The sequence below is a fragment of the Ramlibacter sp. P4_H7 genome (assembly GCF_056400765.1).
In genome coordinates this window covers 1-57,446 of record NZ_JBFUKP010000006.1, presented here as the reverse complement: position 1 = coordinate 57,446, position 57,446 = coordinate 1, and the positions used below count along the sequence as shown (strand labels likewise).

The following is a 57,446-nucleotide window of genomic DNA, read 5'->3' as shown; positions in this document are numbered from 1 at the left end:
GCTCACGGATGCGTTCGTGAACAACCAGGTGGACCTGTCGCTCGGCCTGTCGGGCCGGATCTATGCAGCTGCAAAAGCAGGCGCCAAAGTGGCGGTGGTGAACAGGCAACAGGTCCTCACCTGGGACCAGTATGCGGTGGTGAAAGGCTCGAAGAACAAGGCAGCCGCGGAAGCCTTCCTACAATTTGCTGCCCAGGCAGAGCCGCAGGCGCGCATGACGGAGCTGACGTCCTACGCCTTCGCGAATGCGAAGGTCCGTCCCAAGGTGGACCCTCTCATCGCGCGCTTCCTGCCGGACCAGGAAAACGCGATCTTCCAGGACCAAGACTGGTGGTCCAAGAACTTCGACGCGGTGAACCAGCGCTTCGTCGCTTGGCAGTCGAAGTGAGGTAAAGAACGGCGTCGGCGAGCGCTCAGAAGCTCGCTGCGCCATTTGGCGGGTCGTTCCGCAGCAGCGACCCCGCCCTAACTGGGAGTTCCGATGCCTGACCTGCGCCCGCTCGATTCGAGAGCCGTTCCTCGTTTTGCTCAACACGCTACTCTTTTCCGCGCGCCGATCGTTACGGACACAGCTGGGCTGGACATCGCCCTTGTCGGGGTGCCGTACGACCTGGGGTCGTCCAATCGCAACGGAGCCCGGCTTGGGCCTGGTCAGATCCGCGAAATGTCGCGCCTGATCCGGCCGATCAATGCTTCTACGGGAATCAACCCGTTCCAGTTGTGCAACGTCGCCGACGTTGGGGACGCGCCCGTCAATCCCCTGGATAGCCTCGCGTCGATCGAGAGCATCGCGGCGTTTGTGCGCAACCTCACGGACCAGGGAATCAGCACCGTCGCTTGCGGGGGTGATCACACCGTGTCGCTTCCTGTGCTGAGAGGGATGGTCACTCCGGGGAAGCCTGTCGGGCTGGTTCATTTTGATGCCCACACTGACACCAGCGATCTGCTCTGGGGAACTCGCTACAACAACGGCACCGCATTTCGGAGAGCGGTCGAGGAAGGCCTGGTCGACCCTAAACGCACCATTCAGATTGGTATCCGGGCCAACCTGTTCAAGTCAAACGACATGGATTTCACACATGCCTCAGGGATCCGTGTGATCACGATGGACGAATTTGATGAGATAGGGCGAAAGGGCGTGATTGCCGAAGTCACGAAGACAATTGGCGATGCCCCTACGTATGTGACATTTGACATCGACGGTTTGGATCCGGTTTATTGCCAGGGTACCGGTTCTCCCGAGCCGGGGGGGCTATCGATGCGTGACGCTCAGGTGATCCTAAGAGGACTGCGCGGCTGCGATGTGATCGGGGGGGACGTTTGTGAGGTGTCGCCGCCGCTCGACTCCGCGGGTATCACCGCGGTGCACGGTGCCAACTTGATGTTTGAGATTCTGTGCCTAACGGCGGAATCCCGTCATCGCCGGAGCGCAGGGTAATAGCCGAATTGTCGGCGTCGATCTCGGGCAGGTCTGGGACATGACAGGACCGCGACGCGCGACAACACTCCTACATCGGCGCGCTCAGGCGCGCTTGTGCCGGCATCGCGATCTTCAAGTCCCCGAGAAGGCGCCACGCCGAAGCAAGCATCGCGTGACGGTGATGGTTTAGCAAAGGACGCGCTCGGACAATGAATGAACCAACTACGTCAAGAATGTCCTCATGCGAATCCCAAAGAGATCCCGTGCTGCCGCAACTGCCCTTCTTTTTTGCGCCACCGCCGCTTTCGCGTTCGCCCAGAGTGCCCCCAATCTGCAAGGTCAGAAGATCACCATGGCCATATTCGGTGGGTCGCTGGAGAAGGCTGTCCGGGAGGGCTGGGTCGAACCGTTTCAGAAACTGACCGGGGCCCGTGTGATTCTCGATTCGCCGACGAGCAAGGCCAAGCTGAAAGCCCAGGTCGACTCGGGCAACACCGTGTGGGACGTATTCACCGAAGATGCGGCGTATGTGGCGCTTCACTGCGGCACGCTGTTCGAGAAGGTCAACACTTCGAAGTTCGTCGCGGCTGGTATCGACAAGCGGTTCGTCAACAATGAATGTGGCGTGCCAGGCGCTGTCGTCGGCTTCGTGTTCGCCTACGACGAGGGTAAATATGGGGCGCACCCACCGCGAAGCTGGGCGGACTTCTTCGACCTGAAGAGATTCCCGGGCAAACGAGCCATGCACAACAACGTTGTAAACGGTGCGCTTGAGATGGCACTACTGGCGGACGGCGTTCCTGCAGACAAACTCTATCCCCTCGACCTGGACCGCGCCTTTCGCAAGCTCGACACCATCAAAGGCAGCATCGTCTGGACACAATCGTCCGGCGGTCTGACGGACGCGCTCGTGAACGATCAGGTTGATCTTGCGCTGGCTTACCACACACGCGCTTACGCGGCCGCGAAAGCAGGGGCGCCGGTTGCTGTGGTGCCGGATCAGTGGATCCTGAGCTGGGATCAATACGCGGTCGTCAAGGGCACGAAGAATCATGCAGCGGCAGAGGCTTACCTGAACTTCATCGCGCAGCCGGAGCAGCAGGCGAAGATGACGGAGACGCGTTCCTCCGGTAATTCGAATGCCCTCGCAAAGCCTCAGCTGGACGCGCTGACGGCGCGGTTCGTCCCGTCTAAAGACAAAGGGATCCTGCAGGACATGGAATGGTGGGCCAAGAATTACGACGTGGCGAGCCAGCGCTTCGTCAACTGGCAGTCAAGGTAGGTGCAGGCAGGCCACTGCTGGACTCGCGGCCTTTCCGCAGACTTCCGCCCGCCGAACACCTTGGAGCGGGTCACGGACACGGCCGCGGAGCGGTCAATCAAGCCGTTACGCGACGCCGAGCAGCAAAGCTGCACGCATTCTGTTGATCTCCCTCTTTTCACCGATAAGGATTTGATGTGACCGAGTTTGCCGTCAACCGGCGCGTTCTGCTACAGATCGGTGCTAGCGTTCCACTGAGTGGCATGTTGAACGCAGCCCACGCGACTGAGACAATAAGGTTCGTCGTTCCGTTCCCAGCGGGAGGAACGACGGATAACCTCGCGAGGATCATCGCGGCAAGCATCAGCACGGCCGGTCAACAGGTCGTTGTCGACAATAAGCCCGGCGCTAATGGAATTATTGCGATCCAGACAGTGCTGCAAGCTCCTCAAGATGGAAGGACATTGCTGTTTACCGCTCCCTCTCCGGTCGCCGGCAACGTCGCGTTGTACCGAAACCTTCCCTATGACCCGTTGCGGGACTTGGTTCCCGTCGCGCGCCTGCTGCGCACGCACATGTTATTGGTCACGTCGGCCGATGGGCCTCACCTGACGTTTACGGGTTTGAAAGCTGCCTCGAGATCCGGAAACCAGATCACATTCGGCGCCGCGTCGACAGGCTATACACTGATCTTCGAGCACATTCGACGACACGCAGGCATCGACGCCATTCCAGTGAACTACAAGGGAACTGTTGCCGCCCTGCAGGACGTCGCCGCGGGGCGCGTAGACATTGCCGTCACGGATCCCACCGCAGGCTATCCGTTGATTCGCGCCGGAAAGCTGCGGGTCTTGGCCGTTCTCGATGAGCATCGCGACGACAAAGTTCCACAGGCCCCTACGAGCAAGGAAGCTGGGGCGGGCGACCCCATTTTCTTCCAGTGGCTTGCAGTGTTCGCCCGCAGTGGCACACCACAAAACGTTCTAGACCGTATGCGAGAGCAGCTGGCAGCTGCCATTCGGAATCCTGCGGTCATTGAACAAGCCAAGCAGAGTTCGGCTGTTCCTTTTTGGGGAGATGCGCAATCGGTTCAATCTGCGCAGACTTCGGAGATTGAAAGGTACAGACAACTCATGAGAAGTGCCGGTGTGGATCAGCAGTAGGCTTCATGAGCGCTTCCATGACGGACTGCATGAGCTGAGCACCGCCCTTTGACCAAGAGGACGCGTTGGCAAAAGCCATGATGTGGGGGTAGCATGGGGGGTACCGGTCGTGGAGGACAAGCAGAAAGTTGTTCTACGACCGGTACTCAGGCGCCCGATACTGCTGCCTCCTGCTCCGAGTGCTCGCCGCCCGCAGCACCTTTCCGGAGTCTCTCTCTCTCTGTTCATCCGAATCCGCTGAGGGTCGGAGAGTCCCTGGAGTCGTGAGTCCGTATCGGCATTCCGCATGTTCGTGCGACACAACACTGAAATGCGGACGTGATGCAAACGTCGAAACGTGTACGCATCGGCTCCGCTCGTGTCCGCACACGTCGCCGCGGTTGTGCGTTTAGATAAGATCCAAACCACAGAATGGGACGTGTGAGTTTAGGCAACGTCCTTTCCGCTGTTCCATTTACGCTTTGCGGGTCCCTATTGCCCAGGCTGATGACTGCGGGGGTGCGCCGAGCCGCGTTGCGCAAAAAGTTTTCTCCAAACGCATGGCACCGACCTTCCGCTAATGCGGCCGGTCCGCTTGCTGCCATTTGCTTCGGGAAGTGCCAGTACGTCCTTTGCCGCATTCGCGGATCGGCTCACCTTCTTCCCGAGGGGGTGCGTGTTGCGCGGCGAGAAATTCCGCCAATGACAGATGTGACGAAGAGGGGTGTCTTTTCCATAAACTCTCTTATGTGCGGGCAAAGAAGAAGCTTTACGAAAATGGGGGTGTATCCGTCATATCCGTCACGACCCGGGCCAAACCACATCCTCGCGCAACCGCAGGCCGGAAAACATCCGGCTCTTGGCCGTCCGCTTGGTGCTGAAGCCGCGCTTGGACAACTGACGGCCGAAGCTTGGGGCGGAGGGCGGGCGCATGCCCATCGAGCGCAGGTAGGCCGCGTAGTCTTCGTACAAATCCCGGGAAGCCGCTTCGCAGTGATCCTCAATGGTGCAGCGGGTGTCTAGCCATTCGCCGAGCTGATCGCTCTCTGCGCGGTATTGTTCTGTGTGCTGACGGATGGACTGCGGAGCGTTCAGACCGGTCTTCTGCCAGTGCAGACAGCCGTTAATGGCCCACGCGAGGATGCCGTCCCGCTCTTCTTCTAGCTTTCGGTCCAGGTCGGGGACTTGCTCGGACTCAGTAAAGTGCCGATCAAACCGGATCAGGCATATGCGACGCCAGAAGCCGTCGCTCGTGTCCATTGCGACCGGCTGGTGATTTCCACGGATGAAGATCGTGTGCGTCGGCTGAAAGTCAAAAGGCTCGCCGTACAAGGGGCGCGCGCTGATGCGTTCGCGGCTCACTAGCTCCTTGACGCGCTGATCGTCAAAGATGTCATTGATACCGACCTCGTTAATCAGGACTAGCCGTGCACCGGGAAGCCTTGCCTTGTCTCGTTCCGCTTCCGTTCCGTTTCCCTTGTGGTCGCGTGCAAGCATCGCAGCTCGGACTGTAACCGCGTACTCGCCGAACACTTCGCGCAGCACGTTTGCGAAAACAGACTTCCCGTTCGCGCCATTGCCAAGGAGAAAGAACAGCTTCTCTTCGTCAATGAGGCCGGTGAGGGCGTATCCGATCGCGCGCTGCACATATCCGATTACGCTCTGGTCGCCCTGAAAGACAGCATTCAGAAATTCAATCCAGCGCGGCGCCGTCGCATCTGCGTTGAAGGAAGCGCCGGCACACCGATTGATCAACATCTCCGCGGTCGGGACAACCAGGGTGCCGGTACGAAGATCAACGACGCCATTGCGCACGCCGAGCAGAAGCGGGTCGGGATCGAGCATGCCGGGGTGCGCAATGCTCATACCAGTTTCGGCCGCTGCTAGTGAGAGCAGGGCATGAAGGCGACGAGCGTTGCGGTGCACGGCCAGTGCTTGCGCATAGTTCATCCGCGTCACATCGGTTTGCTCTCGTTTGAGCGCCTTGTGAGCCTCGTCTAATGATGCATTCGCGATCTCCCGTGCGGCGGCGAGCTCCTCACCGGTGTCGCACCAGACCCACCTGTAACCATCAAAGGCAAGCCATTTGTCCTTTGCGTGCACATGAAGGAAACGCCCGCGGAACGTCTCCGCGAAGCGGGCAGCGTTGCTGATGTCGCCGAAGGTGTCAAACGTCTTTGAAGTGCGCCGTGGATCAAAGCCATGGCGTTGTGCAAGGTGGTAGAGAGTCGCGAGCGTGACGCCCCCGTCGGGACGCAAGCTCTGAACGTCGCTGCGAAATGAGCGCTCGTCGAATTTTGTGGCTGCGCGCTCGTGCAAAGTGCCGCTCGCCCATACCTTGGCGAGTTGACGCCAGTCACCCCATCCCGTTGACGAAAGCGCCATGAGGACGCGCAAATACTCCTCGCGTGAACAGTCCGGATTAATGAATTTGCAAGCCGCCGCGACACGTTGGCGTTCATCCTCCGTATCCGGAGCATGCGTAACCACATTCGCCCACACGTCCGCGGAATGGACGACACGTGCAGGCGGCACGCTATCGGCCAGCCAAATCGGAAGAGAGGGGAGGGCTTCAATGCCGGTTAGTGGGTCGGTGCCCCCCTGCCACGAGTACGCCTTCCCGCCTGCCCCTAGGCTTGGAGCTACAAGGAAATAGCGGTTCCCGTGGAGGAAGTCGATTCCCTCGCCGAGTTTTCCGGGCAGCTTTGCCCCCTCGGACGAAGAGAAAATGAAATGCCGTCCTCCACTAGGGGTGCGCGCCTCCAGGCATTCGTGCTCCCAGAAAGGGCCGTTTACATCCTCCAATCGTCGGAGCGTGTCCTCGCCGCCGTTTCTTGGGTCTACGTCAACGACAGCCAGTGCTGACCGCCCGCAGTGAATGCCGATGTTCGCGGATGGCTGCTGCTCCCACCATCGTTTGATTGAAGCGGCATCCGTTGTCGCCATGTGCTGCCATTCCTTGAGCAGCGGACTCTTGGCGCGCGGAGAGACGGGGAGAACAGCCCACCCGAGTTTTGCGTACCGGAGCGCTGCGATCAGAAGCGCGTTCACGTCAGGACGCTCGCCGGCCGCGAACGGACAAGCATCAACCCGGCGCCTTTTGCGCGAACAACGGCTACCCCGGGGGAAATCAATATTTCATTGAGATGGCCCTGTTCAAGGGCCCTCAGTTTTTCCAGGAGCACTCTCTGTTGACTGCTGCCGAGCTTTGTCGCGGATGCAATTGCACGACACATGCACCGCGGGTTGAAGGGACCAATCAGGTATGAGGTCGCTACGTTCTGAGTCGCGGCATTCGCATTGCGAGCTCTGTTCGCCAGGTACTCCGCGGCATTCTGGGGACGGCCCCGTCCCTTCATAATTCAGCCTCCAGACGGGCCGCATGAAGGTGTTCCACAAGCCGTTTAATCTGCGCGTCGCTTTGCCCCGCAATTCGGGCCTGGATCACGGCTTGCACTTCCGCGACCGGGAAGGCCACAGCGCGCCCCCGCTCGGACAGTTTTACCGGGCGAGGGAAGGTCCCATCTGCAATTCTGTTGTAGAGCGCTGTGCGGCTTAGACCTGTCGCCTTCAGAGTCGCAGGCTGCCGGATTAGGGGTGTGGTGATTTCAGGGGTCACAGGTTGAACTCCTAGAGCGTTCAATGAACGTAGGAGTGCAATCCTGAATCTGAGCGTCAGGTCATCAAAGGACAGGAAATTCGAGTTGCTGTACTTGACGCGAGGGACAGCTTTGTACTAGGCGTCTTACTCTTTGTATTTTCGGACTATCGCTTTCGCAATCTCGCTCGAAGACTTCCCCTCCCGGGCTGCTTCGTCTGTGTAGCCCAGATCCTGAGCTAGTTCGCGCCCGTTCTCAAGGTGCGGCTTGATGTCCAGGGCGATAGCCGTCGTAAGGGCGAGCGGCTCGCCCTCGCGCTTGCTGCGAAAGACCGCACCTGTCACCCCCTCGTGCAGTAGCTGCAGCTCCGCTCGTGCCCTTGCACTTGCTTTCGGCTTGCCAATCAGCCGTTCGTCTAAACCAAGTGCCAAAAAGAGTGAAGCGGGCAAGGCCGGTTTTCCGTCAGGCTGAGGCGGGCCCTCCGACTCGACAGCGGCAATCAGAGCTTCGGCGACGTTTGCAATGAATTTGCGTTCCGTGACTCCCAACCCGCCTATGGCGAGGGAGTGCAGCATTTCGAGGGCCAAGAAATGCTGCACTTCTCTCTGCTCACGGGTACGCGTATCCGGTCTGAACGGGTCACGGGCCATGGCGTCATAGAACTTCACCAATTCATAAAATTGGAAGAACGACGGGTCGTTCTCATGCCCATGCTCCACTGCGTTACGGTCACGCCATTCCGCTACTGCCTTTCGGCCGGGGCGTCGCTCGACGATTCCCAGTGCAAAAAGGGGGCTCACACCGTACTGCACCAGCTCACACCATGCTTGGTAGCCTTCGACCTTACGGCGGTATAAGAGGCGTAGCGCGCGCAAGTTAGGGATGTCGGGATGCGCAATCAATGTCTGAATGGCGTCCGCGTAGACGTTCCATTTCTTGCGCTGCTGAAGCCGCTCAATGTATGCGACCGCTACTCGCGCCTCACGCTCTACTCGCCTCAAAGCGAACGTGGCGGAAGAGTGCCCGCTCACAGTGCCAACCTCGCAAGTGCTTTGGCCGCGTGCTCCCGGAGCAGGTGCCCATAATGTTTTTCAATCATCTGCAAGCTCGTTCCCGAGAGCTGGGCAACTGTCAGCGTGTCAAGCTTGTGCAGTGCGATAAGGTCAGTGATTGCGCTATGGCGCAGCGCATACGCTGTGGCTTCGACCGGTACTCCTGCAATGAATGCAGCTTGCTTAAAGGGCTTCTTCCAAGCGTCTTTGTCCCATGGCTTGCCATCACTGCGCGCTAGCAGCGGTGCCGCAGGGAGCTTGTCCTTGCAGCGCTCCGCAAAGAATGCGGCAGTGGATGCGGGCAGGGTAATGGTGCGGTCCCGCCCGCTTTTGTCGTTGCCGATGGTGAGGCTCGCGAGGCGCTTGTCAAAGCTCGCCGCAGTCAGAGCTGCCATGGCGCCAGGTCGCAACGGAACCAAGGACAGGGCGCGCAACAGGTCAGCCAAATCGGGTGGAGCGCTGTCGATCAACTTTCGACGCTGCTCCATATCAAGGTACACGTTGCGCCGGCCGTCCGCGTTCTCCACTGGCCGAAGCTTCGTTTTCCATGCCCTGTCGCTGGTTACGTGCCCGTTCTCCATCGCGAGATTGAGCGCGGCTCGAAACGCCGTCATGTCCCGATTGAGTGCACTGGCCGAGCGCGGGTGAGTGGCAGCCTTTTTCTTGTCCTGCGGGATCGCCTTCGTAGCGGCAAGCCGGGTGCGCCAGTCGGCTACCGCTTTTGGCGTGAGCTTGAGCAGCGGAGTGTCGGCGAGCGTCGTTCCATACACCCACCGCCGAAATCGACCAGCAGCGTCGATAGCCGCAGCATCGCTCCGCTTTTCGCGCAGCTCGGCAACGTATGCCTCGCACGCCTGCTGAACGGTGACGGCTTTACCGCTGCCGCCCCCGTTCATGTGATCAAACCAGGTTTCTGCAGCGCGCTTCGCCGCGTCGAACTGCTCATTCGCCGGCATATGGTCGAGCTTGCCCAAGCTGTGCACCTGTTGCCTTCCGGTGTCCTCATCGCGATAGCGCGCCAGCCAAGCTCCCTTGCCATTAGCAGAGGTCCGGCGGAAGCCTAGATAGCCGCCGGTGCGTAAGGGGTGCCAGTAGGGTGCGTGACGAGGCTTTAGCGCTTCGCGAACGCCGACGTTCTTGAGCATGACCGCCATGGATTCACCCGGTGTCTAAAAAGTGTCCAAATCTTACCGGGATTTTTTGGGATTGTTTGGAACGCCTTCTCCCTGTGAGGTGGGTTCAAGGAGATGCTGGGAAACCCTCATTCCTTGCCTTCACACGGCAGGGGTCACATGTTCGATCCATGTATCACCCACCAATGAATCCATGAAAAAACGGCACCTTCGGGTGCCGTTTTCCTTTGCGGTGCGCGAATTGATGGCGACTCGGCGCATTCTGGATCGAGGCATTCCTGCGTCCCAAAGAACGAGGGCGGGAAACCACGGCGCTTCGCGGATTGTCTGTAGGACGTTGCCGACACCGGAACGGCGCCCGTACCCGCGTGCTCTGTCGGCTCAGCAATTCAGACTCTGGTGATTAGCATCCAATGTGCGTCGTTAACTCCGGCCAGCCTGGTTCCAAGATGAGCCGTCCGCTCAGGGCGGCTGGATCGGCTGGCACGGCGAGCCTGGAGATCCATGTGAAGTTGCGGGTATTCGTTGTCGAGGATCTCCACAACGTCCGGGTTCTGCTGGACGACCTGCTGGCGTCGCGAGGTGCGTTCGAGGTCGTGGGAACCGCCACCACGGAAGCCGAGGCGAACCTGTGGCTCGAAGAGAACCGCGATCGATGGGACCTCCTCATCGCGGACCTGATCCTCGCCCAGGGCAGCGGCATCAGCGTGGTGCGACGCGCGGTCCAGTCGTCCAAGTCCGGGAAAGTGGTGGTCCTGAGCGGTTTCGCCACGGAGGGAATCCGCAAGCACCTGCTGGAACTGGGCGTCGCCCGGGTCTTCGACAAGGCCAACACCGAAGAGTTCGTGCGCTGGCTGGATGACATCGGGGGCGCGGCCTCCGCCGAACGGATGCCGTAGATGCACGCGGGAGCTGGCGGATTTCTCGGTCCCGACGTTGGCGGCGGGAGGTCTTGAAGCCAATTTATCAACCTAGCACGCCCTGGCCGAAAGGCGAATAGCTCCATCGGCTCACACCGCCACGCAAGTCAATCTGGTCGAGCTGCCCATCGACCGGTGCAGGGGGGGTTCCGGCGTGGTTGTCAGCCTACTGACACCATGGTGTCATAGGCGAAAGTGCCCCATGTGCGTTAGGCTTTTCGGATGCGGTTAGTCGCCCCGCGCCCTATAACACCCATGGTGCAACTCGAAAATCCGGATGCGCAACGCGACATCACTGGCCTGGTGACTGCGTGCCGCAGGAACCGGGGCTATGACTCTCGCACCCTGACTCCCGCCACCTGGCGGGTGCTGGCCGAGGCTTTGGTGCCCGAGGTCAACGACGATCGCGCGAGCGTGATCCGGGAAGGCGAAAATGACCGCAGCCTCTACTTCCTCGAATCCGGGCTGTTGCGCGTGTACTGCTCGGACAACGGGTCCAGGCTCCAGCTGGCGGTGATCGTGCCGGGCTCCGTGGTGGGCGAGGGCGGGTTCTTCGCGCCTAAGCTGGCACGGAGCGCCTCCGTCGAGGCGATCGAGCCGTCGCGGGTCTGGAAGCTCCCGCATGACCGTTTCGAAGCCATGATGTCGAGCCATCCGGCCGAAGCGTTGGCTTTGGTGATGTACGTCGGCGGCGTGATGCGCGGACGCATGCTCAGCGTGGCGGGGCGCTTCTCGGTCATCTGACATCCAGTCCCGACGACACGGGAGGGAAGGCTTGCGCGGGCGCGCCACCGTCAGGCCCGGGTGCGTCCCCGTCCAAAACTCCGCTTGTAGATTTCCTTCCCGAGCACGACGAGGACGTAGAAGTCCCGGAGGTATCGCTTCGTCAGGCGCGAGGGATCCTGGCTCCAGCGGTACATCCACTCGAGGCCGGCGGTCTGCATCCACCGGGGGGCCCTTTTCACCTGCCCGGCACAGAAATCCACCGCGGCGCCAATCCCGAGGAACACGCCCTTGTCGAACCTCTGCAGGTGGCGGTGCATCCAGAGTTCCTGCTTGGGAGCGCCGAGGCCCACGAACACGAGGTCGGCGTCGCTGCTTGCCACCATCCTGACGATCGCCTCGTTCTCAACTTCGTCGCGCTCGAATCCGAAGGGGGGAGAGTAGGCGCCGGCGACCATCAAGCCCGGATAGGCCGCCTGCAAGCGTCGCGCGGCCTCCTCGGGCACTCCGCTCTTGCCGCCGAGGATGAAGACCTTCAGCCCGTGATCCGCTGCCGACCTGCACAGGCGCGGCATCAGGTCGGCGCCCGTCACGCGTTCCTTCAGCGGCTCGCGAAGCAGCTTCGAGGCCCAGACCAGCGGCATGCCATCCGCCACCACGACGTCGGCCTCGCTGTAGGCCGCCCTCAGCGCGGCGTCACATTCCAGCGCCACGATGTGGTCGGAGTTGGGCGTGACGACCATGGCGGGCGTGCCCGAGCGTGCGAGTTGCACGATCCGGGCGACCGTCTGCTCGAAGTCCGTCCTGTCGATCCGGGCGTGGCCGAAAGCGAGGCGGGAGAAATCGGGGGTTGCGCTGGATGGGGGCTGCATGCTGGCCGTGACCGGCCTTCTCGGCCGTGGGACAGGTCCCATCGTACCGGCGCGCCCGGGTCTCATTCACCGCGAGGGGACGAATGACACCTTCGGCCTAACTGGATCCAAAACAAAAACGCCCGGGGATTGGGGTCCCCGGGCGGCTTGCGCGCGCAGTTCCAGCGTGCAGCTTGCGCGTCAGCGGCAGCTCATTGCGGCGCGGTCAGTCTCGGCCACCTGGCGTGCGGCCTGGTACTTGGGAGTGTCCAGGTCGGTGCTGTTCGTCAGTCCCCAGTAGCCATGCTGGCCCCACGGACTGGACAGGCTGTAGTACAGGAACAGGTCGTTGCCGCAACCAAACCATTGCGTCAGCTGCCCCTTCACGATCTCGCCCATCTTCGGGTCCCGGTTCGCCTGGATCTTGACGAGGGTGCTGACGTCGGACTGACCCATGTCGATTCCGCCTTCATAGGCGATGTTCTTGATGTGGTAATAGTCCGCGATTGCCTTGTGGGTCGATCGGCTCCAGTCCTTGCCGGTGAAGGCCGCACCGCGCGCGTACGCTCCATTGACATAGCTGCCAACGTCGAAGAACGCGGAGAACTCCTTGTCCAGCGTGGACTGAAGCGATTGCAGGGGCTGGTCGACGGTCAGGGTCGGGGAAGTGATCAACTCGGGCGGCAGAGCCACGTATGGCGCGGTGGCGACCCCGTACAGGAACGATGACGGCGTTCCCCGGTAGGTGGCGATGTTCTTGAGGACCTGCTCCGCGATGGCCGAGTTCGCCCACTGGCTGGCAAACACGGGGCGGAATCTCGAGTTGAGTGCGTCGGCGCCCAGGACCTCGGAGAAGATCTGGCTGATGCGCACGATGCGCTTGCCCGCCCGGTGGTAGGCGGCCCACGGCGGGTTGCAGTTCCCGCTGGTGGCATCGAACATGGCCTGCGTGCACTGCGTGCCCCACGTCAGGCTCGTATCACCTGCCAGCGCCTCTGCGATCGCCGCCTTGCTGTTCTGCCCTGTTGCCGTGAACGAGTAGTTCCAGAGTTCGTTGCTGTATTCCACGTAGACCACGCGGCCGGGCGCCAAGCTCTGTTTCATCAGCTCCGCCAGCGAGCGCACAAAGGCATCATCGGCCAGCACCGGAACGTTGATCCAGATATCTTTTCCCAACTCGTTCGCCATCTGTACGGCGTACTCGTAGGCTCCGCCCTTGATCGACGCCTGCGTGGTCGAATCGGGGGTGGTTCTTTCACTCCAGGAACTCACCGGAGTGGCATTCGTCTGCAGGAAATCCATGAACCGGAGAACGCCGAACGGGGCGATGGCCTGGATGAACTCGTTGGTGAAGGTTTGCTTGTCGTCGTAGCCAGGACGCCGGAGCGACACATCCTGCACGCCCGCGGTGGTGTTCCGGAAGGCGAGCATGATGTTCGGTGCTTGCGCGCCGACGACGACATCGGCGGTGGAACGGTTTGCCGTCGCGTCGTACAGGTAGTTGCCGACACTCACGTTCGGGGAGGCGGTCGCCGTGACCGTGGCCTTGCCCGTGAAGCGCAGGCGGTAAGTTCCAGGCTTCAGGTACCGATACGCTCTGCCTTCGTCGCCCGTGTCTGCGGTGTACCCCGCGACCACCACACCGGCGTCGACGGTGGGCCAACCGCGCGCATCGACCTGGGTGATTTCCTGCCAGGGTGCGTCTGGAGTTCCCCAGGGACGCGATGTCTTCATTGCATCGACGAAAGGGGGAATGCGCGCCCAGTCGGAGAGTCCTTCCAGGTTCACGCCGAGCGGAGGAGTTCCCGCAGCTTTCGATGTGCTTGTTTGGGTGGTCGTGCCGAGCGCAATCTGCTGCACATCGCTGCCTGCAGCGCCGCCGCCGCCGCAGCAGCTCACGCCCACTGCTGCCGCCAGCAGCAGGGCGAATTTCATAGTCCTCATGTGGACCCCTCTAACTTCGTTCTAGGTAATCGGCACGTGCCATCCACAGGGCGGCGTGCCGGACTCTCTTCTTGGTTGTTCTTGCCTTAACAACTCAAATCGATATTTCGAGAAAATGCCTGCTTCCGAGAATCTTGGCTCCGATTGATTGATTTCAGGCGCGCACCGGCGAACCGGTCTTGCCGGCAGCGATGCGCGCATAGGCGACCGCCATGCCGACCCACGCCCAATACACCCAGGGAATCAACAAGACACTGCTGGCCGTAGCGATCGTCACCAGGGTTCCCAGCAACGCGGCGAGCAACATTCTTGCGGTGAGGTACGGGCTGAAGGATGAATCCCCCGACGGCTTCGTTGCGCCTGCGGCCGTGGCCGGCAGTGCGTCGTGAGTAAGTCCCTGCACTTCTGTCGCTGCGTATTTTCGTCGGGACTTCCAGATACTCAACAACAATGTTGTAAATAGGCAGAGGAAGAATGTAAGCCCCAGTACGCCAGTGGAGAGTGCGACACCGAGGTACGTGTTCACCACATCGACGATCCCCTGGCCCTGGAGCATGCCCTTCGCCGCCAGACGCTCCAGGAATTGATCCGACCCGAGCCAGGGGTTCTCACCGAACACCTCCAGGGACTTGGACAGGAGCTCGGCTCGGTAATCCACCGTGGATTGATCGACCCGGGTCAAGGCGCTGAGGAAGCCGAATTGCATGTCGAACAAGAACGCAAGGCCCGCGATCGCGGCGACGACCACGCCGATGCGCACCCTGGATGCATTCGCGGTCGCCCAATAGGCGAACACCGCCGCCGCGGCACCGAGCCATGGACCCCGCGAGAAAGTGGCAAGAATTCCTCCAACGATTAGTGCGAGGGCAAGGTTCTTCTGCAGTCCGGTGCGCAGTTGTCCGCGCAATGCGAGCAAGCAGACCAGCGCGACGGAGAGGACGTAGCCAAGGACGATCGGGTGACCGGTACTCGCTGAGGCCCTCACGAACCCCTCCCGGACCAGATAGAGGCCCGACCCCGTGTCGGTGGCCCAGCGATCCAGCAAGGAGCGGTACAGGAGCCAGTTCTTGGATGATTCGAACATGGCGATGGCTCCGAGCACCGCGCCCGAGAGACAGAATGACGCGGCCGCATCCTTGAACTGGGCCAGGTTCGTGAATGCCCTGCTCATCACGTAATAGGGCAGGACCAGCGTCAGGAACAGGTTCACCACTTCGCGAAGCCCGTTGGTGAAACTGGCCGATCGAGAGAAGACCAATGCCGCCTGCAGCAGGATGTAGCCAGCGAACAGCTTGTCGGGTCCGCTCACTCCCCTTCGCGAGGGCTTGCGCCAAAGGGCGATGGCTGCAGGCAGCAACAGCACAAGCGTGAGCAGGCGGGGATGGTCGACCATCAGGAGGTAATTGACCAGACCGAAACCGGGCACCAATCCGGGCGCCGGCGGCACCGCGAAGAGCAGAGCGAAGAACAAGGCGGGGACGTTGCCCTCGCGGCGCGAGGCCAGCACGATCAACAGCGATGCCGGAACGGCATAGAACCAGAACCCAGGGGCGAGGAAGCCACAGACCGAGAGGGCGAGGAACAGCATGCACCGCCGCTGGTAGGCCCCGGGCGGCATGAGCGGGCTGAAGCTGCGCTTCAGCGCAAGGAACACCGCCGCCGCAATCAGAGAGACGACGACGAGTGAGCGAACGTATTCCGGCATGGAGTCCTTGGTCCCTTTGAGCTATAGGGGCCAGTGTGTGGTGTACCTGACACTGGCCGAATGGCTGTAAATTCGGCGCATCCTGTCGCGCCCGTGTCTCATCCCAATCCCCCACCAGCCATGCAAGAAGTACGAAGCGACCTGCCACCGGCGGGCGCCGTGAAGCGTCCCGATGCTCACGGGATCGGCAAGGTGGTCCTGCGTGCGGGGATGGTGACCCTCGGCGCGCACGTCCTCACACAGCTCATTCGATTTGCGGGGAATTTGATTCTCACACGGTTGCTCGTGCCGGAAGCATTCGGAGTGATGCTGGTGAGCATCGTCGTGTGGGTGGGCCTCACGCTTTTCACCGATTTCGGCTTGCGCCAGGTGGTGATCAGGAGTTCGCGCGCCGGAGATCCCGTGTTCCTGGACACGGTCTGGACCCTGCAGATCGTGCAGGGAACGCTGATCGCGACGCTCCTCGTTGCGGCGGCAGGGGTGCTGTCGCTGACGACGTCCATGGGGCTCATTCCCCACGGAAGCACCTTTTCGAGTCCTGACGTGCCGTGGGTGCTTGCCTCGCTCGCGGTCCCCGCGTTGCTGCAATCGCTCGAGTCGACCAAGATCCACGTGGCCAGCCGCAACCTGCAGGTGTCGCGGATCGCCGCAATCGAGCTCGGATGCCAGGTGGTCGCGCTGGGAGCGACCGTGACGTTTGCCCGGACCATCGGCGGCGTGGGTGCGCTCGTCGCCGGCGCATTCGCCTCGGCGATTTGCCGGACCCTTGCCACGCATCTGGTGTTCGACGGCCACAGGAACCGACTGCGCTACGACGCTCCTTCCGCGAAGGAGGTGCTGACTTTCGGTGCGCCCATCATCCTGACCTCCTGCATGGGGTTCATCGTCAGCAACGGGGACAAACTGGCCCTCGGGTGGGTGCTTCCGGCCCATGCGATGGGTGCCTATGCGATTGCGGTCCTGCTGGTCAGCGCCTTCCATGACGCCGCAGGGAAACTCATATCGCAGGTGATGTATCCCGCCATCAGCCGTGCGGTGTCCCACGATCCCGGTTCGCTGCGAGCCAGCTACCTGCGGGTGCGCGCAACGCTCGATGCCGGCTGCCTCATCGTGGGTGGGCTGCTCGTGAGCCTGGGAGACCGCATCGTCGCACTGCTGTATGACGGCCGGTACGCCGAGGCCGGGACCTACATCGGCATCCTCGGCCTGTCGCTGGTCGGCATCCGGTACCGCGTGCTCAACGCCGTCTTCCTCACCATCGGCCGGCCGCGGCTTCAACTGTACGAGCAGATCTCCCAGCTTGCGACGCTCGTGCCCGGCATCCTCCTGGGATTTCGGTTCGGTGGGCCAAAGGGCGCGATATGGGGCGTGGCGCTGAGTTACCTGGCCGCGCAGCTCCTGAACATATTTTATCTGCAGCGAAAACTCGGCTTGTTCAGCGGCGCGCTGGAACTGCGCGGGGTTGCGATATTTGCCGCGGCGGCCGGTCTGGGCAGCTTGCTGAGACTCTGGATATGACCACGCAGCAAGTTCCAGGGGGAACGACGTCGCGCGTCGTCGACCTTTTGCTCGTCTCCTTCAACTCCGCGCATCTTCTCGACCCCCTGCGCAGCAGCTTGAGCCGCGCCGAGACGCCGGGCCTCGAGCTCCGCGTCCTGGCCGTGGACAACGCATCCTCCGACGGTTCGGGCGACATTCTCCGCACCACCTTCCCTTGCGAGCTGTTCATCCAGAACCAGGTGAACGTCGGCTTCGGCCGCGCAAACAACCAGCTGGTCGAACACGTGCGCGGCGACTATGTCCTGCTGCTGAACACCGATGCCTTCGTCTCGCCCGAGACCGTGCGCACCAGCGTCGAGTACATGGAGCGTCATCCCAGGTGCGGAATCCTGGGGGTGCGGCTGATGGGCAGTGACGGCACTCCGCAGCCCTCGCGTCGGTCGTTCCCGACGCCGTTCACCACCTTCATTCGCCGGACCGGCCTTTATCGGTATATCCCCATCAGGGATGCCGAGGACGATCTCTCCGCCGATCACAGCGTCATTTCCGAATGCGACTGGGTCCCTGGCTGCTATTACCTGGTCCGGCGCGCGGTCCTGGACGAGATCGGGTTGTTCGATCCGCGCTTCTTCATGTACTTCGAGGAGGTGGACCACTGCCGGCGCGCCCGCAACGCGGGGTGGACCGTGACCTACCTCGCATCTACGAGCGTCGTGCACCTGGGTGGAGAAAGCGCGAAATCGGTGTCGGAACTGTCGCAGGGGCGCCAGATCTCGGCGCTCCAGGTCGAGAGCGAACTGCTGTACATGCGCAAGCATTTCGGTGCGGCAGGGCTGGTCTGGCACCTCGCCCTGGTGGTTCTCGGCGACGCCATCCTCGCCGTCAAGGATCTCGCCAAGGCGCATGGCCCGCGTGCCGCCCTGCGCCGGTTCATGCAGACCCGCACGAGCTGGAGGCTTGCCTGCCGTACCCGCCTGGGTGTGAAGCCGACCCGTTGATGCGTCATTTCCAGCGTTCGCGCACTGTCGGGTACAAATAGAGCAATGCGCATCGCGTACCTCGTGAACCAGTATCCGATGGTCAGCCACAGTTTCATCCGCCGGGAAATCCTGGCGCTGGAAAGCCTGGGTGCGTCCGTGCTTCGCGTCGCGTCGCGCGGTTGGGACGCCACCCTGGTGGATCCGGCCGACCTCGCGGAACGGGAAAAGACGCAGTACCTGCTCCAGGGTGGCATGGGGCCCCTGTTGGCTTCGCTGCTGAGGACCTTGGTGTCCTCACCCGTTCGCTTCGTGCGGGCGAGCTGGTTGGCGGCAAGGATGGCGCGCATGTCCAGCCGCCCGTTGCCGGTTCACCTTGCGTACCTGGGCCAGGCCTGCCGGCTGCGTGAGTTGGCGCGCAAGGAGCGCGTCGACCATGTCCATGCGCACTTCGGCACGAACTCCACGGAGGTGGCCATGCTGTGCGCGGCCCTGGGCGGACCCAGATACTCCTTCACCGTGCACGGCCCCGAGGAATTCGACATGCCTGCCGGGCTGCACCTGAAGGAGAAGATCGAGCGCGCGGAGTTCGTCGCCGCCGTCAGCTCGTTCGGACGCAGCCAGCTGTACCGCTGGATCGGCCATGGGCAGTGGAACAAGGTCAAGGTAGTGCGCTGCAGCGTCGATGAAAGCTTCACGCAGGAGGCGGCGCCCCCGGTGACGGCGTCGCGCAAGGTGGTGTGCGTAGGCCGCTTGTGTGAACAGAAGGGGCAGTTGCTGCTGCTCGCCGCTGCGCGCGAGATGGTCGAGCGCGGGCACGACATCGAGCTCGTGCTGGCCGGCGATGGGGAGATGCGTCCTGAACTCGAGCGGCTCGTCGAGGCCTACGGGCTCGGTTCAAGGGTGCGGATCACGGGCTGGGTCAGCGCGGCCGAAGTGCGTTCCCTGCTGCTGGAGGCGCGGGCCCTGATTCTCCCCAGTTTTGCGGAGGGCCTGCCGGTGGTCATCATGGAGGCGATGGCACTGGGACGGCCCGTCATCAGCACGCGCATCGCAGGCATCCCGGAACTGGTCCGCGAGGGTCGGGAGGGCTGGCTGGTGTCCGCCGGCGACTGCCAGGCACTCGTGGAGGCCTGGACCGAATTGCTCCAGGCCGAGCCTGCCCGGCTGCAGGCGATGGGAGAGAGCGCCCGCCAGCGCGTTGCGCGAAGACATTCGCCCTCGGAGGCCGCCCGGAAGCTGATGCAGCTGTTCGGAAGGGCGGCATGAGCACGCTCGTCGCCGTCGTGGCCGTCGTGGCCGGCGTGTGGATCTGCGTGGTCCTGGCCCTTGTGCTTTTCCTCCTCATCGAGGTCCTTGCCGGGTACCGGCCACCGCCGAGCGCCCCCCAGGGTGACATGCGGATGCCCGGCTACGCGGTGTTGATGCCGGCCCACAACGAGGAGGCGGGCATTGCCGATACCGTCCGGGCCGTCCTGCAACAGATCTCGGCGCACGCCCGCCTGGTCGTGATCGCGGACAACTGCACCGACGCGACGCGCGACGTGGCGCGCGCCGCGGGCGCCGACGTCATCGAGCGAAATGACCCCCTCGTGCGCGGGAAAGGGCATGCGCTCGCGTTCGGCGTGGAGCACCTGCGGCCGGCGCCGCCGGACGTCGTGCTGATCGTGGATGCGGACTGCATACCTGCACCGGGAGCGCTCGGCGTCTTGGCAGCACGTGCCGCGGCACTGCGTCGGCCCATGCAGGCCCTGTACCTCATGCTGGCCCGCCCTGACGCTCCCCTGCGCATCCGGATGGCGGCATTCGCATGGGCCCTGCACAACGAGCTGCGTCCCTCGGGGCTCCACCGGCTGGGACTGCCATGCCAGCTGATGGGGACGGGAATGGCCTTGCCCTGGTTCTGCCTCGAGGATGTCAGCCTCGCCAGTGGGCATCTGGTGGAAGACATGCAGCTGGGCGCCAGGCTGGCCGAGGCTGGGCTTGCGCCGCAATTCTGTCCGGACGCGCGGGTCGACAGCTGGTTCCCGGAGGATGGGGCCGGTCTGGATTCACAGCGAAAGCGCTGGGAACACGGTCACCTCTCGATGATCTTTTCAGCGGCCCCCGCGACGCTCTGGCACGGGCTGCGTTCCGGGCAGCACGGGGCGGTGGCGCTTGCGCTGGACATGTGCATTCCGCCGCTTGCGCTCCTGGCGCTCCTCGTGATGGTTTCGTGTGCCCTGGGCGGCTGGCTCGCGGGCAGGGGGATCTTCGGCCAGGTGATGACCGTGGCAGCCCTCTGTTCCGCCATCGGCTTTGCCTCGGCAGTCCTCCTCGCCTGGAGGAGCGTCGGCCGCAGGTGGATCAGCCTGGCGGAGCTCCTGTCGGCGCCGCTGTATGTGTTGAAAAAGGTGCCCGTCTACGCCAGCTTCCTCCTGAAGCGGCAGAAGGAATGGGTGCGCACGAGCCGCCAGCCTTAGCCCGATTGGCTCCTTTGTGCCGTTGTGTAACGGGACCCTCGTCCGCTATCGTGCAGTGGATGAATAAGTTGTCGTGGGTGTTGGCCGGTCGCCTGTCGCCAGGACCGGTACAAGGGCATCGATGGACCTTCGTGCGGGTGGGCGTGCATGGCGTGCTCCTCTCGCCATTCCGTGGCGGCTCCATGCGCTCTCTGCTGCAGGCAACCGGTCTCGAAACGTCGACGCCGCGATGACGCGCCTCACGATGGAACAGCAAGTCTTTGGCAAGTCCGCCGTCATGCAGCGGCGCAGCAGCATGGCGGACGTGCAGGCCGGCCTTGACGGTGTGGCCGTCGTGAGCCTCTGCTACGTGCTGATCATTGGCCACATCGGCGCACTCACCGCGCAGTACACGGTGTTCGTGTTCCTGCTGCTTTGTACGCTGGGCCTGCTGTACGACGTGTTCGCCATCTACCGGAAGAACACCAACCTGACCCGCAAGGCGATGGACATCCTCCAGGCATGGTCCCTTGCCTTCTTCATCCTCATCGCCCTCGGGTTCCTGACCAAGCAGGCGGAGAGCTTCTCCCGGCTCCTGTTGGGGCAGCTGTTCGTGTTCGGCTATTTCGCGCAGGTGTTGTTGCACCTGATCGTGCGCACCCTGTTCAAGGAGGTGCTCAGGCACTCCGCGGAGACGCACGGCGCCATCATTGTAGGTAGCGGACGCTTGGCCATGTACCTGAACCAGCGTATTGGCGCCAATGAATGGCTGGGCCAGCGCGTGGTGGGCTTCGTCACGCTGCCGGAGGATGAAGCTGCGAACCACGAGCCGTCCGCCGCTTTCGGCAAGACGGCACCGTGCCTGGGCCGCCTCGACCAGTTGATCGAGCTGATCACGCTCCACAACGTGAAGACCGTCTATTTCGCGATCCCGCTGAACGCATCCGACATCGTGGAGAGCCTGTATTTCCGGTTGCTGGACAAGCATGTCGCCGTCCATTGGGTTCCGGACATCTTCTCCCTGCGACTGGTGAACCACGCGGTGACTGAAATCGCCGGCGTCCCCGTTCTCACCCTGTCCGAAACTCCGTTGATCGGGACCCGGCGCCTGCTGAAGATGATGGAGGACTTCTGCCTGTCGATGGTGCTGCTGGTGCTGCTCACCCCCGTCATGCTGGCCATCGCCGTGGCGGTCAAGCTGGACAGTCCCGGACCGGTCTTCTTCCGGCAGGTGAGGCTCGGCTGGGGTGGCAAGCGCTTCCACATCTGGAAGTTCCGAAGCATGTACGTGCACGACGAGAACGGGATCGTCGTCCAGGCGCAGAAGAACGATCCCAGGGTGACCCGCGTGGGCGCCTTCCTTCGCCGGTCGAGCCTGGACGAGCTGCCGCAGATCTTCAACGTGATCCGCGGCGAGATGTCGCTGGTCGGGCCGCGCCCCCACGCGGTGCAGCACGACCTCGAGTATGCGCAGCACATCATCCATTACTTCGCGCGACACAACATCAAGCCGGGCATCACCGGCCTGGCGCAGGTGCGTGGGCACCGGGGCGAAACGAAGGAATTGGAAAAGATGATGCTGCGCGTCGAAAGCGACATCGAATACATCAACAACTGGTCCCTCTGGCTGGACCTTTCCATCCTCGTGCGCACGACGCGGGCGCTGACCGGAAAGAACGCCTACTGACGGGCACAGGCCGGGCCGTTTTCACCCGGCTCCGGTGGGCTTATTGGCACCAACGGCCCATTGTGATGGGGCTCTTCAGAACTTAATCTGAGAGTCCCCCGCACCTCCCTGTGGAGAGCAGTGAATGATCATCAAGAAAACAGGCCTGGCTGCCGTTGGAGTTGTAGCAGCACTGGCTTTTGCAGGCGCCGGCCACACCGCGCCGGTTCCGATCGAGCAGACCATCACGCTGACCAACCCGGAAGGCGCGCTGGTCTACAACATCGCGACCAATGGTGGAGCAACCGCCACCACGAGCTTCTACCAGCTCATCGTCGATCCATCCTGGACCACGCCGACCAAGTTCACCACGTTTTCCACCGAGCCGATCGGTACGAACGCCGCCTATGCGCTCTGGACGGACGTCGATCCGTCGACCACGACCAGCTCTGTCGGCGGGTTCCTGACCAACTGGTCGCAGCAGGACGTTCCGGGCAACAACCTGATCCCGTACTTCTCCTACCTGCTCACCGCGGGCCAGTACGTGCTGCAGATCAACACGTTGGCTGGGCAGATGAACATCTCCACGAACATCGCCGCCGTGCCGTTGCCCGGCGCCATGTGGCTTTTTGGTTCCGCGTTGCTGGCGTTCCTGGCAATTTCGAGCCGCCGCAAGGGCTGAGCGCGCAAAAAGCAGGTACGCTTTGGGATACCTGCCCAGCGTGGCCGTTGTGGAAGGGCGTGGCAGTTTCCCGCTGGGCCCATCAGGCTTTTCCTATTGGATTCACCCATGATTTCTCGTTTCGTGTCGTTCCTGGTCATGGTCCTCGCCATCGCGAGTGCCTCCGCACAGACAACGAACGACAACTACTTGTTGAAGCACGGCGATCGACTGCAGATTTCTGTCTGGAAGGATGAGGCGCTCGACCGCGAGGCCAGGGTTCTCCCGGATGGAAGCATCAGTTTCCCGCTGGTTGGCCGCATCCTCGTCGTTGGGCTGTCCACCGCCCAGGTCGAAAAGCGGATCGTCGACGGCCTCAAGCCCTACATCCCGGATGCCGTGGTCAGCGTGGTCGTCACGGGCACGGAAGGCAACAGCGTCTTCGTGATCGGGAAAGTCCTCAAGCCGGGACAGGTCGCCTTGACCAGCCCGGACACGACGGTGCTGCAGATCCTCAGCCAGGTCGGGGGCCTCGATCGCTTCGCCAATGGTGACGCGATCATGGTCGTGCGCAAGTCACCCAGTGACGGGCGCTCCCAGACCATCCGCGTGCGTTACAGCGAACTGCTCCGTGGCGAAGCGCTCGACTCGAACGTCGTCGTGAAGCCTGGCGACACGATCATGGTGCCTTGACCGTGCGGCGGAGTGCATTGATTCCGAACCGGCTCGCCAACGCTCTTCTTTTCGCCGCGGGTGTCGCGGGCGTCACCGGCGTGGCGGCCCAGACGCCGAGAATATACTCGGTGACGGTACCGATGGAGATCGAGTACGACTCCAATCCGAACATGTCGCTCGGGAGCCATCCAAGTACCACCTGGCTTCGGGTGAGGCCCAGCGTCACGGCAACCCAGGTGCAGGGCAACGAGGAATACAGCCTCGAAGGCGCGCTCTCCGCCGAAAAGAGCAGCAACTCGGACATCGCAAAGGATCGTCTTGATCCGCGGGTGCGCGGCGCGTGGAAGCATGCGGATGGCATCAACACCTCCCAGCTTGCCCTCCTGGCGGAGCGACAGGCGCTGCGATCGCTGGACATCCGGGACCATGTGCCGGTCGGTGTCGACGGGTCCCGGACGATTTACGCCATCAGCGGCACCTGGACGCGGGAGCTGAGCGACCGGATGTCCTTCACCGGAGACCTTCGGCAGGATTGGGAGCGGTACAGCGTCAATACGATCGCCGATGCCCGTCATACGACCGGGGCGCTGCGACTCACTCGCCGCGAGAGCGAACTCCGCAGCTGGTACGGGGTGGCGAATGCGCAGCTGTACCGGACCGACTCGAGACAGGATGCAGTGCTTGGAACGGTCGGCGGCGACCGTTCCAACGTCGCCGGCCTCCTCGTCGGTGTGAACCAACTGGTCACGGAGGGTCTGCGGGTGGATGCCAACGTGGGCTGGATGCACTTCGACCAACCCATCACCGATAACGATTGGCAGGGCACATTGCGGGCTGAATACGCCGGAGACCGCTGGCTGGCTTCGGCTGAGGTATCGCGCTATGCCGGCGTGAACTCGTCGCTCGGCACCTTGCTGGTGACCGAGGAAGTCCGGCTGCGTGCACGCTACGCGATCAGTCCCTTGACCCGCGTGGATTTCGACTTCGGCCACAGCAACGAGCTGGCAGCGAACAGCAAGCGTTCCATCGCCAACCTCGCGCTCGTGAGGCAACTGAGCCCCGCATGGGAACTGTCCGTGAGGGCCTCGCGACGTCAACAGGAGGTCGTCGGAGGAACGGCGCGCAGCAATCTCTTTGCGCTGCTGCTCGTCTACAGCGTCCCCGATTTTTGAGTTCCGACTGCCATGGACGACTATCAATTAACGCTTGCCGACTACATCGCCATCCTGAGGCGAAGGGCCTGGCTCATCATCGGAAGCTTCTTCGGCATGCTGGTGCTCGGAGTCGCGGTGACTCTCCTGTTGCCGTCGATCTACCGCGCCACCGGTTCGATCCTCATCGAGTCGCAGCAGATCCCGACCGATCTCGTCCAGGCCACCGTCACTTCCTACGCGGACGAGCGGATCGAGGTCATCAAGCAGCGCGTGATGACGCGCGACAACCTGCTGCGCATCATCCGGAAGTACAACCTGTTCGCGGATGCGGGACCGACCTTCACGCCGTCCGACCAGATCGACGAGATGCGCAAGACGATCTCGGTGGACCTGGTGAACGCGAACCTGCGTTCTGACCGCAGGGGCGCCGGCACGATCGCGTTCAGCCTGTCCTTCGAGCACAAGAAGCCCGAAGTGGCCCAGGCGGTGGCGAACGACCTGGTCACGCTCTTCCTCGAGGAGAACGTGAAGCAGCGCACGCAGCGAGCGACCCAGACGACCGAGTTCCTTACGCAGGAAGCGGACAAGCTGAAGAAGGATCTGGACGCGCTGGAATCGCAGATTGCCAACTACAAGCAGGAGCACGGTAAGGGCCTGCCGGAGAACGTCGCCTTCGGACTGGCCGCAATGCAACGCCTCGAAGGAGACCTGCGCCAGCTCGACCGCGATTACGCATCGACGGAGCAGGAGCTTCGGGGATTGGAAGCCGAGCGCGAGGCTGCCGCGAACGGGCAGTTGGAACTCCCCGGCGGCACGACCAGCCTGGGCGAACTCCAGCGTGCCAGGGCGGAAGTCTTGCGGCTGAGCGCCCTCTACACAGAAAACCACCCGGACGTGAAGGCCGCAAAGCGCAAGGTCGAGGGCCTGGAACAGGCCACGGCCGCCGAAGCGTCCCCCACGCCCAGTTCGGGGGCCAAGCGCTCCACGGGCGCATCCGGCAATGTCGTCCTGGCCCGGATGGACCGCCGCATCGCGGGGTTGCGCGACCGCCTGAAGGTGATGGACGCCCAACGGAGCAACCTGCGCGGTCGGCTCGGACAGATGGACGTGGCCCTGGTGAAATCGCCCCAGATCGAACGCGGCCTCGCGGGCTTGACCCGCGATTACCAGAACGCGCAGAAGAAGTACGAGGAAATCGTCGCGAAGAAGATGACCGCCCAGGTCGCCGAGAACCTGGAAGAGGACCAGAAGGCCGAGCGCTTCGCCGTGCTCGAACCGCCGACGCTGCCGGATCGACCGGTGAAGCCCGATCGCCGCAAGCTGCTGGCGTTCAGCGTGATCCTCGCCATGGTCACGCCGGTGGGCCTGGTTTCCGTCATGGAAACACTTCACGGCACGGTGCGGGGCGTGGGGCAGATCAGCGCGATCCTGGGCCAGAAGCCGCTCGTGACCATTCCCCTGATCCCTGTGGCTGCAGAGCTCGCTTCGCGCAGGAGGTCCTATCTCTTCATGGCCCTTGGCGCCGTGCTGCTGATCGGCTTGATCCTGGTGGCGGTGCACTTCCTGGTGCTTCCGCTGGACATGATTCTCATGAAGGCGCTCATTCGGCTGGGCTGACAAGGACCATGGAACGCATCAAACTTGCCATCGAACGGGCGCGGCAGCAGGCAGCGACCACGGGTGCGCCCTCGCTGCCTGCGGCGGAACCGGCCTTCGAACGCACTTCTCCGTCGCTTCACCCCGAACACGCGGATCTGGGTGTGCCCGTGGATCTGCTTCCGCTGGATCCAGCGCACCTCGAGCGCAACCGCATCGTCGCAATGGACCCGGCCAATCCGTTCCGGCGGGAGTTCGACCTGCTTCGCACCCAGGTCCTGCAGAAGATGCAGGAGCACGGGTGGCGCACGCTCGCCATCACGTCGCCCTCGATGCAATCGGGCAAGACGGTGGTCGCCGTCAACCTGGCGCTCAGCATCGCCTACCACCCCTCGCGCACCGCGCTCCTGGTGGATTTCGACCTGCGCCGGCCGCAGGTGGGCGCCTCGCTGGGGCTGCCGCACCAGACCTCGCTGAGCGAAGTGCTCGAGGGGACGGCGGACGTCCGCGATGCCATCGTGCACGTCGGCATCCCGAGGTTCCTGGTTCTTCCCACCCACCGCAAGGTGGCGGGTGCAGCCGAGACGCTGGCATCGGACAAGGTGTCGAAGATCATCAGCGGGCTGAGGGACCACTATCCGGAACGCATCATCATCTTCGACCTGCCGCCCATCACGGCGGTCGACGACGTGATCGCCGTCCTCCCCAAGATCGATTGCGTTCTGCTGGTCGTGGGCAGCGGCAACAGCACGAAGCGCGAGCTGGAAGAGAGCCAGCGACACCTTGCGCGGTCCAACCTCCTCGGGGTGGTGGTGAACAAGGCTGCCGACCGCGTCGGCCGGGATGACGAGTACTACTGAACGCGTTCAGGCGGGCGCTGCCACCGTCCGTGTCGTCAGCAGCGAAGTTCCCGACTGGTCCAGGGAAGCCATCCGGCCGGGTGAATGGTCACCCAGCAAGCGGCTTCTGTCGTCCATTCGCGACTACCAGAAGCTGGAGCACGACCGGACACCCTTGCGCTGGATGGCACGACGCTGGGCCATGCTGCGCCACCGGTTCTGGAGTGCGGTGTCAGGGGCCGAGATTCCGCTGAATGCCCGGATCGGCGGCGGACTGCTGATACCGCATCCCAATGGCATCGTGATTCACCCCGGCGCGGTGATCGGCCCGAATTGCCTGATCCTGCAGCAGGTGACCATTGGCACGCGTGCGGAAGGCGAGCCGCCGGTGCTGGGAGGGCACGTCGACGTCGGGGCAGGGGCGAAGATCCTGGGCCCCCTGCGGATTGGCTCGCACGCGATCATCGGAGCCAACGCCGTGGTGCTGAAAAACGTGCCGGAGGGTGCGACGGCCGTTGGTGTTCCGGCCATCTGCATCGACACGCGTCCCGACTGAGTCAGGGAGCGCGTCCCGCGGCGGTCACCCCTGGAGGACCCCGTATTCCCTGCGGTCCTGCAGCACCTCGTCGACCAGCGAAGCCTCGATGGTCTGCGCTTCCGCCGAGAAACCATAGACGAGGGCGGTGTCGCAGAGGATGTTGATGCTGCGCGGGACGCCCTTGGTCACGTCGGCGATCCTGGCGATCGCATCCGCCGAGAAGAGATCTTCTTCCCGGCCGGCCACCTGCAGGCGATGGCGCACGTATTGCGAAACCTCCCGGGTTCCCAGGGGAGGAATGAAGAACTCGACGCCCACCCGCTGCGTGAACTGGTGGAGGTCCGGCCGCTTCAGCAGCCCCTGCAACTGCGGTTGTCCGACCAGGATCACCTGCAGGAGCTGGTCCTTGTCGGCGTTGATGTTCGACAGCATGCGCAGCGACTCCAGCGCGCCGGCGTGGAGGTTCTGCGCTTCATCGACGATGAGGACGACCCGGCGGCGCGCGGCGTATTCGGCGAGCAGGAATTGCTGGAACTTGTCGTAGCGCTCGACCGCCGACATGCCGCTATACGGCTGGCCGAACGCCAGCATGATCCATTCAAGCAGGTCCGCGATCTCGGTGTGCGTGTTGTAGACGAGTCCGACGGTGATGGACTCGTCCAGGGTATTGAGCAGGCGCCGGACCAGCGTCGTCTTGCCGCAGCCGATCTCGCCGCAGATCACCGAAAATCCGACCCGGTTCTGGATGCCGTATTCCAGCATGGTGAACGCGAGCTTGTGCCGCTTGCTCATGAAGAGAAAGTCGGGGTCCGGCTGGATCGAGAAGGGTTTCTCCTTCAGTCCGTAATAGGCTTCGTACATCCTTGGCCTACAGTGCCTGCAGCGCCTTGCGGGCGTCGTCGACCTGAGGGAACGGCGAGGTCTTGGACAGTTCGATGGAGCGTTGCAGTGCCACCTTCGCGTCCTTCGTGTTGTTCAAGGCAAGCTGGTTCATTCCGTAATGGTAATGCGCCACCGCCAGGTCCGGCGCCGCGGTCGAGGCGCTCTTGAGAAAGTCAGACGCTTCCCGCGTCTTGCCTGCGAGATGCGCCGTCCATCCCACCGTGTCCTTCATCTGGGGAATCTCGGTGTTGCGGAACTTCTGTGCGAGCTCGTAGGCGCGCTTGATGCTGGCGGGGTCCTTCCGGCTGTCCGCGAGCAGCGAGGCCAGGTTGTTCGCCACGACGATGGCAGTGGGGCGCTCGGCGAGCAGGGACTCTAGGGCGGCGATCGCTTCGTCCGGCTTGCCCTGGAGCTCCAGCACGCTCGCGCGCGACATCTTCAGCCCGAAGTCCGATGGAATCGCCTTCAGTCCGCGGTCCACGGTGCGAGCCGCTTCATCCACGTTACGCGCCGCGATCTGCTGGTTCACGAGCACCTGGTAGGCCGCCGGACTCGAGGGCTTCTGGTCGATGGCTGTCTGCAGGGCGTCGCGTGCCGCCGCCGCATTGCCAGTGTGCGCGAGCACCTGGGCCTGCATGACGCGGGCCGCATAGTTCTGGGGCGAGGCGGCAAGGACTGACTGCAGGAACGCCAGGGCCTCCTTGGACTTGTTGGCCAGGACATAGCTCTGCACCAGGTTGACCATCGCCTGTGAGTCCGTCGGCGCCAGCTCGTACGCCCGCTTGAAGGAGGCAATGCTGCTGACGTAGTCCCTCCTGGCCGCCTGGACGGCGCCCTGGATCTGGCTGGCGGCCGGCAATCCGGCCTCGTTCTTCGCAACTTCGTCGGCCACGGTCTGAGCGCCGGCGATGTTGCCTGTGTTGAGATAGGCCTGGGCAAGCAGGCGAAGCGCAGGAAGGTTCCCGGGCGACGTCTTGAGCGCCTCGCGCAGCACACCTTCCACCGCGCGAGCGCGGCCTGTCTTCATCAGGTACTGCGCGTAGGGCATCGCGAAGGGCAGGGCGTACTTTCCCATCTGGGCCGCATTGGCATAGTGCTGCGTTGCCAAGTCACGGAGGCCCTGCATCTCGTGCGTGCGTGCGAGGAGCAATTGGGCGCGGGGCGATTCCGGAATGTCCCGAAGGATGGTGCGCAGGTCGTTGACGGCGTCGTCCAGCCTTTGTTCGTTCATCGCGATACCGGCGCGCAGCAGCAGCGCCTGTTCGTCCCGGGCATCCTGGGCCAGCATCTGGTCGATCAGGGGCTTTGCGGCCGCCTTGTCATTTCGTCCAAGGTGGTACGACGCATAGGCGCCTCGCGCCCGCACACCCGCGGGCTTGTCGCCGGCATCGGCGATGACTTCCTTCCAGAGCGCGATCGCCGCCGCATCGTTCTTCTGCTGCAGGCGCACGCCTGCGAGCTGCAGCTTGAGGTCGTACGCGCTCGGGTCCGCCTTCACAAACTTCTCGAGCTCGAGCGCGGCCGAATCGATGCCCTTGGTGCCGGCCAGGAAGCGCACCAGTTCCAATGCAGGTTGGACCGCTTTGGGCTGCGCCGCAACCACGGTGCGATATTCAGCTTCGGCTTTGTCCAGCTGCTTGTGTTTGACGTAGAACGAAGCAAGCAAGTAGCGATAGTCCGCGTTCTCGGGGAACATGGTGACCAGCTTGCGCAGGACTTCCTCGGCCTTGTCCGCCTTGTCAAGTTTTTCCAGCGCCTGCACCTTGAGGATCTGCAGCGACACGTTGCGCTCGTTGCTCTCCAGGGCTTTGTCGAGGAACGCAATGGAGCGCTCGGCGTCACCGGCTTGCAGCCGCTCCGATGCCAGAACCAGCAGCGATTCGATGTGGCGTGGGTCCTTGGCAAGTGCCTGGTTCGCAAGGTTGATGGCTGCCGGGAGGTCGTTCAGTTTCAGGAACACCGCGGCCCGTAGCCCGAGGACGTCCGGGCTGTCCGGCTTCAGTTTGAGCGTCGTGTCGCTCGTTTCGAGCGCCTTGTCCAACTGGGCCGATGCCAGCTGCAGTTTGCCCAGGTGAACATGCGCATCGAGGTGGGTGGGTTCAAGCTCGACCACCTTCAACCACGTGGCATACGCAGCCTGCCAATCCTGCGAACGCTCCGCCACGAGTGCAAGGCCGTAGATCGCCGGCACCGCGGAGGGATTGATCTGCAGCGCGTTCTGGAATTCCAGCCGCGCCTTGGCTACTTCCCCCTTTTGCAGCAGCTCGTGACCGCGCTTGTTGAAACTGGCCACCTTCGCCTCGGGCGTGGAGCAGCCCGCGAGGGTCAGCGCTCCTGCCAGCAGAAGGAGCGCGCAAATCTTCCTGTTCATGGACTTCATCCTGTGTGCCGCAACGCGGGCCGACGATCGACGGGAGGGGACGCGAACGGCGGTTAGCGGGCCGCGTACTGGGAGGCCCCTTGCATCCGGTCGAGACTGCCCACGGCCTGGGCGCGGTTCAACACGTCCAGCTTCTTGTAGATGCGGCGCATGTGGTTCTTCACCGTGAAGGTGCTCAGGTGAAGGATCATGGCGATCTCGGAGTTGGTCTTCCCCATGCGGACCCACTGCATGATCTCGAGTTCGCGCGCGCTCAGCGCGCTGCCGCGCTCCCCAGCTGCGGCATCGCCCCAGGTGCTCTCGCCGAAGCCGGTGTCGGCAAAGCCGCTGTTGGATGACGCATCGGTGAAAGGGCAATCGCCAAAGCTGCTGCTCGCGAATTCATCATCTTCCGCCGACTGTTCCTCCACCACATGCTTCTGGCCGCGATCGGGAAGCTGACGGAAGCCGGTGTCGATGAAAGGGAGCGCCACGCGGCACAACTGCCGCGAGAACGGGCTGCCCAGTTCCGCGGAGCCGAGGAACAGGTAAATGCAGTCGTAACGGCTCCGATGGTCCTTGATCCCGTGCACCAGCGCGCAACGCGAGAGCGATGCGAGCGTGGGGCAGCCCGTGGGCAGGTCCTTGCCCTCGATGACCAGGGGTTGCTGGTCGGATGCCAGCCACCTCTGGAACAGCGTGGCCATCAGCGGGATCACGACGTTCTTGGGCATGGAATGCGCGGACAGGTCCGGACTCCTGGTGATCACGTCGTACGCGAGCACACCGGCCTTGAAATCGCCCCATGCGGCGATCACTGCGTCGTGCGGCAGGTACTTGTGCATCTCCACCTGCAGCCAGCGCGACCAGCCAAGCTGGCTGCGGGCCGCCAGGGCACCCTGGAACAGGGACAGCAGCGAGTCGGCCTCCCGGACGATCGATCCATCTTCGAGTGCGGCACTGGACATCGGAACTCCCTTCGTTATCAGACTTCTTCTCACTGTCCATTTCGCTCCGACGATCGGGCAAATGGACAGGAAGGAAGGCGATTCTTAGGGAGTCGGCCTATTGCGTCATCACTCGTTTGCATGATGGAGGGTCCGCCGAATGGCGTAGACCCCCCATTTTGGAGGCTTTCAACGCGACAGTGCCGTGCGCCTCGCGGCACACGGCACTGCGCTTGTCAGGCCTCTTCGGTCGCGACGCTCAGGCGGCGGTCGGGGTGCCAGCCTGGCTGCCGCCCGCGAACTTGCGGCGCAGGCCGAACACGCCGAGGGCGCTCAAGAACAGCCAAGCGGCACCAGGAAGCGGCACTACGTTGGTGGAATAGGCGCGGAAGTTGCTCAAGCCTCCAATGGTGCTGTTGGCGAGGGTGATCGTCGCGGTTTGGACGCCAGTTAGGAAGTGCAAGAACAACTCACTTCCACCGAAGTGGACCGCGAGATAGTCAAAAGTCTGCGTGCCGGCGGGGTCGACAGTAAAGGTCGTACCGCCGCTGAGAGTGGCATCCGCGACGAGTTTGGTGTCGAGGTTACTCGGGGTGCCCGTGAACACAGCTTCCATCGCGTTTCCAACGGTGGTCGCGTCTTGCGGATTCGGGTCGTTTACGAGAAACACCCACTCGCCTGCAGTGCTGGGGCTCGTGCCAACCGTGACCGATGCCGTTCCGATGTTAGGTTGGGTGGTGTCACTCACCGAGAAAGTCGTAGGTGTGCTAGCAAAGGTTCCGCCCTGGTTAGGGGCAACGAAAATTGGCGCGGCCTGCGCCACGCCGGCGAGCCCGAGGGCAAGCGCGATCGCTGTGGACCGGAATAGGGAAGTGTTCATGTGGGGCCGACCTTTACGTGTTGAGGGAGGGGATTCAACGTAAAAGGAGTCTATCCAGACGCGTAACAAAACCAATAGCTCCAAGGAACCTAATCGGTCATCCGTTCCCTCTGGACCGGAGCAAAAAGGGGGGTGTGTGTCGAGCTGCCGAGCTCGACCGCTCCGGCGTTCAGCCGTTGCCCATCACCTGCAGGAGCACGTCGCCTTCCTTGGCCCAGAGGAAATAAGGTCTGCGCGCGGGAATGGTCCAGGTCCGGCCCGGAGGGATGGGCATGACCACCTGCTCGTTGAACTTGTCGCCGTAGCCAACGTACAGCGTCCCGGAGAGCACCATGCCCACGCGATCCTCTGCATGCCGTCCAGGCGCCTGCCTGAATCCCGCAGGGATCTTGGTGCGTGTCACATACATGATCCGCTACGTCCTATCTGCCAAAAGAGAGAAACAAGTCTGGCAGAAATGGTAACGGATTGCTAGGGGTGGAATCGCGCAAATGCACCATGCATTGCGGCTTTGCGCCAAGTGGTCAGCTCGACCGAAGAAGCTCCCCGTCGTCCTGTCCCGAGGCGTCGAACGCGCTGGCGCTGAAGGAGGCGATCAACTCCTTCTGCGTGTGGTGGCCGGTTTTCCCCAGGATGGAGGTGATCTGGCTGCGGACGGTGTTGACGGAAGCACCGCGCCCCCGCGCGATGACCTTGGCCGTCTGGCCGAGGAGCAGGCTTGCCAGGACCTCGAGTTCCGCCTTGGTGAGCGGCCGCGAGGACGGCAAGGTGCGTGTCTGCGTCGCGGCGCCCGCGAATTTTTCGAAGTACGCAAACATCAGGTGCCGCGGCGTCGCGTCGGCCAGGCTGTTCACCGAAGCAACCGGGACGATGTGCACCTTCCATTGGTTGCCGGTCGGCGCGTTGGCCAGCAAGGACTGGGAGGCGGCCGTCGCGTGGCCTTCCAGGAGCGCCTGGCGCCAGGAGCCCTGGAGGAAGGGATCATCGAAAACGACCCGACCGCTGCGCACCGACCCCGACAAGGCTTCGAGCACCTTGCCGAAGGCATCGTTGCGCTCGATGCAGCGCGCGGCGTCGTCCGTGAGAAGGCAAGGCGTCGGGAACAGCCTCGCGAGCTGCGCAGCGACCGACGTCGTGGGCAGCGGTGCGATCAGCTTTTCCGCGAGGTCGACGGCAGCGTGCAGATGCGGGACCAGCAACTGCAGCCAGGACATCTCGTCCACGTCGAAAGGGGAGCCTTTGCGGACGACCACGACGGCATCCACCTGGTTCGCGGTCTTGCGCAGCACGGCGCACACGCCGTACTCGGTGTTGGTGGTCGCCAGAACCTGGGCAAGCCAGCGATGCGGTGTACCGGCGTCGAAGGCATGAACGGATTCGGCGGCGAGGTCGCACTGGGCCGCCGGCAGGCTCTTCAGCAGTTGGGCGTCGGATGCGGCCAGGAAGTCGCACAGCGCCGCCAAGGCTGTACCCAGGCCCTGCGCGTTCTTCGCACCCTCGAGAAGCTTGCACAGGATGTCTGAAAGCTGGTGATCTGCTTTCGACGGACCGAGCATGGGACCAGTTCTCCCGAAAGTGATGGACTGAGCAGTCCGCGAGTATCCAACGATGCCTGCCGAGCAGGGCGAGTTTGTAACTACAAGAATCTAAGTTCGACGGGGACGGTGGGACCGGTAACCGTTCGTTTCAGTGCCGATCATATGCGCGCGGTCGGGGTTTTGCCAACCTGAGCCGTGGGCGAGGGCGCGGGCGAACAGCGGAGCCATCGCGTCGCGAACGAGGCGGCTACGGAATGATGAGCTGACCCGCCTCGCGACGCCTCCTCCCGTGCGGGTGGCCGGAATCCCCCTCAGCCCAGCAGGTCATCTGCCAGGTCGGACGCCTTTTCCGCGCCGGCTCGCACGTTGCGGATGTGCCGCTGCGTTTCGACGGGAAGCTGCGCCGTGTTCACGCCATCCCACCGATTGCGACCCTTGATGGACAGGTTGTAGAAGATCGACACGCCTTCACGGATCTTCATGGCGCGCTCCTCCGGCGTGAGCCGCAGGCGCGCGATCCTGTCTTCGGCCCACTCGGCCCCGTGCTTCATGTGGATGGCGGCCGCGTAGACGGCTTGCACCGGGTCGTTGGGGTCCTTCAGGCCCAGGCCTCGTGCCGTGCCAGGCTCGAATTGCGCAAGGCCGGTGCTGGCCACGCCATTCCTGCCCATGCCCTCCCGCGGAATCCACGACGTCTCTGCATCGATCAGGCCATAGACGTCCTCGAAGCCCAGGCCGACTTTTTGCAGGCCGGCGCGCTCCGCCGCCGCTTGGGCCAACAGCAGGCGGGAAGATTCATCGAGGGTCTGCACCGTCTTGCCGCCATAGCGAACGGTCTCGAACTTGATCTTCGCGCGCAGCGCTTCTTCCGAAGTGAACTTCAGCGCAGCGACAGCGACCGGTGTCGCCAGCTGGATGGCAGGCACCGCGGACTTGCCGGCTGCTCCCACGGCGGCCACCGCGGCCGCTGCCGTGGTCGCCTTCGCAGTTGCCGCAACGGCATCGACACGAGCACTAACAGTGGGCGGCACCGAAGGAACCATCTGGCTCGACAGGCCCCCGACCACACCGAAGACGGCGAAGAGGGAGAAGGCGCGGAAGGTGGAGGCTTTCGTGAACTGCATCAGTGTGGAATCGCTTACGGTCTTGTAGGAGGCCACTGATGGACCTGTAGGAGCGCGTGGAGTTCGAAGCTCGTGCAGGGACTTTTCCAGCGTTAAGCTGTCCGCGTCATGAGAATCCTGCTGGTGGAAGACGACGCCATGATCGGAAAGGCCGTGCTCGACGTGCTGCGTTCCGAGAATTACGCGGTCGATTGGGTGCGCGATGGGTCGGCCGCAGATGGGGCGCTGGTTGCGGAGCGCTACGATCTGGTGCTGCTGGACTTGGGCTTGCCCAAGGCTGACGGCCTGACCGTGCTCCGCGGCCTGCGCGCGCGCAGGGACGTCGTGCCGGTCCTGATCGCGACGGCCCGCGATGCCGTCGGCGATCGGGTTGCCGGCCTGGACGCCGGGGCCGACGACTACATCGTGAAGCCCTACGACACGGATGAACTGCTGGCGCGTGTGCGGGCGCTGTTGCGGCGGAGTGCAGGGCGAGGCGAACCCGTGATCCAGCACCGCGGGGTGGAGTTGAACCCTGCGACGAGGGAGGCCACGATGCAGGGAGCACCGCTGAGCCTTTCCCCGCGCGAATGGGCATTGCTCGAGCCGATGCTGCAACGTCCGGGGGTGGTCTTTTCGAAGGCGCAACTCGAACAGAAGCTCTACAGCTGGAAGGACGAGGTCAGCAGCAACGCGGTGGAGGTCTACGTGCACGGTCTTCGCAAGAAGCTGGGGGCGGACTTCATCCATACCGTGCGCGGCCTCGGGTACGTGGTGCCCCGAGAATGAGCAAGGCGAAGGAGCGATCCACACCCTGGTCGCTGCGCCGCCGGTTGCTGTCGCTGGTGCTTGCCGCCATCGGCGTCATCACGCTGTTGCAAGCCGGCACCGCGTACCGCTCGGCTCTCGGTGAAGCGGACCGCATGTTCGATTACCACCTCGAGGAGGTGGCGCGATCGGTGCACGGCGGCGTGCCGTTCACTCCCGGCGATGACGTTTCGGACTACTCCGTGCAGGTGTGGGGCCCGGACGGCACGGCGCTGTATCGTTCCAATGGGCGCGAGCTTCCTTCCCAAGCGGTGTTGGGCTTCTCGGACTCGCGCGTGAACGGCGTGCGCCTGCGCGTGTACACGCTGCAGACACCGGAGCACACCATCCAGATCGCGCAGGACCTCGATGCGCGCGAGGCGAGGGCACGAGTGCTCGCGCTCAATGCCGTGATGCCCGTGCTGCTGCTGGCGCCGCTGCTGATGCTGGCGGTAGGCGCCGTCATCGGCGGGTCGCTCGCGCCGCTGACCCGCATGCGCAAGCWGGTGGCGACGCGCGCGGCGCACGACCTGTCGCCGCTCAGTGCGAACGGCGTGCCCGAGGAAGTGCGGCCGCTGGTGCAGGAACTCAATGCACTGTTCGCGCGTGTTCGCGGCACCTTCGAGGCCCAGCAGCATTTCGTTGCCGATGCAGCGCACGAACTCCGGTCCCCGCTGACCGCGCTGAAGCTGCAGTTGCAGGCGGCGGAGCGCGCGCATGACGACACGCAACGGCAGCATGCCGTGCACGAACTCCGTGCGGGCATCGAACGCTCCATCTCGCTGGTGGAGCAACTGCTGGCGCTCGCGCGGCAGGAAGACCCGGCCTCGGCAGTGCGGGAAACGGTCGATCTGGAGGAACTCGCGCGACACGCGGTCTCCGAGGTCCTGCCCACGGCGCAAGCCAAGCACCTGGACCTGGGGCTCGCGACCAGCGAGCCGTTGAAGGTCACCAGCAGCCGCGAACCGCTGCACCTCATCCTGCGCAACCTGCTGGACAACGCGATCAAGTACACGCCCGCCGCTGGGCGCATCGACATTGCGCTGGGGCGCGACAAGGATGTGGCGTGGCTGGCCGTCGAGGACAGCGGTGCCGGCATTCCGGAAGCGGAACGTGATCGCGTGTTCGACCGCTTCTATCGGCTTCCGGGCACCGACGCCCCGGGCAGCGGCTTGGGCCTGGCGATCGTGAAGACCGTGGCCGAGCGCCTGGGCGCGCAGGTCAACCTCGGCCGCTCCGCCACGCTCGGTGGGCTGAGGGTGGAGGTGCGCTTTCCTTCGTCGGATCGGGCACCTTAAGCTTGTTCTAAGGCTGCGGCCTCAGATTGGGGGGGTCACTCCCATGAGGAAGCCTTCCATGAAGAACTTGAGCCTGAAGTCCGCCCCCCTGGTCCTTGCCTTGCTGGGCGCCGGCATCGTGGGCGGAGCCGCCGTCGAAGTCCTGCACCAGGCGCCGGCGCCGGCGCACGCGGCGGTCCTGCCTCCCATTCCCGCGGCCACCGTGCAGTCGCCCGCACCGGGCGGTGGCAGCGTCGTGATGCCGGACTTCCCGCTGATCACGCAGCGCTACGGTCCGGCCGTGGTGAACATCAGCGTGGTCGGCCGCGCGCAAGCGACGCCCGACATGAGCGATCCGCTCGAATTCTTCCGCCAGTTCCAGCGCCGGGGCGCGCCCCAGCGCAACGTGCCCGTCCGCGGGATGGGCTCCGGGTTCATCGTCGGGGCCGACGGCATCATCCTCACCAATGCGCACGTGGTGAAGGACGCCACCGAGGTGATGGTCAAGCTCACGGATCGCCGCGAGTTCAAGGCGAAGGTGCTGGGCAGCGATCCCAAGACCGATGTCGCCGTGCTGAAGATCAACGCCAGCAACCTGCCGGTGGTCACGCTGGGCACGAGCGAGAGCCTGCGCGTCGGCGAATGGGTGCTGGCCATCGGCGCGCCCTTCGGCTTCGAAAACACGGTGACGGCGGGGGTGGTGAGTGCCAAGGGCCGTTCGCTGCCGGACGACAGCGCCGTGCCGTTCATACAGACCGACGTGGCGGTGAACCCGGGCAACTCGGGCGGCCCGCTGTTCAATGCGCGCGGGGAGGTCGTGGGCATCAACTCGCAGATCTACAGCCAGTCCGGCGGTTACCAGGGCGTGTCCTTCGCCATCCCGATCGACCTGGCCGCCAAGATCAAGGACCAGATCGTCGCGCACGGCAAGGTGGAGCACGCCAAGCTGGGTGTGTCCGTGCAGGAAGTGAACCAGACCCTGGCGGACTCCTTCGGACTGGAGCGGCCCGAAGGCGCGCTGGTCGCGAACGTGGAGAAGGGCAGTGCCGCCGACCGCGCGGGGCTCCAGCCGGGCGACGTGATCCGCGCCGCCAACGGCAAGACCATCGTGGCATCGGGTGACCTGCCGGCCATCGTGGGCCTGTCGCAACCGGGCGAGAAACTCGCTCTGGACGTGTGGCGCCAGGGCAAGTCCCTGAAGCTGAGCGCCGAACTCACCCGCAGCAGCGACAAGGTGGCGGCGGCCGCGCCGGGTGCCAATGCCGAGGGCGGCCGGATCGGGCTGGCCCTGCGCTCCCTGGATGCCCAGGAACGCAAGGAAACGGGCTTGCGCAGCGGTGTGCTGGTCGAGGACGTCGGTGGGCCGGCCGAAGCGGCGGGCGTGGAGGCGGGGGACATCGTGCTGGCCGTCAACGGCACTCCCGTGACCACGGTGGACCAGGTCCGGGCGGCGGTCGCCAAGTCGCAGAAGTCCGTGGCGCTGCTGATCCAGCGCGGCGACGAGAAGATCTTCGTGCCGATCCGCCTCGGCTAAGAGACTCAGCGCTGGCCCAGGGCCAGCGCGAGGGGCGCGAACTTGTCGGCGCCGACGGCGTCGCGGATCTTGGCGGACAGTGCCACCAGGTCCTCGTAGCCGGCTGCCGCCTCGACCGCCAGGTTCAGGCGAAAGCCCCGCAACCCCAGTCCTGCGGTGAGCCGCGATGCAATGGGATACGCCACGGCATAGCGCTGCTGCGGCGAGGCCGGCTTCGCCATCGGCATGGCTGCAAGCGGTGCCGGGATGGTGGCGGCGTCCGAGCTCGATTGCGTGACCAAATCGAGATCGAACAGCCGTTCGATGTCTTCGGGTGTCGCGCCCGCGGCAAGCACCGCGGCGAGACTGCGCTTTCCGTCGATCAGGATCAGCGCCGTGCGCTGGCGCGGGGTCAGGTCCGCGGCGGACCGGTCCTTCAGAACCTGGAGGCCGGCCGGCGTCTTGGCTGGAATCATCTGGGCTCCCCCTGGCGGCTGGCTGCCGCACTAGCAACGCCAGTGTCGAGCCGGCCCCGGCGCCGGCGCATGCGGGGAGTCCCTTGAAAGGTTTAAGGCAATTCCTTCAGCTTCGCTGGGTGGGTTTCGCCGCGTCGAAGGTATGGCGTACCCGAGTGGGCTTGCGTTCCTCGTCGTCTTTCTTCGCGGCAACCGCCGTCTTGCCCTTGGCCTTCTTGCCGGCCAGCTTGGAGCCGGTGGCCGGGTTGTCGATGTCCTTCTTCTTCGCCTCGCGCGTCGCTTCGGGATCCGCGTTCTTGCGTTTCCCCGCGGTGGTCGCCTCCTTGGCGGCGCCGCCCTTGCCTTTCTTGGCGCGATCCTTTTTCGCTACGACCGTCTCGCCCCTCGCGCCCGCCTTGTCGCTTTTCTTCGCGGCGAGCTTGCGCTCCGGTTCGGCCGCTGCCGGCTTGGCCCGGGCAAAAGTGTCGGGCAAACCCCGTTGCGCCACCACCCACCGCCGCATGCGCTCGGCGTCGGCGAGGCGGGCATTGTTGTTGTCCGCATCGAGCAGCACCATGATCAGGTCGTGCCCGCCGAGCTTGGTCAGCATGGTCAAGCAGCGCCCCGCTTCGACGATGTAGCCGGTCTTCTGGAAGCCGATCTCCCATCGGCCACTGTCGCTGCGGACGAGACGGTTCGAGTTGCGGTACTGCAGCGTGCGTTTGCCCAGCGTGGCCAGATGCGTGGGCGTGGTGGAGAAATCGGCCAGCACCGGATTCTTGGCGGCGGCGCCGACCAGGACGGCGAGGTCGCGCGCGGTGGACTGGTTGCGGTTCGACAGGCCAGTGGGATCCACGTACGTCGTGTTCTGCATTCCCAGTGCCTTGGCCCTGGCGTTCATCGCCTCCACCAGCTTCTGCAGGCCGCCGGGATAGCTGCGCCCCAGTGCATGCGCCGCGCGATTCTCACTGGACATCAGCGCCAGGTGCAGCGCTTCTTCGCGGGTGAGCGTGGTGCCGACCTTCAGCCGGGAGCGGCTGTGGCGCTCGGTGTCCACGTCTTCCTCGGTGATCGTCAGCACGTCGTCCATCGGCTGCCTGGCTTCCGCCACGAGCAGGGCCGTCATCATCTTGGTGAGCGAGGCGATCGGCAGCACGGCCTGGTCGTTCTTCTTCACCAGCACTTCACCGGTGTTCTGGTCGACCAGCAATGCGGCGCTGGAGTTCAGACGGAGCGGATCCGGCGTGCGGTTCAGCCCGGCCGCCCTCGCGAACGACAGGGTCGGACCCGCGGGAGAGGCGGCCGCCGGACCGTGATCGGTTTCCGACTCTTCCGCCGGCACCACCTCGGCTCCCGGGGGAGCAGGCGGGGCGGCTGGCTCCGGCTCGACACCACCACTTGCAGGTGCGGGCGCTGGCGCAGCCGGGGACGCCGGTGCCGGCGCAGGGACCGCTGCCACGGTGGTTTCCGGCGGGGCTGCGAGCCTGTGCCGGTAGATGACGGGCGCCAGCGAGCCGGCGGCGACGAGCGCGACGGCGAGCGCCGCGAGGCTGAAAGTTTTCTTGATGGAAGATCGCATGCGGTGCGTGTCCTTCCGCGCAACTCTACCCACGAAGGCGCGGACTCGCCGGAGCAAAGGGACGAAGCTTGTGTAGTCCGCAGGCCATGGTACATGCCTGCCGCTAACATCGACGGATTGTCCCTTGCACGCGCGCTGCCGCGTCCACTGCCCATTCCTGCCACCGGTTCCCCATTGCGCCTGATCCTGTTGCTGGCGGTCGGCCATGCCAGCTTCGGCGGCGCCCGCCTCGCCATCGCGCTGCAGGCCCTGCAGCTGCAGGCGACGCCCTTCACGGTGGGCCTGCTGATGAGCCTGCTCATGCTGGTGCCGACTTTCGTTGCCGTCCCGGTGGGGCGCTGGGTGGACCGTGGCGGCTACCGGAAACCAACGGCGCTGGCGCTGGCCGGCATCGTGACGGGACAGATCATTGCCGCGCTGTTGCCGACTCTTGTCGGATTGGCCGTGTGCAGCGTGCTGGTCGGCACTTCGTTCATGCTCGCCCACGTCGCGGTGAACAACGCCATCGGCCACCTCGCGGGTGCCGGTGGCCGCACCCGCGCTTTCGGCCTGATGGCAGTGGGCTTTTCGTTGTCCGCATTGGCAGGTCCCATGATCGCCGGCGCGGCCATTGACGGAGTGGGGTTCCGGTGGGCATTCGTGCTGCTGGGGGTCCTGCCGCTGGGCGCCTCCGCTCTGTTGCTGGACGCCCCTGCCATGACGCACCACGCCGATGCTCCGCAGGTGAAGACTCAGGGCGTCAGGGATCTGCTGCGGCTGCCACGGCTGCGCGCGGTGCTGGTGGTCAGCGCGCTCATCTCTTCCGGCTGGGACCTGTTCACCTTCCTTGTTCCCCTGCACGGGGCGCAGAACGGGTTGTCGGCCACCGCCATCGGCCTGGTGGCCGGGGCGTTCGGCGTAGGCAGCGCAACGGTGCGCCTGGCCTTGCCGTGGATCTCGCGCCGGGTGCCCGAATGGAAGCTGTTGGGCGCCGCGCTCGCGCTTTCCGGGATGGGCTACTTCCTGTTCCCCTTCTGCACCAGCGTCGGTTCGATGCTGCCGCTTGCGCTCGTGCTCGGCGTGGTGCTCGGCTGCGGCCAGCCCGTGGTGATGAGCCTCCTGCACGTCGTGGCGCCGCCCGAGCGCACCGGCGAGGCAGTGGGCCTGAGGGCGGCGATCACCAGCCTGGGACAGACCGTGCTGCCGCTCGCCTTCGGTGGCTTCGGCACCGCATTGGGGATGCAGCCGCTGTTCTGGGCCGCCGCGCTGATTCTTGGCGTGGGTGGCGGCTACGCCGCGCGCAGGCCGCGCCTGCACTAGGCAGTCCCCATTGCGCACGCGCCTGGGCTGTGCCAGATTGCCGGCTCCACAGGAGACCGCATGCTTTTTCCCACGACCATCGTCGGCAGCTATCCCCAGCCCGAGTGGCTGATCGACCGGGCCAAGCTCGCCGGCCGTTTCCCCCCGCGGGTGCGGGCGAAGGAGCTGTGGCGGCTGCAGGAGCCCTGGCTCTCGCAGGCGCAGGACGACGCAACGCTGCTCGCGATCCGGGCGCAGGAGGATGCGGGCCTGGACATCGTTTCCGACGGCGAGATCCGGCGCGAGAGCTATTCGAATCGCTTCGCCACGGCGCTGGAGGGAGTCGACCTGGACAACCCCGGCTCCGCCCTGGACCGCTCCGGCCACCCCAATCCCGTGCCGCGCATCGTCGGCCGCATCCGGCGGATGCGACCGGTGGAAGTGGAAGACCTGAAGTTCCTCAAGGCGAACACCCGGCGCATGACCAAGATCACCGTGCCCGGCCCGTTCACGATGCTGCAGCAGGCCCAGAACGACTTCTACGAGAGCGAGGAAGCGGCGGCCATGGACTATGCCGAGGCGGTGAACGCGGAGATCAAGGACCTGTTCGCGGCCGGTGCCGACGTCGTCCAGATCGACGAGCCCTACATGCAGGCGCGCCCGGAGAAGGCGCGCCAATACGGCCTGCAGGCGCTCAACCGGGCGCTCGAAGGCGTGCAGGGCACGACCTGCGTCCACATCTGTTTCGGCTATGCCGCCGTCATCCACCAGCGGCCGAGCGGTTACTCGTTCCTTCCCGAGCTGGCCGGTTGCCGATGCCGCCAGGTGTCGATCGAAACTGCACAGTCGCACCTGGACACCCGCGTGCTGCGCGAACTCGGCGGCAAGCAGGTGCTGGTGGGCTGCCTCGACCTGAACGACCTGCAGGTGGAAACTCCGCGGTTGGTCGCCGACCGGATCCGGCGCGCGCTCGAACACATCAAGCCCGAGCAGGTCGTCCTGGCTCCGGACTGCGGCATGAAGTACCTGCCGCGGGACGTGGCCCAGGGCAAGCTCGTGTCCATGGTCGAGGCGGCGAAACAGCTGCGGCAGGAGTTCGCCGCGGCTTGAGCGGAGCCGATCTGCGGCGTTCTTCGGGGACAATCGGCGCATGCAAACGCTTGTCCGTTACCTGCCGGGCAACGCCCCCCTGGTGCTCGATTCGCCGCACAGCGGCGTGGACTACCCGAAGGACTTCCGCAGCGCGCTCTCGCTGGACGTGTTGCGTCGGGCCGAGGACACGCACGTCGAGAAGCTGTACGACTTCGCACCTGGGCTGGGCGTTGCGTGGGTGGAGGCGCTCTTTCCCCGCAGCTACCTCGATGCCAATCGCGATCTGACGGAGCTCGATGTCGAGCTGCTGGAGGATGCCTGGCCCGGGCCCCTGTCCCCCGATCCCGCCGTGCTGTCCAAGGTGCGGCTGGGCAAGGGCCTGATCTGGCGCTGCACCGACGAAGGCCTGGACCTGTACGACCGCAAGCTCACGGCGGCCGAGGTGCGCCAGCGCATCGAGCGATGCTGGCGTCCCTACCACACGGCCGTCGCAGAGGCGATCGCCAACGCCCACGCGCGCCACGGCTACAGCATCCATCTCAACTGCCATTCCATGCCGGCGGTTGCGGCCAGCCATGCCACCGAGTTCCCCGGCCTCGTGCACGCTGACTTCGTGATCGGCGACCGGGACGGCAGCACGGCGAATCCGGCCCTGTCCCTCCTGGTTTGCGAAGTGCTGCGGGGCTTCGGCTACGACGTCGCCTACAACCATCCCTACAAGGGCGTGGAACTGGTCCGCCGCTATGGCGACCCGCAGGCGCAGCGGCACAGCATCCAGGTGGAGATCAACCGCAAGCTGTACATGGACGAACACACGCTGGAGCCGCACCACGGGTTCGCCACCTTGCGTGGGCAACTGCGCCAGCTGGTGGAGCAACTCCTCGCGACCGACCCACGGAAGCTCGGCTGATGGATCGGGTCGGGGCCGTGGTGATCGGGGCGGGGGTCGTCGGCCTGGCTGTCGCACGCGCGCTCGCGCAGGCGGGCCGCGAGACCATCGTCGTCGAAGCGCAGCCGGGCATCGGCCAGGGCGTGAGCTCGCGCAACAGCGAGGTGATCCATGCGGGGCTTTACTACACCCCCGGATCGCTCAAGGCGAAGCTTTGCGTGCGCGGCAAGGAACTGCTCTACGCGCTGTGCGCTTCGCATGGGGTGGACCATCGTCGCTGCGGCAAGCTCACGGTGGCGAACACGGAACGGGAAGTGCAGGCCTTGCGCGGTCTTCAGGACCGGGCAGCCGCCAACGGCGTGCCGGTGGATTTCCTGGAGGGCGCCCAGGCGCGGTCGCTCGAACCGGCCCTGCGATGCATCGCTGCGCTGCACTCGCCCAGCACGGGCATCGTCGACAGCCATGGCTTCATGCTGGCGCTGCAGGGCGACCTGGAGCACTCAGGCGGGATGGTGGCCCTGGGAACGCAGGCCGTCGGCGCAACACTTTCGACCCATGCGGGCGATCCGCACGTGCTGCGCTTCGCCGACGGCGGAGAGCTCGCCTGCGACCTGCTGGTGAACGCGGCGTCGCTGCACGCCTGCGGACTCGCGCGCCGGTTCGAAGGACTGGATCCCCGGTTCGTTCCGCGCGAGTGGTTCGCCAAGGGCAATTACTACGCGCTCGCGGGTCGCTCTCCCTTCCGCCATCTGATCTATCCGGCGCCTGCGGATGCGTGGCTCGGCGTGCACCTGACCCTGGACCTGGGCGGACAGGCCAAGTTCGGCCCCGACCTCGAGTGGCTGGACGTCGGCACCCCGGAGGACATCGACTACCGGGTGGATCCCGCGCGCGCGGATGGGTTCTACGCGGAGGTGCGGCGCTACTGGCCCGGGCTGCCCGACGGCGTGCTGGCGCCCAGCTACAGCGGCGTCCGGCCCAAGATCCACGGTCCCCACGAAAACGCGGCGGACTTCCGGGTGGACGCCCCGCGCCTGCATGGCGTGCCGGGGATGCTCAATCTCTTCGGCATCGAATCGCCCGGCTTGACCAGCGCGATGGCGATCGGCGAACTGGCCGTTTCCGAACTGCTGGCCTGAAGTCGATCTTCAGGCCCCGGCGGTGGCGCGTTGCGCGCGGAAAGCACGCGCGATTTCGTCAACCAGGGCAGGGCCCTTGTAGATGAGCCCGGTGTAGATCTGCACCACATCGGCTCCCGCCTGCAGCTTGGACAGCGCGTCGTTCGCGCTCAGCACGCCACCCACGCCGATGATGGGATAGCCGCGGCCCAGCGTGGCGCGCAGCTGCGCGATGACGCGGTTGCTGGCGTCCAGCACCGGACCGCCGCTCAGGCCCCCGGCTTCCTCGGCGTGCTTCAAGCCCTTCACCTTGTCGCGCACGATGGTGGTGTTGGTCGCGATCACGCCATCCATCCCGTGGCGGCGCAGCGTGGCCGCGATCACCTCGACCTGGCCGTCGTCGAGGTCGGGCGCGATCTTCACGAAGATCGGCACGCGCCGGCCAAGCTGCGCCGCCAGTTCCTCGCGCCGCGCCGCGATGGCGGAAAGCAGCGCGTCCAGAGCGTCGTCGCTCTGCAGCGCGCGCAGGTTCTTGGTGTTGGGGCTGGAGATGTTCACCGTCACGTAGTCGGCGTGCGGATAGACACCGGCCAGGCAGGCGAGGTAATCCCCGGTCGCCTCCTCGATGGGCGTCGCCGCGTTCTTGCCGATGTTGAGCCCGAGCAGCCGTCCCTGCCGGCGAAAGCGCGAACGCTGCACGTTGGCGACGAAGGCATCCAATCCATCGTTGTTGAAACCCAGGCGGTTGATCAGTGCGTTGGCTTCCGGCAGGCGGAAGATGCGCGGCCGCGGATTGCCCGGCTGCGGCTTTGGCGTGACGGTGCCGACTTCGATGAAGCCGAAGCCCATGCCCCCCAGTGCGTCGATGCAGCGCGCGTTCTTGTCCAGCCCGGCCGCCAGGCCGAGGCGATTGGGAAAGCGCAGCCCGGCCAGCTCGATCGGGTCGGGCACGAAGCGGTTGCAGTACGCCCATTGCAGGGGCGTGCCCTGCAGCCGCGCCAGCGAGGCCAGCGTCAGCTCGTGCGCGGTTTCGGGGTCGAGGCCGAACAGGAAGGGACGGGCGAAGGCGTAGGGCAGGAGGGACATCCGATAATTCCGGCTTCTAGATCAAACCGGGGATTGTCGCGTGACGCAGGATGAACTCAAGACGCTGGTGGGGCAGGCAGCTTTGAAGTACGTGGTGCTCGGGGAGATCGTGGGGGTCGGCACCGGCTCCACCGTCAACAAGTTCATCGAGGCGTTGGGCACGATCAAGGACAAGGTCGCGGGGGCTGTGTCGAGTTCAGTCGCTTCGACCGAGCGGCTGCAGGCCCTCGGCATCCGCGTTTTCGACGCGAACGAGGTCGGCGAGCTGGCGGTCTACATCGACGGCGCGGACGAGATCGATGGCCGCGGCCACATGGTCAAGGGCGGCGGCGCGGCGCTCACGCGCGAGAAGATCGTCGCGGCGCAGTCGCGGCGCTTCGTCTGCATCGCCGACGAGTCCAAACGGGTGGAGGTGCTGGGCCGCTTTCCGCTCCCGGTGGAAGTGATCCCGATGGCGACGCAGCGCATCGTGCGCCAATTCCACAAGCTGGGCGGCGCCGCCAAGGTCCGCCTCAAGGACGGCCAGCCGCTCGAGACGGACAACGGGCAGCACATCCTCGACGTGACCGGCCTGCAGATCAGCGATCCCCTCGCTTTCGAGAGCGAGGTCAACCAGTGGCCGGGGGTGGTGACGGTGGGCGTGTTCGCCCACCAGAAGGCCCAGGTCTGCCTGCTTGCCACCGCGAGTGGCGTGCAGACCCTCGTCTACTAGGAACGGCCGCTCAGAAGCGGATTCCGGCGGGATTGGCCGGGCCGGGTTCGCTCGGCGCCGGTGCTTCCGCCTGCGGAACGGGCGCACGCGCGGCTGCGGGAGCAGCGGCAGCGGGCCGCGGTTGCTGCGCAGCCACCAGGGGCGTGGCTTCCGGGTTCCGGTAGCTCGCCGGCAGCTGCGAAGAGCGCGGATAGCCCGCGGCGTCCAGGTATTGCGACCATTCGACTTCGTTGAAACCGCGGATGTGCTGCGCGCCGATGGTCGCGAAGGGCATGCTGGTGCCGCCGGAGATGCGCTGCAGGGCCTGCACGTCGTCCTCGGTGACGATCGACTTCTCGGTGAAGGGAACGCCCCGGCGCATCAGGTAGCTGCGCGCGGTGAGGCAGGGCGAGCAATCCGCGCCGTTGTAGATCGTCACCGGAAAGCGGCCGGCTGCCTGGCGGACTTCGGCGGGCAGGCTGGCGGTGGAAGGTCCGCCGCCGCCGGCGACGGGAACGGCCTGCGTGGGCGTGGCCTTCGCGTCGGAGGGCGCACGATCGGAGAAAGTCACCTTTCCATCCGGCCCGACGATGCGATAAACCTGCGCGTTGACCGCGACACCTCCCAGGCTGGCGCAGGCCACGAAAGCGGCAAGCGCCGCGACACGGACGTTCGACATCGGCTGATCCCCCAATTGGACTTTGGGGACGATTCTCTCAGGCCATTCCCTGGTGGCGCAACAAGGCATCGAGGGTCGGTTCACGGCCCCGGAAGGCCTTGAACGACTCCATTGCCGGCCGGCTGCCACCGGCTTCCAGGATCGCCTCGCGGTATTTCCGGCCCGTCTTGACGCTGGGCAGGCCCTCCTGGTCCGCCGTTTCCTCGAAGGCGGCGTAAGCGTCGGCGCTGAGCACTTCGGCCCACTTGTAGCTGTAATAGCCCGCCGCGTAGCCACCGGCAAAGATGTGACTGAACGTGTGTGCCATGCGGTTGAAAGCGGGGGGATGCAGCACCGCCACCTCGTCGCGGACCTGTTGCAAAAGAGGCATGAAATCGGCCTCCGGATCGTGTTGCGAATGCAACAGCATGTCGAACAGGGCGAATTCGATCTGCCGCAGCGTGGCCAGGCCGCTCTGGAAATTCTTGGCCGCGATCATCTTGTCGAACAGCTCCCGCGGCAGCGGCTCGCCCGTGTCCACGTGCGCCGTCATGTGCTTCAGCACGCCCCATTCCCAGCAGAAGTTCTCCATGAACTGGCTGGGCAGCTCCACGGCATCCCATTCCACGCCACTGATGCCGGACACATCCCGCTCGTTCACCCGGGTGAGCATGTGGTGCAGCCCGTGGCCGGATTCGTGGAACAAGGTGATGACGTCGTCATGCGTGAGCAGCGGCGGCTTGCCGTCGACGCCCTCGGCGAAGTTGCACACGAGGTGGGCGATCGGCGTCTGCAGCTGACCGCTGTCGGGGCGCAGCCACCGTGCGCGCACGTCGTCCATCCAGGCGCCGCCGCGCTTGCCGGTGCGCGCGGAAGGATCGAGGTAGAACTGGCCGACGAGCGTGCCGCCGCGTTCGATCCGGTAGAACTCCACCGAAGGATTCCAGGCGGGCGCGTGGTCGCGGCGGATCTCGACCTCGAAGAGCGTCTCGACGATCTTGAACAGGCCGGCCAGCACCTTCGGCGCGGTGAAGTACTGCTTCACCTCCTGCTCGCTGAACGCGTAGCGCGCTTCCTTGAGCTTCTCGCCGATGTACGACCAGTCCCAGGCCTGCGGATCCTCGATGCCCAGTTCCTCCTGGGCGAAGGACCGCATGTCCTGCACGTCCTTTGCCGCGTAGGGGCGCGCGCGGTGCGCGAGGTCGCGCAGGAAGCGGATCACCTGGTCCGGCGATTCCGCCATCTTCGGCACGACCGACACCTCGGCGAAGCTGGCGTAGCCGAGGAGGCGGGCCTCTTCCTGCCGCAGCGCGAGGATTTCCCGCACCAGGGGCGTGTTGTCGAACTGCGGATCGCCCTGGTCGCTCGCACGCGTGACGTAGGCCCGGTACAGCCGCTCGCGCAAGGTGCGGTTGTGGCCGAACTGCATGACCGGCAGGTAGCTGGGCATCTTGAGCGTCAGCTTGTGGCCGCTCTTGCCTTCTGCTTGCGCGGCGGCACGCGCGGCCTGCACCACGTCGGGCGGCACGCCATCCAGTTCGTCCGCGGAGGCGTAGTACGCGAAGGCGTCGGTGGCGTCCAGCGCGTGCTCGCTGAACTTCTGGCTCAGTTCGGCCTGCCTTTCCTGGATCTGCGCGAAGCGCTCCTTGGCCGCGCCGGTGAGTTCGGCCCCGGACAGCAGGAAGTTGCGCAGCGCGTTCTTGTGGGCCTGCCGCTGTTCCGGCTGCAGCGTGGCCGGATCGATGGCCTTGTACTTCGCGTAGAGCTTCTCGTCGGCGCCCAGGCGGGTGAAGAATTCGGTGACCCGCGGCAGGGCCTCGTTGTAGGCGGCGCGCAGTTCGGGAGTGTCCGCCACGGCGTTCAGGTGGCCCACCATGCCCCAGGCGCGGCCCAGCCGCTCGGTGGCCACGTCCAGCACCTTGGCCATCGCGTTCCAGTCGGCGGGGAAGTCGGGCTGGGTGACCGCCGCCAGGGCCTGGTTCGCCTGGCCCAGCAGTTCATCCAGCGCGGGCGCCACGTGTTCCGGCCGGACCTGGTCGAAGAGGGGGAGGTCCTTGAAGTCGAGGAGGGGATTGCTCATGCCGCTCATTTTGCGGCAGCTTGCGACCCATCCAGGCCCGTGGGGCCTTCGAGAATCGCTATCGCCGCGATCAGGCCGCGGCGCGCTCCGCGGCTTCGATGGTGTTGACCAGCAGCATGGCGCGCGTCATGGGCCCCACGCCCCCGGGAACTGGCGTGATCCAGCCGGCCACTTCCTTCACCCCCTGGAAGTCGACGTCGCCGCAGAGCTTGCCCGCCTCGTCGCGGTTCATTCCCACGTCGATCACCACGGCGCCCGGCTTGACCATGTCGCGCGTCAGCACGTTGCGTTTGCCGACGGCGGCCACCACCACGTCGGCCTGCAGCGTGATGGCCTTCAGGTCCGCGGTCCGGCTGTGGCAGATCGTGACGGTGGCATCGCGGCCCAGCAGCATCAGGGCCATGGGCTTGCCGACGATGTTGCTGCGGCCGATGACGACCGCATGCTTGCCCTTCAGGTCGTAGCCGATCGCGTCCAGCATCTTCAGGCAGCCATAGGGCGTGCAGGGCCAGAAGCCGGGCTGGCCCACCATCAGCGCGCCGGCGCTGGCGACGTGGAAGCCGTCCACGTCCTTGGCGGGAGCGATGGTTTCGATCACCTTGTGGGTGTCCATGTGCTTGGGGATCGGCAACTGCACCAGGATGCCGTGCACGGCCGCATCGGCGTTCAGCGCCCGGATCCGCGCCAGCAGGTCGGCCTCCGTCATCGTGGCCGGGTAGCGTTCCAGCGTGGCTTTCAGGCCGGTCTGCTCGCTGTCGCCGACCTTGTGCTTCACGTACACCTGGCTGGCGGGATCTTCGCCCACCAGGAGGATGGCGAGATGAGGCTGGATGCCACGGGACTTGAGGGCCTGGGTGCGGCCGGCGACTTCGTCACGGACCCGCTTGGCCAGCGCGTTGCCGTCGATGAGGGATGCGGTCATGGGAGGAGGGGAGGAAAAACGCGCCCGGGCGGGCGCGTCGTGGGGAAGGATGCGGGCTTCAGGCCTTGGGTGGCGTCTGGCCCAGCGCGATCTTCAGCAGGTCCGCGACCGTGTTGGCGTTCAGCTTTTCCATGATGTTGGCGCGGTGCGCTTCCACCGTCTTGATGCTGATGCCCAGGTCGTCGGCGATCTGCTTGTTCAGGCGGCCGGCGACGATGCGTTCCAGCACCTGCGCTTCGCGCGAGGTCAGCTTGGACAACAGCGCATCGCGGCTGGCGGCGCTCTGGAATTCGGCAAAGGTGTCCTTGGCGCGCTCGAGCATGCGCTCGACCAGGCTCACCAGCTCGTCTTCCTTGAAAGGCTTCTGGATGAAATCCATCGCGCCCTTCTTCATCGTGTTCACCGCCATCGGTACGTCGCCGTGGCCGGTGATGAAGACGACGGGCAGGGGCGACTTGCGTTCGACCAGGCGGTCCTGCAGTTCCAGCCCGGTCATGCCGCCCATGCGGATGTCCACGATCAGGCAGGCAACCTCTCGCGGGTCGTAGCGCGCGAGGAAGGACTCGGCGGAGTCGAAGCAGCGGACGCGATAGTCCTTGCCTTCCAGCAGCCACTGCAGCGAATCACGCACGGCCTCGTCGTCGTCGACCACGTAGACGGTGCCCTTTTTCGGAATCAGGCTCATGCCGTTGTCACCCCCGCGTCCTTGCCCACTATCGGATTTGTAGCGCCCGAGACCGGTATCCAGAAGGAGAACCGGCAGCCGGAAACTTCGGCGCCATTGTAGATGTTCTCCGCCTGCATTCTTCCCTGGTGCGATTCCACGATGGAGCGGCACAGGTTCAGGCCGATGCCCATGCCGTCGGCCTTGGTGGAGAAGAAGGCCTCGTACAGGCGCTCCATCACTTCCGGGGCGAGGCCCTGGCCGGAATCCACCACGGAGAACTCGACCACCTGCTGGGCGTCCAGCTGCTTGGGCAGCACCCGCAGCTCCACGCTGCGGCGTCCCGGCGGCCGCTTGGCCTGTTCGATCGCTTCCGCGGCGTTGCGCAGCAGGTTCACCAGCACCTGCTCGATCAGGATCGGGTCCACCATCAGGTGCGGCAGGCGCGCGGCGACGTAGTGCGACATGCGCACGTTGCGGCGGCGCAGTTCGATCTCGGCGAGCTCCAGCGCTTCGCTGACCATCACGCTGACGTCGGACAGCGAACGGTTGGGTTCGCTGCGCTTCACGAAGGTGCGGATGCGCTGGATGATCTGGCCCGCCCGCTGCGCCTGGCGCGCCGTCTTGTCCAGGGCCGCCAGCACGTCGTCCTCGCTGATCTGCTTGCTGCGGATGCGCGACATCAGGCCGTTGCAGTAGTTGGAGATCGCGGTGAGCGGCTGGTTCAGCTCGTGCGCGACGCTGGAGGCCATTTCGCCCATGGTGATCAGGCGGCTGGAGGTCTGCGCGCGCTCGGCCTGCGCGGCCGCCTGCTCTTCCGCGTTGCGCCGCGAGGTGATGTCGGTGGCGATCACCATCTGCGCGAGGCGCCCGTCGACCCAGTTCAGGTAGCGGGACCGCACTTCCAGCCATTTGCCCAGTTCGGGCACGAAGATCTCCGCGTTCTCGGAGGTCGCGGCGGTGAGGCTGTTGGTGGGCAGGCCGACGAAGGAGTCCACGTCGTCCAGCGACTCGTCGCTGGGCCGGGGCGCTTCCGCCATGCCGGCCTGCGCGACCATCTGCAGGTGGCCGCCGGCGCGGCCGCCGAACCAGAGGCGGTACAGCTTGTTGGCGAACAGCAGTTCCTCGCTGCCCAGGGGCGCGACCGACACGGAGGCGTCCAGCGCTTCCAGCACGGTGGTGAAGCGTTCGTGCGAGGCCTGGAGTTGTTCGCGGATCCGCGTGGGCTCGGTGATGTCCGTCATGGACGTCATCCAGCCGGTCTGGTGGCCCTTGGGATCCACCAGCGGCGACACGTACAGGCGCGCATCGAACAGGCTGCCGTCCTTGCGCTTCACGCGCACCTGGAAGCCGCCCTGGATGGTGCGCCCGTGCAGTTCATCGTCCAGGCGGGCGGCGAGCAGTTCGCGGTCCTCGTCGGGCCAGTACGGGAAGGGCGGGGTGCGTCCCACCAGTTCCGCCTCGCTCCAGCCGGTCATCTGGCAGAAGGCTGCGTTGACGTAGGTGATGCGGCCGTGCATGTCGAGGGCACGCATGCCCGTGAGCATGGAGTTTTCCATCGCGCGCCGGAAGTTCGTTTCCGCCATCAGCGCCTGCTGCGCCTGCATGCGCCGGCGCGTGTGGCGCCAGTTGGCGATCAGCATCCACGCAGTCATGGCGGACAGCGCGCCCACCAGCCAGAAGAGGCCGCTGCCGATCACGCCGAGCCCCGTGCGGTAGGCCTGCGCGCGCACGATCAGCCCGTTGCCGACCGGCGAAACCGGCACCTCGTATTCGTTCGGCTGGGCCGCCCAGGGAAGGAATTGCGTGGCCGGGTTGCGCGGCGGCACCGAGTTGCCGGCCAGGATGCGCCCCTTGCCATCGAGCAGGGCGACCGCGTACTTGGCCGAGATCTCCGCCGGAACGCCATAGCGCAGCAGGCCGTCGATGGAGTATTCGCCCAGGATCACGCCACCGAACTTGCCCTGGTCCGCCAGCGGCACGTGCAGCTGCAGCAGTCCGGAGCTGTCGGGGCCGGCGACCGGTTGCGAGTAGACCGGCTGCTGCAGGTCCCGCGCGAGGCTGTACATGGATTCGGTCTCGCCCGGACGCAGCACTTCGCCGCGCACGCGTGCCTGCGCAACCGCCAGGCTCGGGGCCGCATAGCTGGCGGTCAGCCGGCGGCGCTCGTCGATCCACGTGAGCATCAGCAGCTCGGGGTACTGCGCGATCATGGATTCGGCGCGCACCACGAATTCCTCGGCGTCGACTTCCTTGTTGGAGATGTCGCGCGCGACGCGCATCAACTGTTCCTGGCGCTCCAGGAGGCGAAGACGCATTCTCTGCTGCGCGTACTCGACGTCGCGCTTCACCGCCTCCTGCTCGCGGTCCATTTCCTCCAGCCGGAGATACCAGAAGGCGGAAACGATCGCAGCCAGGAACAGCAGCACGGCCGCCAGCGGTGCGAGCATCGCGAAGCGGTCCTGGCGGGTGGGCGTCTGGCGACGCCACCAGTGGCGCCACCAGTTGGGGGTCGTGCCTTCGGAGGGCAGCTCCGAAGGAGGTGAGTCATGCATGAGTGGAGGTAGTTTAGGCGCGCGCCGTCCGTGCGACCTTCCATGAGYAACGCGCAAGCCATCCGTGACGCAGACAAGAGTTCATATTATGAAATCGATACGCACCATTTGAAAAGTCACCCATTTTTATGCGAAACTCGCGCACGCTGCCGGGGCAGCCCGTACTAAATTCACTCGCACGCAACAAGGAGACAACAAATGTCCGCTCAGCCCGATCAGGTCTTCGGCTCGGCCGCCAACGATGCAGACGCGCAGGAGACGCGGGAATGGGTGGAGGCCCTTTCGGCCGTCATCGCCACGGAGGGCCGCGAGCGCGGGCATTTCCTGCTGGAGCAGTTGCTGGAGGAGGCCAGGCAGCAGGGCATCGATATGCCCTTCTCGGCCACCACGGGCTACGTCAACACGATCGAGCCGCAGGACGAGGAGCGCTGCCCCGGCAACCTCGAGATCGAGGAGCGTCTGCGCGCCTACATGCGCTGGAACGCCATGGCGATGGTCGTGAAGGCGAACCGGCTGCACCCGGAAGACGGCGGCGACCTGGGCGGCCACATCAGTTCCTTTGCCTCGCTCGCCACCATGCTGGGCGCCGGCTTCAACCACTTCTGGCACGCCGAGAGCGAGAACCACGGCGGCGACTGCCTGTACATCCAGGGCCACAGCGCGCCCGGCATCTACGCCCGCGCCTACCTGGAAGGCCGCATCAACGAGGAGCAACTGCTCAACTTCCGGCAGGAAGTGGACGGCAAGGGCCTGTCCAGCTATCCCCACCCGAAGCTGATGCCCGAGTTCTGGCAGTTCCCGACGGTGTCGATGGGCCTGGGCCCACTGATGGCGATCTACCAGGCGCGCTTCCTGAAGTACCTGCACGCCCGCGGCATCGCCAACACCGAGAACCGCAAGGTCTGGGCCTTCCTGGGCGACGGCGAGATGGACGAGGTGGAGTCGCTGGGCGCCATCGGCGTGGCCACGCGCGAAAAGCTGGACAACCTGGTGTTCGTCGTCAACTGCAACCTGCAGCGCCTGGACGGCCCGGTGCGCGGCAACGGCAAGATCATCCAGGAGCTGGAAGGCGAATTCCGCGGCGCCGGCTGGAACGTGGTCAAGCTCGTGTGGGGCAGCTACTGGGACCCGCTGCTGGCGCGTGACAAGGAAGGCATCCTGCGCCAGGTCATGATGGACATCGTGGACGGCGACTACCAGGCCATGAAGGCCAACGACGGCGCCTTCGTCCGCAAGAACTTCTTCGGCCGCCATCCCAAGCTGCTCGAAATGGTCGCGAAGATGAGCGACGAGGACATCTGGCGCCTGAACCGAGGCGGCCATGATCCGCAGAAGGTCTACGCGGCCTTCCATCGCGCGGCCACCACCAAGGGCCAGCCCACCGTCCTGCTGGTGAAGACGGTCAAGGGCTTCGGCATGGGCAAGGCAGGCGAAGGCAAGAACATTGCGCACCAGGCCAAGAAGCTGGGCGACGACGACATCCGCATCTTCCGCGACCGCTTCAACATCCCGATCCCGGACGACAAGCTCGCCGAGATCCCCTTCTACAAGCCGGAAGAGCACACGCCGGAGATGCAGTACCTGCACCAGCGCCGCAAGGCACTGGGCGGCTACCTGCCCAAGCGCCGTCCGAAGGCGGACGAGCAGCTCAAGGTGCCCGCGCTCGACGCCTTCAAGGCCGTGACCGATCCGACCGCGGAAGGCCGCGAGATCTCGACCACGCAGGCTTACGTCCGCTTCCTGACCGCGCTGCTGCGGGACAAGGAGCTCGGCCCTCGCGTGGTGCCCATCCTGGTCGACGAGGCGCGCACCTTCGGCATGGAAGGCCTGTTCCGCCAGATCGGCATCTACAACCACGAAGGCCAGAAGTACACGCCGCAGGACCGCGACCAGGTTTCCTATTACAAGGAAGACGTGGCCGGCCAGATCCTGCAGGAAGGCATCAACGAGGCGGGCGGCATGGCCAGCTGGATTGCGGCGGCGACGAGCTACAGCACCAGCAACCGGGTCATGATCCCGTTCTACATCTACTACTCGATGTTCGGGCTGCAGCGCGTGGGTGACCTGTGCTGGGCGGCGGGCGACATGCAGGCGCGGGGCTTCCTGCTGGGCGGCACCTCGGGCCGCACCACGCTCAACGGCGAGGGCCTGCAGCACGAGGACGGCCACAGCCACATCATTGCGCAGACCATCCCGAACTGCGTGAGCTACGACCCGACCTTCGCGCATGAAGTCGCGGTGATCATGCAGCACGGCTTGAAGCGCATGGTGGAGAAGCAGGACAACGTCTTCTACTACATCACCCTGCTCAACGAGAACTACCCCATGCCCGGCCTGCAGGCCGGCACCGAAGAGCAGATCGTCAAGGGCATGTACGTGTGCAAGCCCGGCGCCGCCGGCAAGCTGCGCGTGCAGCTGCTGGGATCCGGCACCATCCTGCGCGAGTCGCTGGCCGCGCAGGAACTGCTGGCGAAGGACTGGGGCGTCCAGGCCGACGTCTGGAGCTGCCCGAGCTTCAACGAACTGGCGCGCGACGGCCTCGACTGCGAGCGCCACAACATGCTGCACCCGACGGCCACGCCGCGCGTGCCTTTCGTGACGCAGCAGCTGGACAAGCACGCCGGCCCGGTGGTGGCTTCCACCGACTACATCAAGCAGTACGTCGACCAGATCCGCGCCTTCATCCCCAAGGGGCGCGCGTACAAGGTGCTCGGCACCGACGGCTTCGGCCGCAGCGATTTCCGCAGCAAGCTGCGCGAACACTTCGAGGTGAACCGGCACTACATCGCCGTCGCCGCGCTCAAGGCGCTGGCGGAAGAGGGGACGCTGCCGGTGGCCAAGGTCGCCGAGGCGATCCATCGCTACGGCATCAAGGCCGACAAGGTCAACCCGCTGTACGCCTGACGCGCCGACAATCGGTCCCTACAAAGAGAAGGCCCGCGTTCGGGCCGCGGAGAACAAGAACATGGCTCAGGTCGAAGTGMRGGTCCCSGACATCGGSGACTTCAAGGAMGTCGCCGTSATCGAASTGCTGGTGAAGCCCGGCGACRCGRTSAAGGYSGARCAGTCGCTCRTCACSGTCGAGTCCGACAARGCCTCGATGGAGATTCCTTCCAGCCACGCGGGCGTGCTGAAGGAACTGAGGGTGAAGCTCGGTGACAAGGTGGCCGAAGGCTCGGTGATCGCGATCGTCGAGGCGGTGGGCTCCGCAGCCGCGGCCGCGCCGGCACCCGCCACGGCATCGGCACCCGCGCCGGCACCGGCACCGGCACCGGC

At 64.8% G+C, this 57,446-nt stretch carries 48 protein-coding genes and 1 pseudogene (1 of these 49 running past the window's edge); 27 read left to right on the top strand and 22 right to left on the bottom strand.

Translation table 11 applies throughout. The features are described 5' to 3' along the window. The 4 genes from AC1DSA_RS10565 to AC1DSA_RS10550 form a co-directional block, all read left to right on the top strand. Positions 1–388, top strand: the 3' portion of a protein-coding gene (locus AC1DSA_RS10565; protein WP_477888821.1) for an extracellular solute-binding protein. 650 nt of this gene lie to the left of the window's left edge; only the last 388 of its 1,038 coding nucleotides appear in the window; its start codon lies off the left edge, out of view; its stop codon occupies positions 386–388. A gap of 93 nt (positions 389–481) precedes the next feature. Further along, on the top strand, positions 482–1,438 hold the full coding sequence (speB, locus tag AC1DSA_RS10560) for an agmatinase (RefSeq protein WP_477888819.1): 957 nt from the start codon (positions 482–484) through the stop codon (positions 1,436–1,438). Between the two features lie 223 nt (positions 1,439–1,661). Next, positions 1,662–2,702 (top strand): extracellular solute-binding protein, encoded by a 1,041-nt coding sequence (locus tag AC1DSA_RS10555; RefSeq protein ID WP_477888817.1) that lies wholly within the window; start codon positions 1,662–1,664, stop codon positions 2,700–2,702. A gap of 242 nt (positions 2,703–2,944) precedes the next feature. Further along, entirely contained in the window at positions 2,945–3,844 is a 900-nt protein-coding gene (locus AC1DSA_RS10550; protein ID WP_477888815.1) for a Bug family tripartite tricarboxylate transporter substrate binding protein, read from the top strand. 780 nt (positions 3,845–4,624) lie between these two features. On the opposite strand, the gene AC1DSA_RS10545 is transcribed toward AC1DSA_RS10550, so the two are convergent. The 4 genes from AC1DSA_RS10545 to AC1DSA_RS10530 form a co-directional block, all read right to left on the bottom strand. Then, complete coding sequence (locus AC1DSA_RS10545) at positions 4,625–6,874, bottom strand: phage/plasmid primase, P4 family (protein WP_477888814.1); 2,250 nt, start codon at positions 6,872–6,874, stop codon at positions 4,625–4,627. A gap of 304 nt (positions 6,875–7,178) precedes the next feature. Next, positions 7,179–7,442 (bottom strand): helix-turn-helix transcriptional regulator, encoded by a 264-nt coding sequence (locus tag AC1DSA_RS10540; RefSeq protein ID WP_477888812.1) that lies wholly within the window; start codon positions 7,440–7,442, stop codon positions 7,179–7,181. A gap of 126 nt (positions 7,443–7,568) precedes the next feature. Continuing rightward, on the bottom strand, positions 7,569–8,453 hold the full coding sequence (locus AC1DSA_RS10535) for a hypothetical protein (RefSeq protein WP_477888810.1): 885 nt from the start codon (positions 8,451–8,453) through the stop codon (positions 7,569–7,571). After that, positions 8,450–9,628: a tyrosine-type recombinase/integrase gene (locus AC1DSA_RS10530; RefSeq protein WP_477888808.1), complete on the bottom strand. Its 1,179-nt coding sequence runs from the start codon at positions 9,626–9,628 to the stop codon at positions 8,450–8,452. Before AC1DSA_RS10530 ends, AC1DSA_RS10535 begins: the two co-directional genes overlap by 4 nt. Before the next feature lie 428 nt (positions 9,629–10,056). On the opposite strand from AC1DSA_RS10530, the gene AC1DSA_RS10525 reads away from it, so the two are divergent. Both AC1DSA_RS10525 and AC1DSA_RS10520 read left to right on the top strand, forming a co-directional pair. After that, complete coding sequence (locus AC1DSA_RS10525; RefSeq protein WP_477888806.1) at positions 10,057–10,506, top strand: response regulator transcription factor; 450 nt, start codon at positions 10,057–10,059, stop codon at positions 10,504–10,506. A 276-nt stretch (positions 10,507–10,782) separates the two neighbouring features. Further along, positions 10,783–11,271 (top strand): Crp/Fnr family transcriptional regulator, encoded by a 489-nt coding sequence (locus tag AC1DSA_RS10520; RefSeq protein WP_477888804.1) that lies wholly within the window; start codon positions 10,783–10,785, stop codon positions 11,269–11,271. Between the two features lie 50 nt (positions 11,272–11,321). On the opposite strand, the gene AC1DSA_RS10515 is transcribed toward AC1DSA_RS10520, so the two are convergent. From AC1DSA_RS10515 to AC1DSA_RS10505, 3 genes are all read right to left on the bottom strand, one after another. Continuing rightward, complete coding sequence (locus AC1DSA_RS10515) at positions 11,322–11,993, bottom strand: WecB/TagA/CpsF family glycosyltransferase (protein ID WP_477888802.1); 672 nt, start codon at positions 11,991–11,993, stop codon at positions 11,322–11,324. 309 nt (positions 11,994–12,302) lie between these two features. After that, positions 12,303–14,036 carry a hypothetical protein gene (locus tag AC1DSA_RS10510; RefSeq protein ID WP_477888800.1) on the bottom strand — a complete coding sequence of 578 codons (1,734 nt, stop codon included), beginning with the start codon at positions 14,034–14,036 and terminating at the stop codon, positions 12,303–12,305. A 163-nt stretch (positions 14,037–14,199) separates the two neighbouring features. Continuing rightward, positions 14,200–15,750, bottom strand: coding sequence for an O-antigen ligase family protein (locus tag AC1DSA_RS10505; protein WP_477888798.1), 1,551 nt, complete (start codon positions 15,748–15,750; stop codon positions 14,200–14,202). A 159-nt stretch (positions 15,751–15,909) separates the two neighbouring features. Between AC1DSA_RS10505 and AC1DSA_RS10500 the strand changes: the two genes are divergently transcribed. The 11 genes from AC1DSA_RS10500 (at position 15,910) to AC1DSA_RS10450 (ending at position 27,815) form a co-directional block, all read left to right on the top strand. Then, on the top strand, positions 15,910–17,268 hold the full coding sequence (locus tag AC1DSA_RS10500; protein WP_477888796.1) for an oligosaccharide flippase family protein: 1,359 nt from the start codon (positions 15,910–15,912) through the stop codon (positions 17,266–17,268). Further along, positions 17,265–18,248, top strand: a complete 984-nt coding sequence (locus AC1DSA_RS10495; RefSeq protein WP_477888794.1) for a glycosyltransferase family 2 protein — start codon at positions 17,265–17,267, stop codon at positions 18,246–18,248. The genes AC1DSA_RS10500 and AC1DSA_RS10495 overlap by 4 nt, the downstream gene beginning before the upstream one ends. Positions 18,249–18,293: 45 nt before the next feature. Then, on the top strand, positions 18,294–19,496 hold the full coding sequence (locus tag AC1DSA_RS10490) for a glycosyltransferase family 4 protein (protein ID WP_477888792.1): 1,203 nt from the start codon (positions 18,294–18,296) through the stop codon (positions 19,494–19,496). Further along, entirely contained in the window at positions 19,493–20,689 is a 1,197-nt protein-coding gene (locus tag AC1DSA_RS10485; protein WP_477888790.1) for a glycosyltransferase family 2 protein, read from the top strand. Before AC1DSA_RS10490 ends, AC1DSA_RS10485 begins: the two co-directional genes overlap by 4 nt. A 229-nt stretch (positions 20,690–20,918) precedes the next feature. Then, positions 20,919–22,355 (top strand): undecaprenyl-phosphate glucose phosphotransferase, encoded by a 1,437-nt coding sequence (locus AC1DSA_RS10480; RefSeq protein ID WP_477888788.1) that lies wholly within the window; start codon positions 20,919–20,921, stop codon positions 22,353–22,355. A 124-nt stretch (positions 22,356–22,479) separates the two neighbouring features. Next, positions 22,480–23,016: a hypothetical protein gene (locus AC1DSA_RS10475; protein WP_477888786.1), complete on the top strand. Its 537-nt coding sequence runs from the start codon at positions 22,480–22,482 to the stop codon at positions 23,014–23,016. Between the two features lie 108 nt (positions 23,017–23,124). Then, entirely contained in the window at positions 23,125–23,688 is a 564-nt protein-coding gene (locus AC1DSA_RS10470; RefSeq protein WP_477888784.1) for a polysaccharide biosynthesis/export family protein, read from the top strand. After that, complete coding sequence (locus AC1DSA_RS10465; protein WP_477888782.1) at positions 23,685–24,842, top strand: hypothetical protein; 1,158 nt, start codon at positions 23,685–23,687, stop codon at positions 24,840–24,842. Before AC1DSA_RS10470 ends, AC1DSA_RS10465 begins: the two co-directional genes overlap by 4 nt. Positions 24,843–24,854: 12 nt before the next feature. Then, positions 24,855–26,441 (top strand): GumC family protein, encoded by a 1,587-nt coding sequence (locus AC1DSA_RS10460; protein WP_477888780.1) that lies wholly within the window; start codon positions 24,855–24,857, stop codon positions 26,439–26,441. Between the two features lie 8 nt (positions 26,442–26,449). Next, the gene (locus AC1DSA_RS10455) at positions 26,450–27,280 is read left to right on the top strand and encodes a CpsD/CapB family tyrosine-protein kinase (RefSeq protein ID WP_477888778.1); all 831 of its coding nucleotides are present in this window, start codon (positions 26,450–26,452) and stop codon (positions 27,278–27,280) included. Beyond that, complete coding sequence (locus AC1DSA_RS10450) at positions 27,264–27,815, top strand: serine O-acetyltransferase (protein WP_477888776.1); 552 nt, start codon at positions 27,264–27,266, stop codon at positions 27,813–27,815. The genes AC1DSA_RS10455 and AC1DSA_RS10450 overlap by 17 nt, the downstream gene beginning before the upstream one ends. Before the next feature lie 24 nt (positions 27,816–27,839). Here the strand turns inward: AC1DSA_RS10450 and AC1DSA_RS10445 are convergent, their stop codons facing one another. The 7 genes from AC1DSA_RS10445 to AC1DSA_RS10415 form a co-directional block, all read right to left on the bottom strand. Beyond that, positions 27,840–28,658 (bottom strand): ExeA family protein, encoded by an 819-nt coding sequence (locus AC1DSA_RS10445; protein ID WP_477888774.1) that lies wholly within the window; start codon positions 28,656–28,658, stop codon positions 27,840–27,842. Between the two features lie 7 nt (positions 28,659–28,665). Continuing rightward, complete coding sequence (locus tag AC1DSA_RS10440) at positions 28,666–31,059, bottom strand: tetratricopeptide repeat protein (RefSeq protein WP_477888772.1); 2,394 nt, start codon at positions 31,057–31,059, stop codon at positions 28,666–28,668. A gap of 53 nt (positions 31,060–31,112) precedes the next feature. After that, the gene (locus AC1DSA_RS10435; protein WP_477888770.1) at positions 31,113–32,006 is read right to left on the bottom strand and encodes a LuxR C-terminal-related transcriptional regulator; all 894 of its coding nucleotides are present in this window, start codon (positions 32,004–32,006) and stop codon (positions 31,113–31,115) included. A gap of 238 nt (positions 32,007–32,244) precedes the next feature. After that, a complete protein-coding gene (locus AC1DSA_RS10430; RefSeq protein ID WP_477888768.1) occupies positions 32,245–32,865 on the bottom strand; it encodes a hypothetical protein in 621 nt (206 codons plus the stop codon). Positions 32,866–33,034: 169 nt separating this feature from the next. Beyond that, a complete protein-coding gene (locus tag AC1DSA_RS10425; RefSeq protein ID WP_477888766.1) occupies positions 33,035–33,199 on the bottom strand; it encodes a cupin domain-containing protein in 165 nt (54 codons plus the stop codon). 190 nt (positions 33,200–33,389) lie between these two features. Beyond that, positions 33,390–34,421, bottom strand: a complete 1,032-nt coding sequence (locus AC1DSA_RS10420; RefSeq protein WP_477888764.1) for a helix-turn-helix transcriptional regulator — start codon at positions 34,419–34,421, stop codon at positions 33,390–33,392. A 293-nt stretch (positions 34,422–34,714) separates the two neighbouring features. After that, the gene (locus AC1DSA_RS10415; protein WP_477888762.1) at positions 34,715–35,527 is read right to left on the bottom strand and encodes a hypothetical protein; all 813 of its coding nucleotides are present in this window, start codon (positions 35,525–35,527) and stop codon (positions 34,715–34,717) included. A gap of 108 nt (positions 35,528–35,635) precedes the next feature. Here AC1DSA_RS10415 and AC1DSA_RS10410 point away from each other — a divergent pair, with 108 nt between their 5' ends. From AC1DSA_RS10410 to AC1DSA_RS10400, 3 genes are read left to right on the top strand one after another with little or no spacing between them, the layout of a single operon-like run. Further along, positions 35,636–36,295, top strand: a complete 660-nt coding sequence (locus AC1DSA_RS10410) for a response regulator (protein WP_477888760.1) — start codon at positions 35,636–35,638, stop codon at positions 36,293–36,295. Further along, positions 36,292–37,611, top strand: a complete 1,320-nt coding sequence (locus tag AC1DSA_RS10405) for an ATP-binding protein (protein WP_477888758.1) — start codon at positions 36,292–36,294, stop codon at positions 37,609–37,611. The genes AC1DSA_RS10410 and AC1DSA_RS10405 overlap by 4 nt, the downstream gene beginning before the upstream one ends. A gap of 58 nt (positions 37,612–37,669) precedes the next feature. Further along, on the top strand, positions 37,670–39,124 hold the full coding sequence (locus tag AC1DSA_RS10400) for a DegQ family serine endoprotease (protein WP_477888756.1): 1,455 nt from the start codon (positions 37,670–37,672) through the stop codon (positions 39,122–39,124). 5 nt (positions 39,125–39,129) lie between these two features. Here AC1DSA_RS10400 and AC1DSA_RS10395 read toward each other — a convergent pair whose 3' ends face one another. Both AC1DSA_RS10395 and AC1DSA_RS10390 read right to left on the bottom strand, forming a co-directional pair. Next, the gene (locus tag AC1DSA_RS10395) at positions 39,130–39,579 is read right to left on the bottom strand and encodes a hypothetical protein (RefSeq protein ID WP_477888754.1); all 450 of its coding nucleotides are present in this window, start codon (positions 39,577–39,579) and stop codon (positions 39,130–39,132) included. A 487-nt stretch (positions 39,580–40,066) separates the two neighbouring features. Beyond that, positions 40,067–41,137 (bottom strand): annotated as a pseudogene (locus AC1DSA_RS10390) (D-alanyl-D-alanine carboxypeptidase family protein); the annotation flags it as partial. A gap of 174 nt (positions 41,138–41,311) precedes the next feature. Here AC1DSA_RS10390 and AC1DSA_RS10385 point away from each other — a divergent pair. Genes AC1DSA_RS10385 through AC1DSA_RS10370 form a run of 4 tightly spaced genes read left to right on the top strand, consistent with a single transcriptional unit; the run spans position 41,312 to position 45,535 of the window. After that, entirely contained in the window at positions 41,312–42,436 is a 1,125-nt protein-coding gene (locus AC1DSA_RS10385) for an MFS transporter (protein ID WP_477888752.1), read from the top strand. 60 nt (positions 42,437–42,496) lie between these two features. Beyond that, on the top strand, positions 42,497–43,525 hold the full coding sequence (locus AC1DSA_RS10380; RefSeq protein ID WP_477888750.1) for a uroporphyrinogen decarboxylase family protein: 1,029 nt from the start codon (positions 42,497–42,499) through the stop codon (positions 43,523–43,525). A gap of 40 nt (positions 43,526–43,565) precedes the next feature. After that, a complete protein-coding gene (locus AC1DSA_RS10375) occupies positions 43,566–44,417 on the top strand; it encodes an N-formylglutamate amidohydrolase (protein WP_477888748.1) in 852 nt (283 codons plus the stop codon). Continuing rightward, on the top strand, positions 44,417–45,535 hold the full coding sequence (locus AC1DSA_RS10370) for an NAD(P)/FAD-dependent oxidoreductase (protein WP_477888746.1): 1,119 nt from the start codon (positions 44,417–44,419) through the stop codon (positions 45,533–45,535). Before AC1DSA_RS10375 ends, AC1DSA_RS10370 begins: the two co-directional genes overlap by 1 nt. 9 nt (positions 45,536–45,544) lie before the next feature. Here the strand turns inward: AC1DSA_RS10370 and AC1DSA_RS10365 are convergent, their stop codons facing one another. Then, on the bottom strand, positions 45,545–46,600 hold the full coding sequence (locus AC1DSA_RS10365) for a quinone-dependent dihydroorotate dehydrogenase (RefSeq protein ID WP_477888744.1): 1,056 nt from the start codon (positions 46,598–46,600) through the stop codon (positions 45,545–45,547). Between the two features lie 40 nt (positions 46,601–46,640). On the opposite strand from AC1DSA_RS10365, the gene rpiA reads away from it, so the two are divergent. Next, entirely contained in the window at positions 46,641–47,312 is a 672-nt protein-coding gene (rpiA, locus tag AC1DSA_RS10360) for a ribose-5-phosphate isomerase RpiA (RefSeq protein ID WP_477888742.1), read from the top strand. Positions 47,313–47,322: 10 nt separating this feature from the next. Here the strand turns inward: rpiA and AC1DSA_RS10355 are convergent, their stop codons facing one another. From AC1DSA_RS10355 to AC1DSA_RS10335, 5 genes are all read right to left on the bottom strand, one after another. After that, the gene (locus tag AC1DSA_RS10355; protein WP_477888740.1) at positions 47,323–47,970 is read right to left on the bottom strand and encodes a glutaredoxin family protein; all 648 of its coding nucleotides are present in this window, start codon (positions 47,968–47,970) and stop codon (positions 47,323–47,325) included. A 37-nt stretch (positions 47,971–48,007) separates the two neighbouring features. Beyond that, on the bottom strand, positions 48,008–50,029 hold the full coding sequence (locus AC1DSA_RS10350; RefSeq protein WP_477888738.1) for a M3 family metallopeptidase: 2,022 nt from the start codon (positions 50,027–50,029) through the stop codon (positions 48,008–48,010). 70 nt (positions 50,030–50,099) lie between these two features. Next, the gene (locus AC1DSA_RS10345) at positions 50,100–50,951 is read right to left on the bottom strand and encodes a bifunctional methylenetetrahydrofolate dehydrogenase/methenyltetrahydrofolate cyclohydrolase (protein ID WP_477888736.1); all 852 of its coding nucleotides are present in this window, start codon (positions 50,949–50,951) and stop codon (positions 50,100–50,102) included. A 58-nt stretch (positions 50,952–51,009) separates the two neighbouring features. Continuing rightward, a complete protein-coding gene (locus tag AC1DSA_RS10340) occupies positions 51,010–51,636 on the bottom strand; it encodes a response regulator transcription factor (protein WP_340354574.1) in 627 nt (208 codons plus the stop codon). Continuing rightward, a complete protein-coding gene (locus AC1DSA_RS10335; RefSeq protein WP_477888733.1) occupies positions 51,633–54,170 on the bottom strand; it encodes a PAS domain-containing sensor histidine kinase in 2,538 nt (845 codons plus the stop codon). The genes AC1DSA_RS10340 and AC1DSA_RS10335 overlap by 4 nt, the downstream gene beginning before the upstream one ends. Positions 54,171–54,368: 198 nt before the next feature. Here AC1DSA_RS10335 and aceE point away from each other — a divergent pair, with 198 nt between their 5' ends. Together aceE and AC1DSA_RS10325 are read left to right on the top strand one after the other, a co-directional pair. Continuing rightward, positions 54,369–57,074, top strand: a complete 2,706-nt coding sequence (gene aceE / locus AC1DSA_RS10330) for a pyruvate dehydrogenase (acetyl-transferring), homodimeric type (RefSeq protein ID WP_477888731.1) — start codon at positions 54,369–54,371, stop codon at positions 57,072–57,074. A 61-nt stretch (positions 57,075–57,135) separates the two neighbouring features. After that, the coding region (locus tag AC1DSA_RS10325) for a biotin/lipoyl-containing protein (protein ID WP_477888729.1) at positions 57,136–57,446 on the top strand (311 nt) is incomplete at its 3' end.

Bases quoted from the DNA above. Each gene is read 5' to 3' on its own strand.
- aceE (WP_477888731.1), top strand. From the start codon at position 54,369: ATGTCCGCTCAGCCCGATCAGGTCTTCGGCTCGGCCGCCAACGATGCA.
- AC1DSA_RS10345 (WP_477888736.1), bottom strand. From the start codon at position 50,951: ATGACCGCATCCCTCATCGACGGCAACGCGCTGGCCAAGCGGGTCCGT.
- AC1DSA_RS10475 (WP_477888786.1), top strand. From the start codon at position 22,480: ATGATCATCAAGAAAACAGGCCTGGCTGCCGTTGGAGTTGTAGCAGCA.
- AC1DSA_RS10530 (WP_477888808.1), bottom strand. From the start codon at position 9,628: ATGGCGGTCATGCTCAAGAACGTCGGCGTTCGCGAAGCGCTAAAGCCT.
- AC1DSA_RS10410 (WP_477888760.1), top strand. From the start codon at position 35,636: ATGAGAATCCTGCTGGTGGAAGACGACGCCATGATCGGAAAGGCCGTG.
- AC1DSA_RS10355 (WP_477888740.1), bottom strand. From the start codon at position 47,970: ATGTCGAACGTCCGTGTCGCGGCGCTTGCCGCTTTCGTGGCCTGCGCC.
- AC1DSA_RS10450 (WP_477888776.1), top strand. From the start codon at position 27,264: ATGACGAGTACTACTGAACGCGTTCAGGCGGGCGCTGCCACCGTCCGT.
- AC1DSA_RS10495 (WP_477888794.1), top strand. From the start codon at position 17,265: ATGACCACGCAGCAAGTTCCAGGGGGAACGACGTCGCGCGTCGTCGAC.
- AC1DSA_RS10375 (WP_477888748.1), top strand. From the start codon at position 43,566: ATGCAAACGCTTGTCCGTTACCTGCCGGGCAACGCCCCCCTGGTGCTC.
- AC1DSA_RS10490 (WP_477888792.1), top strand. From the start codon at position 18,294: ATGCGCATCGCGTACCTCGTGAACCAGTATCCGATGGTCAGCCACAGT.
- AC1DSA_RS10350 (WP_477888738.1), bottom strand. From the start codon at position 50,029: ATGAGCAATCCCCTCCTCGACTTCAAGGACCTCCCCCTCTTCGACCAG.
- AC1DSA_RS10555 (WP_477888817.1), top strand. From the start codon at position 1,662: ATGCGAATCCCAAAGAGATCCCGTGCTGCCGCAACTGCCCTTCTTTTT.
- AC1DSA_RS10550 (WP_477888815.1), top strand. From the start codon at position 2,945: ATGTTGAACGCAGCCCACGCGACTGAGACAATAAGGTTCGTCGTTCCG.
- AC1DSA_RS10420 (WP_477888764.1), bottom strand. From the start codon at position 34,421: ATGCTCGGTCCGTCGAAAGCAGATCACCAGCTTTCAGACATCCTGTGC.
- AC1DSA_RS10425 (WP_477888766.1), bottom strand. From the start codon at position 33,199: ATGGTGCTCTCCGGGACGCTGTACGTTGGCTACGGCGACAAGTTCAAC.
- AC1DSA_RS10470 (WP_477888784.1), top strand. From the start codon at position 23,125: ATGATTTCTCGTTTCGTGTCGTTCCTGGTCATGGTCCTCGCCATCGCG.
- AC1DSA_RS10335 (WP_477888733.1), bottom strand. From the start codon at position 54,170: ATGCATGACTCACCTCCTTCGGAGCTGCCCTCCGAAGGCACGACCCCC.
- AC1DSA_RS10435 (WP_477888770.1), bottom strand. From the start codon at position 32,006: ATGTCCAGTGCCGCACTCGAAGATGGATCGATCGTCCGGGAGGCCGAC.
- AC1DSA_RS10510 (WP_477888800.1), bottom strand. From the start codon at position 14,036: ATGAAATTCGCCCTGCTGCTGGCGGCAGCAGTGGGCGTGAGCTGCTGC.
- AC1DSA_RS10505 (WP_477888798.1), bottom strand. From the start codon at position 15,750: ATGCCGGAATACGTTCGCTCACTCGTCGTCGTCTCTCTGATTGCGGCG.
- AC1DSA_RS10430 (WP_477888768.1), bottom strand. From the start codon at position 32,865: ATGAACACTTCCCTATTCCGGTCCACAGCGATCGCGCTTGCCCTCGGG.
- AC1DSA_RS10440 (WP_477888772.1), bottom strand. From the start codon at position 31,059: ATGAAGTCCATGAACAGGAAGATTTGCGCGCTCCTTCTGCTGGCAGGA.
- AC1DSA_RS10480 (WP_477888788.1), top strand. From the start codon at position 20,919: ATGACGCGCCTCACGATGGAACAGCAAGTCTTTGGCAAGTCCGCCGTC.
- AC1DSA_RS10395 (WP_477888754.1), bottom strand. From the start codon at position 39,579: ATGATTCCAGCCAAGACGCCGGCCGGCCTCCAGGTTCTGAAGGACCGG.
- AC1DSA_RS10515 (WP_477888802.1), bottom strand. From the start codon at position 11,993: ATGGTCGTCACGCCCAACTCCGACCACATCGTGGCGCTGGAATGTGAC.
- AC1DSA_RS10520 (WP_477888804.1), top strand. From the start codon at position 10,783: ATGGTGCAACTCGAAAATCCGGATGCGCAACGCGACATCACTGGCCTG.
- AC1DSA_RS10365 (WP_477888744.1), bottom strand. From the start codon at position 46,600: ATGTCCCTCCTGCCCTACGCCTTCGCCCGTCCCTTCCTGTTCGGCCTC.
- AC1DSA_RS10370 (WP_477888746.1), top strand. From the start codon at position 44,417: ATGGATCGGGTCGGGGCCGTGGTGATCGGGGCGGGGGTCGTCGGCCTG.
- AC1DSA_RS10415 (WP_477888762.1), bottom strand. From the start codon at position 35,527: ATGCAGTTCACGAAAGCCTCCACCTTCCGCGCCTTCTCCCTCTTCGCC.
- AC1DSA_RS10445 (WP_477888774.1), bottom strand. From the start codon at position 28,658: ATGTACGAAGCCTATTACGGACTGAAGGAGAAACCCTTCTCGATCCAG.
- speB (WP_477888819.1), top strand. From the start codon at position 482: ATGCCTGACCTGCGCCCGCTCGATTCGAGAGCCGTTCCTCGTTTTGCT.
- AC1DSA_RS10525 (WP_477888806.1), top strand. From the start codon at position 10,057: ATGAGCCGTCCGCTCAGGGCGGCTGGATCGGCTGGCACGGCGAGCCTG.
- AC1DSA_RS10380 (WP_477888750.1), top strand. From the start codon at position 42,497: ATGCTTTTTCCCACGACCATCGTCGGCAGCTATCCCCAGCCCGAGTGG.
- AC1DSA_RS10340 (WP_340354574.1), bottom strand. From the start codon at position 51,636: ATGAGCCTGATTCCGAAAAAGGGCACCGTCTACGTGGTCGACGACGAC.
- AC1DSA_RS10400 (WP_477888756.1), top strand. From the start codon at position 37,670: ATGAAGAACTTGAGCCTGAAGTCCGCCCCCCTGGTCCTTGCCTTGCTG.
- AC1DSA_RS10485 (WP_477888790.1), top strand. From the start codon at position 19,493: ATGAGCACGCTCGTCGCCGTCGTGGCCGTCGTGGCCGGCGTGTGGATC.
- AC1DSA_RS10455 (WP_477888778.1), top strand. From the start codon at position 26,450: ATGGAACGCATCAAACTTGCCATCGAACGGGCGCGGCAGCAGGCAGCG.
- AC1DSA_RS10460 (WP_477888780.1), top strand. From the start codon at position 24,855: ATGGACGACTATCAATTAACGCTTGCCGACTACATCGCCATCCTGAGG.